This is a genomic window from Pseudarthrobacter sp. NPDC058119 (assembly GCF_042884655.1).
Classification (GTDB): domain Bacteria; phylum Actinomycetota; class Actinomycetes; order Actinomycetales; family Micrococcaceae; genus Arthrobacter.
The window spans coordinates 1-57,671 of the sequence record NZ_JBHVTN010000009.1 but is presented as its reverse complement, the minus strand read 5'-3'; the positions used below and the strand labels follow the sequence as shown (position 1 = coordinate 57,671).

General features: G+C 61.3%; 49 protein-coding genes and 3 pseudogenes (1 of these 52 running past the window's edge). 20 read left to right on the top strand and 32 right to left on the bottom strand.

Annotated elements, in window-relative coordinates:
• The 10 genes in view from ACFVTD_RS18085 to ACFVTD_RS18040 are tightly spaced (at most 40 nt apart) and all read right to left on the bottom strand, a layout consistent with a single transcriptional unit that may run on beyond the window.
• On the bottom strand, positions 1-1,575 hold the 5' portion of the coding sequence (locus ACFVTD_RS18085) for a type IV secretory system conjugative DNA transfer family protein (protein ID WP_387565541.1). It extends 195 nt beyond the left edge of the window; the window shows 1,575 of its 1,770 coding nt (coding positions 1-1,575); it begins with the start codon at positions 1,573-1,575; its stop codon lies off the left edge, out of view.
• On the bottom strand, positions 1,572-3,140 hold the full coding sequence (locus ACFVTD_RS18080; protein ID WP_387565538.1) for a helicase HerA domain-containing protein: 1,569 nt from the start codon (positions 3,138-3,140) through the stop codon (positions 1,572-1,574). Before ACFVTD_RS18080 ends, ACFVTD_RS18085 begins: the two co-directional genes overlap by 4 nt.
• A 26-nt stretch (positions 3,141-3,166) precedes the next feature.
• The gene (locus tag ACFVTD_RS18075; protein WP_387565535.1) at positions 3,167-4,675 is read right to left on the bottom strand and encodes an SCO6880 family protein; all 1,509 of its coding nucleotides are present in this window, start codon (positions 4,673-4,675) and stop codon (positions 3,167-3,169) included.
• Complete coding sequence (locus ACFVTD_RS18070) at positions 4,662-5,936, bottom strand: hypothetical protein (RefSeq protein ID WP_387565532.1); 1,275 nt, start codon at positions 5,934-5,936, stop codon at positions 4,662-4,664. Before ACFVTD_RS18070 ends, ACFVTD_RS18075 begins: the two co-directional genes overlap by 14 nt.
• 1 nt (position 5,937) lies before the next feature.
• Positions 5,938-6,684 (bottom strand): hypothetical protein, encoded by a 747-nt coding sequence (locus tag ACFVTD_RS18065; RefSeq protein WP_387565529.1) that lies wholly within the window; start codon positions 6,682-6,684, stop codon positions 5,938-5,940.
• Positions 6,685-6,710: 26 nt separating this feature from the next.
• Entirely contained in the window at positions 6,711-6,980 is a 270-nt protein-coding gene (locus ACFVTD_RS18060) for a hypothetical protein (RefSeq protein ID WP_012623549.1), read from the bottom strand.
• Positions 6,977-7,597, bottom strand: coding sequence for a DUF6668 family protein (locus ACFVTD_RS18055; RefSeq protein WP_387565525.1), 621 nt, complete (start codon positions 7,595-7,597; stop codon positions 6,977-6,979). The genes ACFVTD_RS18060 and ACFVTD_RS18055 overlap by 4 nt, the downstream gene beginning before the upstream one ends.
• 34 nt (positions 7,598-7,631) lie before the next feature.
• Entirely contained in the window at positions 7,632-9,080 is a 1,449-nt protein-coding gene (locus ACFVTD_RS18050; protein ID WP_387565522.1) for a chromosome partitioning protein ParA, read from the bottom strand.
• Between the two features lie 40 nt (positions 9,081-9,120).
• Positions 9,121-9,636: a hypothetical protein gene (locus ACFVTD_RS18045; RefSeq protein ID WP_387565519.1), complete on the bottom strand. Its 516-nt coding sequence runs from the start codon at positions 9,634-9,636 to the stop codon at positions 9,121-9,123.
• A complete protein-coding gene (locus ACFVTD_RS18040) occupies positions 9,636-10,712 on the bottom strand; it encodes a CHAP domain-containing protein (RefSeq protein ID WP_387565516.1) in 1,077 nt (358 codons plus the stop codon). Before ACFVTD_RS18040 ends, ACFVTD_RS18045 begins: the two co-directional genes overlap by 1 nt.
• 273 nt (positions 10,713-10,985) lie before the next feature.
• Here ACFVTD_RS18040 and ACFVTD_RS18035 point away from each other — a divergent pair, with 273 nt between their 5' ends.
• Complete coding sequence (locus ACFVTD_RS18035; protein ID WP_387565513.1) at positions 10,986-11,240, top strand: winged helix-turn-helix domain-containing protein; 255 nt, start codon at positions 10,986-10,988, stop codon at positions 11,238-11,240.
• Positions 11,241-11,380: 140 nt separating this feature from the next.
• On the opposite strand, the gene ACFVTD_RS18030 is transcribed toward ACFVTD_RS18035, so the two are convergent.
• The 4 genes from ACFVTD_RS18030 to ACFVTD_RS18015 all read right to left on the bottom strand — a co-directional run bounded on the left by ACFVTD_RS18030 (position 11,381) and on the right by ACFVTD_RS18015 (position 14,067).
• A complete protein-coding gene (locus ACFVTD_RS18030; RefSeq protein ID WP_387565510.1) occupies positions 11,381-11,839 on the bottom strand; it encodes a hypothetical protein in 459 nt (152 codons plus the stop codon).
• A gap of 96 nt (positions 11,840-11,935) precedes the next feature.
• On the bottom strand, positions 11,936-12,553 hold the full coding sequence (locus ACFVTD_RS18025; protein WP_387565507.1) for a phosphatase PAP2 family protein: 618 nt from the start codon (positions 12,551-12,553) through the stop codon (positions 11,936-11,938).
• Positions 12,554-13,552, bottom strand: coding sequence for a hypothetical protein (locus ACFVTD_RS18020; protein ID WP_387565504.1), 999 nt, complete (start codon positions 13,550-13,552; stop codon positions 12,554-12,556). It abuts the gene before it with no gap.
• Positions 13,549-14,067: a hypothetical protein gene (locus tag ACFVTD_RS18015; protein WP_387565501.1), complete on the bottom strand. Its 519-nt coding sequence runs from the start codon at positions 14,065-14,067 to the stop codon at positions 13,549-13,551. Before ACFVTD_RS18015 ends, ACFVTD_RS18020 begins: the two co-directional genes overlap by 4 nt.
• A gap of 805 nt (positions 14,068-14,872) precedes the next feature.
• Here ACFVTD_RS18015 and ACFVTD_RS18010 point away from each other — a divergent pair.
• From ACFVTD_RS18010 to ACFVTD_RS17975, 8 genes are all read left to right on the top strand, one after another.
• Complete coding sequence (locus ACFVTD_RS18010) at positions 14,873-16,555, top strand: hypothetical protein (RefSeq protein WP_387565498.1); 1,683 nt, start codon at positions 14,873-14,875, stop codon at positions 16,553-16,555.
• Entirely contained in the window at positions 16,527-16,877 is a 351-nt protein-coding gene (locus ACFVTD_RS18005) for a hypothetical protein (RefSeq protein WP_387565495.1), read from the top strand. Before ACFVTD_RS18010 ends, ACFVTD_RS18005 begins: the two co-directional genes overlap by 29 nt.
• Entirely contained in the window at positions 16,838-17,746 is a 909-nt protein-coding gene (locus ACFVTD_RS18000; RefSeq protein WP_387565493.1) for a ParA family protein, read from the top strand. The genes ACFVTD_RS18005 and ACFVTD_RS18000 overlap by 40 nt, the downstream gene beginning before the upstream one ends.
• Positions 17,743-18,099 (top strand): hypothetical protein, encoded by a 357-nt coding sequence (locus ACFVTD_RS17995; RefSeq protein ID WP_387565490.1) that lies wholly within the window; start codon positions 17,743-17,745, stop codon positions 18,097-18,099. Before ACFVTD_RS18000 ends, ACFVTD_RS17995 begins: the two co-directional genes overlap by 4 nt.
• Positions 18,100-18,309: 210 nt before the next feature.
• Positions 18,310-18,657: a TnpV protein gene (locus ACFVTD_RS17990; RefSeq protein WP_387565487.1), complete on the top strand. Its 348-nt coding sequence runs from the start codon at positions 18,310-18,312 to the stop codon at positions 18,655-18,657.
• 332 nt (positions 18,658-18,989) lie between these two features.
• Positions 18,990-23,714 carry a helicase-related protein gene (locus tag ACFVTD_RS17985; protein ID WP_387565864.1) on the top strand — a complete coding sequence of 1,575 codons (4,725 nt, stop codon included), beginning with the start codon at positions 18,990-18,992 and terminating at the stop codon, positions 23,712-23,714.
• A 256-nt stretch (positions 23,715-23,970) separates the two neighbouring features.
• Positions 23,971-24,351: a hypothetical protein gene (locus tag ACFVTD_RS17980; RefSeq protein WP_387565485.1), complete on the top strand. Its 381-nt coding sequence runs from the start codon at positions 23,971-23,973 to the stop codon at positions 24,349-24,351.
• A gap of 15 nt (positions 24,352-24,366) precedes the next feature.
• Positions 24,367-25,311, top strand: a complete 945-nt coding sequence (locus ACFVTD_RS17975; RefSeq protein WP_387565483.1) for a hypothetical protein — start codon at positions 24,367-24,369, stop codon at positions 25,309-25,311.
• 104 nt (positions 25,312-25,415) lie between these two features.
• On the opposite strand, the gene ACFVTD_RS17970 is transcribed toward ACFVTD_RS17975, so the two are convergent.
• The 3 genes from ACFVTD_RS17970 to ACFVTD_RS17960 all read right to left on the bottom strand — a co-directional run bounded on the left by ACFVTD_RS17970 (position 25,416) and on the right by ACFVTD_RS17960 (position 28,312).
• Entirely contained in the window at positions 25,416-25,973 is a 558-nt protein-coding gene (locus tag ACFVTD_RS17970; RefSeq protein ID WP_387565481.1) for a recombinase family protein, read from the bottom strand.
• A 689-nt stretch (positions 25,974-26,662) separates the two neighbouring features.
• Positions 26,663-27,640, bottom strand: a complete 978-nt coding sequence (locus ACFVTD_RS17965; protein WP_387565479.1) for an IS481 family transposase — start codon at positions 27,638-27,640, stop codon at positions 26,663-26,665.
• A gap of 225 nt (positions 27,641-27,865) precedes the next feature.
• Positions 27,866-28,312, bottom strand: coding sequence for a hypothetical protein (locus ACFVTD_RS17960; protein WP_387565477.1), 447 nt, complete (start codon positions 28,310-28,312; stop codon positions 27,866-27,868).
• A gap of 1,391 nt (positions 28,313-29,703) precedes the next feature.
• Here ACFVTD_RS17960 and ACFVTD_RS17955 point away from each other — a divergent pair.
• The gene (locus tag ACFVTD_RS17955) at positions 29,704-30,405 is read left to right on the top strand and encodes a hypothetical protein (RefSeq protein WP_387565475.1); all 702 of its coding nucleotides are present in this window, start codon (positions 29,704-29,706) and stop codon (positions 30,403-30,405) included.
• 489 nt (positions 30,406-30,894) lie between these two features.
• Here the strand turns inward: ACFVTD_RS17955 and ACFVTD_RS17950 are convergent, their stop codons facing one another.
• Positions 30,895-31,650, bottom strand: coding sequence for a hypothetical protein (locus ACFVTD_RS17950; protein ID WP_387565473.1), 756 nt, complete (start codon positions 31,648-31,650; stop codon positions 30,895-30,897).
• 222 nt (positions 31,651-31,872) lie between these two features.
• Between ACFVTD_RS17950 and ACFVTD_RS17945 the strand changes: the two genes are divergently transcribed.
• From ACFVTD_RS17945 to ACFVTD_RS17915, 7 genes are all read left to right on the top strand, one after another.
• Positions 31,873-32,583 (top strand): restriction endonuclease, encoded by a 711-nt coding sequence (locus ACFVTD_RS17945; protein ID WP_387565471.1) that lies wholly within the window; start codon positions 31,873-31,875, stop codon positions 32,581-32,583.
• 351 nt (positions 32,584-32,934) lie between these two features.
• Positions 32,935-35,367, top strand: a complete 2,433-nt coding sequence (locus tag ACFVTD_RS17940; RefSeq protein ID WP_387565469.1) for a type I restriction-modification system subunit M — start codon at positions 32,935-32,937, stop codon at positions 35,365-35,367.
• Positions 35,367-36,590 (top strand): restriction endonuclease subunit S, encoded by a 1,224-nt coding sequence (locus ACFVTD_RS17935; protein WP_387565467.1) that lies wholly within the window; start codon positions 35,367-35,369, stop codon positions 36,588-36,590. Before ACFVTD_RS17940 ends, ACFVTD_RS17935 begins: the two co-directional genes overlap by 1 nt.
• A 45-nt stretch (positions 36,591-36,635) precedes the next feature.
• Positions 36,636-39,734, top strand: coding sequence for a type I restriction endonuclease subunit R (locus ACFVTD_RS17930; protein ID WP_387565465.1), 3,099 nt, complete (start codon positions 36,636-36,638; stop codon positions 39,732-39,734).
• Complete coding sequence (locus ACFVTD_RS17925) at positions 39,721-40,479, top strand: M48 family metallopeptidase (protein WP_387565463.1); 759 nt, start codon at positions 39,721-39,723, stop codon at positions 40,477-40,479. The genes ACFVTD_RS17930 and ACFVTD_RS17925 overlap by 14 nt, the downstream gene beginning before the upstream one ends.
• A 438-nt stretch (positions 40,480-40,917) precedes the next feature.
• Positions 40,918-41,634 (top strand): SOS response-associated peptidase, encoded by a 717-nt coding sequence (locus ACFVTD_RS17920; RefSeq protein ID WP_387565461.1) that lies wholly within the window; start codon positions 40,918-40,920, stop codon positions 41,632-41,634.
• Positions 41,635-41,643: 9 nt separating this feature from the next.
• Positions 41,644-41,790 (top strand): hypothetical protein, encoded by a 147-nt coding sequence (locus ACFVTD_RS17915; protein ID WP_387565459.1) that lies wholly within the window; start codon positions 41,644-41,646, stop codon positions 41,788-41,790.
• On the opposite strand, the gene ACFVTD_RS17910 is transcribed toward ACFVTD_RS17915, so the two are convergent.
• From ACFVTD_RS17910 to ACFVTD_RS17870, 9 genes and pseudogenes are all read right to left on the bottom strand, one after another.
• Positions 41,787-42,809 (bottom strand): ATP-dependent DNA ligase, encoded by a 1,023-nt coding sequence (locus tag ACFVTD_RS17910; protein WP_387565457.1) that lies wholly within the window; start codon positions 42,807-42,809, stop codon positions 41,787-41,789. The two genes, ACFVTD_RS17915 and ACFVTD_RS17910, sit on opposite strands and share 4 nt — an antisense overlap.
• Positions 42,810-42,834: 25 nt before the next feature.
• On the bottom strand, positions 42,835-43,149 hold the full coding sequence (locus ACFVTD_RS17905; protein ID WP_188812701.1) for a hypothetical protein: 315 nt from the start codon (positions 43,147-43,149) through the stop codon (positions 42,835-42,837).
• 36 nt (positions 43,150-43,185) lie between these two features.
• Positions 43,186-44,361, bottom strand: a pseudogene (locus ACFVTD_RS17900) (Y-family DNA polymerase); the annotation flags it as partial.
• A gap of 88 nt (positions 44,362-44,449) precedes the next feature.
• Entirely contained in the window at positions 44,450-45,460 is a 1,011-nt protein-coding gene (locus ACFVTD_RS17895; protein ID WP_387565454.1) for a tyrosine-type recombinase/integrase, read from the bottom strand.
• Positions 45,457-46,419: a tyrosine-type recombinase/integrase gene (locus tag ACFVTD_RS17890; protein WP_387565452.1), complete on the bottom strand. Its 963-nt coding sequence runs from the start codon at positions 46,417-46,419 to the stop codon at positions 45,457-45,459. Before ACFVTD_RS17890 ends, ACFVTD_RS17895 begins: the two co-directional genes overlap by 4 nt.
• A complete protein-coding gene (locus ACFVTD_RS17885) occupies positions 46,416-47,249 on the bottom strand; it encodes a site-specific integrase (RefSeq protein ID WP_387565450.1) in 834 nt (277 codons plus the stop codon). Before ACFVTD_RS17885 ends, ACFVTD_RS17890 begins: the two co-directional genes overlap by 4 nt.
• On the bottom strand, positions 47,200-47,742 hold the full coding sequence (locus ACFVTD_RS17880) for a hypothetical protein (RefSeq protein WP_387565448.1): 543 nt from the start codon (positions 47,740-47,742) through the stop codon (positions 47,200-47,202). Before ACFVTD_RS17880 ends, ACFVTD_RS17885 begins: the two co-directional genes overlap by 50 nt.
• Before the next feature lie 97 nt (positions 47,743-47,839).
• Positions 47,840-47,968 (bottom strand): annotated as a pseudogene (locus ACFVTD_RS17875) (hypothetical protein); the annotation flags it as partial.
• Between the two features lie 8 nt (positions 47,969-47,976).
• Complete coding sequence (locus ACFVTD_RS17870) at positions 47,977-48,408, bottom strand: LexA family protein (protein ID WP_387565446.1); 432 nt, start codon at positions 48,406-48,408, stop codon at positions 47,977-47,979.
• A gap of 695 nt (positions 48,409-49,103) precedes the next feature.
• Between ACFVTD_RS17870 and ACFVTD_RS17865 the strand changes: the two genes are divergently transcribed.
• Positions 49,104-50,306 (top strand): IS110 family transposase, encoded by a 1,203-nt coding sequence (locus ACFVTD_RS17865; RefSeq protein WP_387565444.1) that lies wholly within the window; start codon positions 49,104-49,106, stop codon positions 50,304-50,306.
• 43 nt (positions 50,307-50,349) lie between these two features.
• Here the strand turns inward: ACFVTD_RS17865 and ACFVTD_RS17860 are convergent.
• Positions 50,350-50,918, bottom strand: a pseudogene (locus tag ACFVTD_RS17860) (recombinase family protein).
• A 395-nt stretch (positions 50,919-51,313) separates the two neighbouring features.
• Between ACFVTD_RS17860 and ACFVTD_RS17855 the strand changes: the two are divergent.
• Positions 51,314-51,598: a DUF1540 domain-containing protein gene (locus ACFVTD_RS17855; protein ID WP_347886883.1), complete on the top strand. Its 285-nt coding sequence runs from the start codon at positions 51,314-51,316 to the stop codon at positions 51,596-51,598.
• Between the two features lie 159 nt (positions 51,599-51,757).
• Here the strand turns inward: ACFVTD_RS17855 and efeB are convergent, their stop codons facing one another.
• The 4 genes from efeB to ACFVTD_RS17835 all read right to left on the bottom strand — a co-directional run bounded on the left by efeB (position 51,758) and on the right by ACFVTD_RS17835 (position 56,232).
• Positions 51,758-53,095, bottom strand: coding sequence for an iron uptake transporter deferrochelatase/peroxidase subunit (gene efeB, locus ACFVTD_RS17850; protein ID WP_387565442.1), 1,338 nt, complete (start codon positions 53,093-53,095; stop codon positions 51,758-51,760).
• 29 nt (positions 53,096-53,124) lie between these two features.
• A complete protein-coding gene (gene efeO, locus ACFVTD_RS17845) occupies positions 53,125-54,288 on the bottom strand; it encodes an iron uptake system protein EfeO (RefSeq protein WP_387565439.1) in 1,164 nt (387 codons plus the stop codon).
• Between the two features lie 66 nt (positions 54,289-54,354).
• Positions 54,355-55,212 (bottom strand): iron uptake transporter permease EfeU, encoded by an 858-nt coding sequence (efeU, locus tag ACFVTD_RS17840; RefSeq protein ID WP_387565861.1) that lies wholly within the window; start codon positions 55,210-55,212, stop codon positions 54,355-54,357.
• A gap of 153 nt (positions 55,213-55,365) precedes the next feature.
• Entirely contained in the window at positions 55,366-56,232 is an 867-nt protein-coding gene (locus ACFVTD_RS17835) for an alkaline phosphatase family protein (protein WP_387565437.1), read from the bottom strand.
• A 747-nt stretch (positions 56,233-56,979) separates the two neighbouring features.
• Here ACFVTD_RS17835 and ACFVTD_RS17830 point away from each other — a divergent pair.
• Entirely contained in the window at positions 56,980-57,552 is a 573-nt protein-coding gene (locus ACFVTD_RS17830) for a hypothetical protein (RefSeq protein WP_387565435.1), read from the top strand.
• The last annotated feature ends 119 nt before the right edge of the window (positions 57,553-57,671 follow it).

Below are 57,671 nucleotides of genomic sequence, written 5' to 3'. Positions count from 1 at the left end.
GAGATTGGAGACGTCGAAGATGCGTTCTTTTGCTTCCTGGCGTGAGCGGCTTGACCCGGACTTCCCGGATGAGACGGAGACGTTGATGTAGCTGTAGTCCCCAATTAGGTCCGAAAGCGCCCGGAGGAAGCCTTCTTCGGCGACGCCGCCGCCGTAGACTTTGACGTTCGCGGCGGACCAGATCTTGCGCATGTTTGCCTCGCCCCAGAGCTCGACGCCCTGGGACCAGGACTGCAGGATGCCCATGACGATTAGACCCTTGGAGCCGTAGTGGCTGAACTGGTCCGGCAGGCCGGCCCAGCGGACAACGTTGGCCAGCTCGTCCAGGGCGAACAGCGCCGGTTTGGGCAGCCGGCCGCCGCTCCGCTCCGCCCTTTCCTCCATCGCCTCCGCGATAGCCACTGTCAGCGCCGTGGTGAGTGGAGCGGCCGAGCCTGCCCCTTCTTTGGAAAGGATGTAGATCGTTTCCTGGGAGGCGGCGAAGGCGTGCGGGTTGAACTGCCGTCGCCCGTCCCCTGCCACGCTTGCACCGCCTTTCGGGGCGACCCAGCGGAGCGTGTTCCTGCTCTTGAGGCATTGGATCATCTTCTCGGCGGTGCCGAAGATACCGTCGCGCTGCTTGTCGGCCAGCTTCAGCGTGGACTCCAGCCCCTTGTACTGCAGCTCGTAGTCATGTTCCTTAAGTATTTCGATGGGTTCCTGGCTGACCTGCTCGGTCACCCACAGGTACACCTGCGTGATCGGCAGGCCACCGAGGGCTGCGGCGAGGAAGTACGAGGAGAGGATGTCCTCGGCTTTGGGATCGAAGTAGGCGTCCGGCTTTGACCCGGGCACCCGGGAACCGACGGCGAAGTGTTGGGTGAGTTTGTAGGCCTTCTCTTCGTCCGTGACGTAGGAGAGGGGGTTCCACCACCAGTCCGGTTCTTCCTGGGCGATCTTCTGCGGATCGAACACCCACACCGGGGCCACTTTCTCGCGGACGCCGCGGGTGCCGTCCACGACGTCACGCTTGTTCGACGTGGAGACAACGGCGCCTGGCGCGTCCAGGATCGCAGGCATCACCCGCGAGGTGGACTTACCCGTTCGGGGTCCCCAGATGTCGAGGCTGAGGTCTTCCCAGGACTGGACGAACTTCTGCCCGGTGGAGACCACCTTGCCGACGACAATCCCGGGATTGTCCTTGATCCCGAGTCGTTCAGCTTTGGCCTGCGCCCCTTTTTCGGAGAACGCGTCCAGGGCCTTGCCGCGGCCCAGGTAGCGGGCGGCCTTGTCGACCCGTGCGCGTTTGGATGCCCCTTTCCGCCACGCCACGAGCACGACAACGGCCAGCGCCAGAATCAGGCCGGCCATGACGCACACGACGATGGTGGACTGGGTTGGCCAGGGAACCCGGCCTTTGATGAGCCCCGCGATCAGGTCGATGGGGTGGGCCGGGGGCGCGGCCATGCCGGCCATCCAGGACCCAAGGTGGACGGCGGAATAGGTGCCGCCGCCGAACACGACGATGGCACCGATAGCCAGCCAGACCAGCAGAGCATCTTCAAGGCCCATGCCTTTGCGGTTCGGTGCACTCACAGTGACCCTCCTTCGGCCGGCAGTGCAGGTGCTGCCGGGTCCATCAGCGTTTTCGCCGGCGCGTGCCAGCGGGTGTCGGTATCGTTCAACCCGTCGTTCTTCTCGATCGAGGTCAGCCCGATCTGTACCGGGATGCCGGGACGGCCGCCGACCTTGATCAGGAACTTCCCGCGGCCCGGGGGTTCAACGTCGAGGCCACGTGAGTCCCAGGCGGGCGGGTCCTGCCAGGAGATGAGCTTTTGCTGCTCCTGCCGGGAGAGCGGAATCGCGGAGGTCAGCAGCGGCATTTCCGAGGCGGGCAGGCCGCCGCAAATCACCATGCCCGAGCGTTCGACGAAACCGCGGGCTTTCAACCGGTCCTCTTCGGCCGGCAGTGCCAGCAGGTCGGACATGGTGTGCGAGATCATGATCTGCCCGACACCGACGGAACGGTTCAACCGGGTGAGGGCGTCCACCCGGTCGACCATGCCCGTGCCCGAGCGGAGCGCCCGCCACAGCTCGTCCAGAACCACGAAGTAGTTCCGCCGCGGTTCCAGCCCGGCGTCGGCGAGGGAGTTGGCGACGTTCACGGTTCCGAAGCCGTAAGACCAGCAGGCCAGCAGCACGGCGGCCTGCAGGTCGGTTTCGGTTTCGTCGATGCTGGAGACGTCGAAAACCACGGCGCGGTCCCGCTTCATGGGGTTGGTGGTCTGCCGGGAGAAGATTTCCCCCAACTTCCCTCCCCCGGTCAGGCCCAGCAGGGTTGCTTCCAGCGCCCGGGTTTCCTGCAGGTAGACGTTCATGTCGCCACGGTCCAGCGCGACCTGGCGGAGTTCATCAGGGGCGGAGACGATCACGTCCAGCAGGTCTTTCAGGACCGGAATCCCGTCAGACCGGTCATCGAGGACCCGCAGCGCCCGGTCCAAGATGGTCTGTTCCTGATCGGTGGGCAGGTTGTTCCGGCTGATCGTGATGAGTGAGACGACCATGTTCAGGCGGCGCCCGTGCGCATCAGCCCGGACCCGGGTGGCCGCCTCGTGGTAGCCGTGCTCCTCGAGGAGCTGGGCAACCTCCACGGCCTGGCCCGGGTCAAGGATGTTCAGGTAGCCGACACCGCGGCCGAGCTTGATGACCTGCCCACCAAGGGCTTCGACGGCTTTGACGTGCTCGCCTTTCAGGTCCCCGAGAACCAGGGGGTTCACGCCTTGAGCGGCAAGGCCCAGGAACATGCGCCGGACCAGGGTGGACTTGCCCAGCCCGGGCTTGCCGAGAATGAAAGCCGACGGGTTGGAGATGAGGCGGGCGCGTTGGAACCAGCTGATCGGGTCGCAGCAGACCGTGCCCTGGGTTTCCTCGTGACGGCCGAGCGGTACACCGATCATGGGCGAGGACGCGCCGGAGGAGAACGGCCACAGGCCGCAGACCTGAACCGTGGTTCCCCGGTACTCTTTCACGGACGGGACGAGCTGCGCCATGCCGCCGCCGCGTCCGGCCCAGCCACGGGCCCCCGGCCCGGCCTCGCTCGGCCGCTTACCCGTCTTGTCCTTTCGAGTGCTTTTTGCCTTCTTTACTGGCTTTACTGTCATTGCTGTCAAAACATCTTTGAGTGACATTAGAGGGCATCCTTGATTTCGGAGGGCACCATGCTGTGCTTGGGCAGCACCAATCCCAGCGGCAGGGACGCCGCGAACGCGGTGTCCTGCGCCCCGTAGGCGCGGCGCAGGAGCACCCTGGCGGTGCCGGAAGTCTGCTCGATGGCGGCAACAGCATCAGGCAACCGGTCCTTGTCGGTCACTGTGGCGGTAACGACCATGCCGAAGTTCACCAGGCCGGCACCGCGGGCCTCTTCCTGGGCGGTCTGCACGGCGGAGCGGGCATCGACCAGGGCGCGTGCGGTGGGCCGGGTTCCGGAGGTGATTCGGACGTTGGCGTTGTTCTGGTCCCGCTCGACCACAGCGGCGGCCTTCGCGGAGTCCATCGGACGGTAGAGCAGGGAGACGCGTTTGCGGTCAATGTCGCCGTGCGGGGCCAGCAGCCGGGACAGGACCGAGGAGTTCACGGACCCGCGGGGGGCTCCGGTCATGGTCCAGGAGACAGAAAACGCGGAATCGTGGCGGTAGGCGTCCCAATTCGCCTGGGTGGCGGTGGGGCCGACCTCACCCCACGTCAGGGCAACAGGGGAACCGGCGGCGTGGGCTTCATCAATGATCAGCGCAGCGGGCGGGTCATAGGCAACGCGGACGACTTCGCAGAGTTCCTGCGCCGACATCGGGCGGGCGATACCGGCACCGGTGGACTGCAGCCGGGCTGACAGTCCGGGGATCCGGGAGGCGAGGTCCCGGGCAACATCTTCGGGCTTGCGCTTCTTCGACCCGGACCGCAGGGAGGCGTTGAAGGTCAGGGAAACCCAGGCGCGGACCGTGGCTGATCCCGCGGGGTAGGTGTCCACGACCTCGCGCAGGATTGCTTGGGCGAATTCCGGTGCGTTGGGGTCGATGTTCATTTCGACTTCGTTCCGGAGCCGGTACCCGGAGTCGGGGGCGGTCTCCACGGTGACGGCCGCGGCGTCCAGTCCTGCTTCGTCGGCAAGGCCGGCGAGCCAGCCGCCCCAGTTGGCGACCCATGCGTCGACCTGCTCAGGGTCAACCAGGGAGGCCCCGTCGGGTTCGGTGGAGAAGATGACGGTGAAGTGGCTGGTGGCCGGGACATGCAGCATGGCGAACGGGCGCTTGTAGGAGTCGGCGAACTCGTACAGGGTGGACTTCGCGGCCAGTCCGGGGAGCTGGTACATGCCCCACTCCGTCACCCCCAGGGGGCCGGAGCGGTAGAGGTTTGTTCCGGAGGACCGGGAGAGCCGGAAGGCCATCCGGGTGCCGAAGCGGTCTACGGCGGACTGGCCGTGCTTGTCCTTGACCGTGAGCAACAGGGCGCTTGCCCCTGCAAGGGCGAGCACAGCGAGGCCTGGGAACAGGCCCCAGATAGCGAAGGTGGTGATGCCCAGCAACAGCCCTGCCATGACAATTCCGGTGCCGATGGCGCCGAGGTTGCCCAGGCCGGCGGAGCGCGGTACGCGCCAGTTGCCGTAGGACGGTTCCTTGTATTCGGTGTTAATTGCTGCCACTGGGGCCCTCCCCCGTTGAATCCTGTGCGGTCTTTTCGATTGCCTGTGACGTCTTGGTAGCTACCTGTGCCCCGGCGGCCAGGGCCATGCCTGCCGAACCAGCTGCTGCTGCCCCACCGCCTGCCGCTGCTCCTGCTGTGCCAGCTTTGCCCGCCGTTGCAGCGCCAGTGGCTCCTCCCGGACCCGTAACACCCTGGGCGGGCTGACCTCCCCCGCCCCGGGGACCAGGTGCTCCGTCACTGCCCTTCGGCGAAGAGCCGGCGTGAGTGCCCTCCGCGTTGGTCGTCCCCGTTGCAGGGATGGGTGCCGCATTTCCTCGTCCGCTGCCGCCACGACCCAGTGACACGGCACCGGTAGCGATGGCACCAATGGCAGCCCCTGTTGCAGCGCTGCTGCCCGAGGCAACGGCACTAACCATCGGCGTCACAAAGCGCATCAACGCCGGCAACGCGAACAAGGCAACAATCATCAACGTGAAGCCCGTGATCGAGCCGACCAAGGCGTCCTGCCCACTGCTGTTACTCATCAGAAGGAACGCGACGGAGTAAACAATCGCTGCCGCTGGCTTGTAGAGGATGAAGGCGATGGTCCAGCCAACTGCTTTCTGGAACCACTGCCGGCCCATTTCAGTGTTCGTGAACGCTGCAGTGGTGGGCAGGATCCCAGCCAAGATCACCAACATGCCGCTACGGATTACCATCAGGACTATCTGGACCAGCGAAGCTATCAGCCCGATCAAGCCGAGGACGATGAGGATGAACACTCCGACCCCGGTCTGGTTGGTCATAACGAGGATGCTCATTGACTCCGCGAATCCCTTGCCGTCCGTGGAACGGTCAACGATGTTGACAGTAAACTCGTCGGCCGCCGCCACCAGAATCGAGATGACGCCCAAGCTAATGCCGGACACAAGGGTAAGCGTGAGCAGCGAACGGAGAAGGTCCTTGAGCGGCGCCCCACGCTGCTCCCAAATCATCCGAATGCCGCCGAGGATCACGGCGAGAACCGCCAGCGCCAGCGTCCACGGCATCAACTCGCTATTGACCGCAGAAACAACTGGGCTTGGAGTCGTCCCGTCCTCACTGGCCAGGTTCACAGTGGGCATCCCAACCCAGAAGGTAGACAGAGCCGTCACCATCTGGCTCATACCCTCCATGATGGCCTTAGCCAGATTGTCGATGGTGTCGTCCGCGATCCCCGCCACCACCTCTCCGGCACCTTCCTTGGCTTTGCAGGCCAAGTCCCAGAATTCACATGCCACGTCAGACCCCAGCCCACGGGATAAATGAACTCAGGTCACTGATCTGTCGGACCGTTCCTCCGCCTGCAGCCGGCATGTCCAGTTTCCAATCTCCGGCCTCCCAGAGCAGTGATGTGGAGAGAGCCCCGTATCCGCCGTCGGCGGTCTTGAACGCCAGCTCCACGACGGCTGCTGATGGCGAGTACGAGTGGATGATGAAACCAGCAATTTGGAGCTTCGGGGAGTCCCCACCCCCGACTGCTTTGCCTTCATTGATGGCCTTTACCGCTTTGTCCCGAGTTGGGCTGTCAGCGGCAAGTTCCAGATAAACCTCCTTTGCGTAGCCATTGAATGAAGCCGCCCAAATGTTTGCCGTTGCGTAGAGAGCGCCTGTAGGCGACTGTGCGAAGCACGAGCGCAGCCCGTCCTTGCCCGCAGTGCCGGGTCCCGCAGTTGAAGGGTCGGTCGGGACGGCCATGGTTCCGACTAGCTCCCACTTGGACTGAGGCGCGGTGCCCAGTGCAGTTTCGCTGCTACTGGGAAGCCCGCAGACGCTCTTGTCAGTCCCAGCTGAAGCACTGGGGCTGACATTGGCTGAGTCGCTGGTTTCCGCCGGGGCAGGGGCCGGCTGCGCGTTGCCCTGTCCTTTGGGAAGAAGGAAGATCACGATGGTTGCTGCGATCAGCGCAACCACCAGCGCGGCCGCAATGACGAACCCGGGTTTGGTGAACGGATTGCTTTCGGTGGTGCTCTCTGTTGACTGGCTCATGGTGAACCTCCCGTGTTGGTGTTGGCTTAGACGAAGGCGCGGACGATGCCGGCGGCACCGGTGATGATGATGCAGCCCAGGAGGACCCAGCCGAGCTTGCCGATGGCTTGTGCGCCTTCGCCGCGCTGGAGCTGGATGACCATGCCGATGCCGACGATGATGACGCCGAGAACGCCGAGGACCAGGCCGATGCCGGAGGCCCAGTTCAGGACCAGGAGCAACCCGTCTGCCTCTGCCGGGATGGTCGGAGTGGGGTTGGGGATGACACCAGTTGCAAGTGCGGAGAAGTAGTTCATGGTGAGACCTTTCGGTTGGTGGTGGTTGATGTGGTGTCGGTGGCCAGAGCGGCCAGATCGGTGATGAAGCGTTGGTATTCGCGGGACGGCGGAGTTGTGGTTTCCCCGTGCCGCCAACCCTCTACCCACGGCAGGGTCCAGAGCCGGGGCGCTCCCCCGCCAACGATGGCGGTGAAGTCCCGGAGTGCTTTGGGGGTCTTCCCCGGCGCGTCAGCAAGAACGGCGAGGCCGAGCAGCTCAGCTTTCGGCGTTGCTCCTGACACCCATTGGGTCAGCGCACTCTGGGCGGCTGTCAGGCCGCGCATGTCTGCGCGGCAGACCAGCAAGACCCGTGGCTTGCTTTCTTCCTGGAGGACTGGCCAGCAGTGCCCTGTGGCTCGTCCATGAAGGAGGTCCGCGATTCTGCTTTCGCCCGCTCCCCCGTGAGCGCCGATGACCCACAACGCGGCGGAACCGGCCATGGTGCGGCTGGCCAGCCGGTCCGCTGCGTCGGGTTCGACCATGCCGTTCAGTGGAGCACTGATGACTGCCGCTGGGGGCAGGTACGTGTCCAGTGCTTCCTCCTCCGGCGTTTCGGTGCCGGGGCTGGTAATCCAGGGGTTCAGGGACTGTTGCATGGTTCCTCCTTTCGGAAGCAAGTTCATAGGTGGTTTAGAAGCCTTTGGCGACGGCGGCCGCGGCCGCCAGCCATGCCCGCTGTGTGGCGGGCTGGAGGGCTTCATAGCGGATGGGACCGTTGACCAGGGCCGGGTCGTAGGGAATCCTCACGACGGCCCGGACGAACGGTTCGAAGCCGTCAGCGATGCGCTGGGCCTCATCCTTGGCCCGCTTCAAGGCATCCCCGGACATGGTGCGCTTGGCGTCGGTGGATTCGGAGACGATCACAACAGCGTTGCGGGCCAGCTCGGCGTCGTGGCCGCCCCGGGATTCGAGGGTCTGCAGCGTCAGCCGGGCCGCTTCTGCGCGGTCCTCAATGGCCGTCACCGGGACAACGAGCTGGTTGGTGTGGTGAATCATCCGTCGCCAGTTCGCTGCCCGGGCGGTGTTGCCCGAGTCCATGACCACCAGCCGGTAGTACCGGGTGAGGACCTGGTGGGCGATGTCCACTTCCTCGGCGGTGACTTCGTGGTCGCCTTCCTCGTTCTCGTCGGAGCGCAGGACATCGAACTTGTCTGCGGTCTGGTGGTGGACAAACTTGGCGATCTCGGCGGCGTTCGTGGACGGGGACAGCAGCTCGGTTGAGGAGTCGATCAGGTCCAGGACGCTCCGGTCATGGGCGCCCTTTTCCGTTCGCCAGCCCAGGGTGCCTTGGGACTCGTTGTTGTCCCAGGCGACGGTCGCGGCACCGCTGTAGCGGGCGAGGATGGCCGAGAGCATGACTACCGTGGGGGTCTTGTTTGCCCCGCCCTTACGGTTGACCACGGCAATGGTCCGGGGACCGGGCCAGTGCTGGCTGACCGTGCGGATATCTTCCCGCTCGGACAGTTCTTCGGCGGACGGGTCCATCCGGAGGCCAAGGCGCGTGAGCGCTCCCCGCCAGCCCTGCGTGGCTGGCTCCAAGACCGGGGCGCTGACCAGGAAGGAGGTTTCCTTCAAGCTGCGCCGGGTCACTGGTGCTTCCTCCACAGCACCTGCCGGCGCTGGCGTCGCCTCTGACGCCACGGGGTTGGGGGGCCACGGCTGGCGGTCCACCGCGGCGACGGCGGCAGCCGTGGGCTCTGCCGGAGCATCCACAGACTCAGGCGCAGGAGCCGGGGTTTCAACGACTTTCGGAGCTGGCGTCTCCGACGTGGGTTCAGGTGCTTCGGCACGGCGGCGGGCGGGGCGTGCCTCGTAGGAGACGGACTCGATCGTGTTGTCCGGGTGCACGATGAGTTCACCGTGTCCTTCGGGATCCTCGATCTGGACCCTGACGGGACGGTTCAACGTCTGGGCCTCGCCCACAACGAGGGCAAGGGCGTTGTTGCGAAAATCCTGCAGGGATTCCCCGGCAGGGACGATACGCGAGTTACCGGCGACAACGACCTCGGCGGTCCCGTTGTCACGGACGATGGCCCTGATGTTGGGAAAGGCCAGGACCTCGGTTGATGTGGTGCTCATGGGCTTCTTCCTTTACGTGTGAGTTGGGCAGTTCCGGCGCTTAGGAGGACGAGGGTGGTGTGAAGCGGTTGACCTTCCACGGGGCTTCGTGGCCCGTGCGGAGCAGCTGCAGCGTGTAGGTTCCGGCGTCGGTGGGCACGGATGCCATGACGCCGTAGCCGTTGGTTTCATCGACGCTCAGCGTGGCCGGGCCGGTGACGCGGCTGGCAGGAATGTTGGCCGGGTCCACGGCCGAGTAGTCGGCGGTGGCCTGCGGGGTCAGCCAGCGGGCAAGATCGTTGGCCCACTGCTTTTCCTCCACGCCAGGGCGGGCAAAGCCGGCCATGGCCTGCTCCGCAACGTTGATGGCGGCGTCCTTGCTGGCCTCATCCCAGGTGATGCCGATCGTGGCCGGCACCGTGCCCCCTGGAGCCTGCGGGCCGCTGCTGACGCTCAACGAAATGGGCGCAGAGGGCGTGACTGCCGTGGTTTCAACCGGTGCAGGCGTCGTGTTCGCTGCCGGTGCGCACGCGGCGCAAAGCAAGGCCACGGCGATCAGGGCAAGGGGCTTTTTCATTACTTCTCCTCTTGGGTGGGCAGGTACAGGAACGCTGACGGGACATCGCTGCTGACAGTGCGGGTGTAGTAGTTGTGGTCATCCGGAGGCGGGTTGCCGTTGTACCCCTCTTCGACGTAGGTCCCGTCGTCCTTGACTTCCTTCACTACGGCGACGTGACCGAAAGTCGGGTCAGCGCCCCCGGCGCCGGGCGCGTACCAGACGACCGCCCCAACACGGGGGACGGAACCGGTGGGCCAGCCCTTGGCGTCCCAGCCGGCCTTCCACGTCAGAGCCGAACCAAGGCCCTGGCCGTCGGGGCGGAAGTTGCTGTTGAGGAACTTGAACGGCTCGCCCGTGGAGCCCATCTGCTGGTTCACCCGCCAGAGAGCGAAGTCCACGCATTCGCGGTAAAACATGCCCAGCGGCGACGCGGCGGCAGCTCCGGCCCCGACCTGCATCCAGGTAGGAGAGTCCTTCCACGGGTAGTCATCCCCGGCACGGGACTTTCCCGGAATGGCGCAGTCGCTGCCCTCCAGAGAGAACTTCCCGTCCGAGAGCGCCTGGACGAGCTTGACGGCCTCGGGCCAGTACTTCTCGTAGTGGTACGGGTCGGCGTTGCGCTGAACCTTGTTGCCGGCCAGCGTCGGCTCCAGCAGCTCCCAGCCCTCGACCTTCTGCAGGGCCTTGATGAAGTTCGTGGAGCTGATGGTCGGGTCCATGCGGTCGGCGTAAGAGCCCCACGCGCCGTTGTCGCGCTGCTGGAACAACCCACGGGAATCAGGACCCGGGCCGTCACCGTGGTCCAGGACCCGCAGCCCCGATTCCCCCAGCGCCACCATGACGCTGATCATCTGGCCCTTCACCGAAAGGTCCAGAGTCTTACCGGCACCCATGATTGCAGCGGCGTTCTTCAGCTGCTCCTCGGTGTAGCCCTCAACCCTTGTGTCGGCGTCGATGACGACAGTGACCGCCCGGCCGCAGGTTGCTGCAGCAGGCTTCGCTGGTGCGAGCAGCAGGAGCATGGAGAAGATCAGCCCGAAGAAGAGTGCGGGGACGGCAATAAGGGCCACAAGGCCAAGCGATTTGCGTTGCATCACGAGAGGCCCTTTCTGCGGCCCCTGGTTGGCCTCCTGGCGGCAAACCGCAGCTTGGTCATCGTGTGCTTTCCCCCAATTGGAAACGGTCTTCGCCCTGCAGGCGAACAACTTCTACCCCGAGCATAGCGGTTAATTTAATTAGCCGCTACGGTGTTGTCATGCGAGCACATAGGCAGGTGCGGCAAGATTGCAGGTATGCCGAGGTACGCCCACCCAAAGACAACAGCTCATTTGGAGCCGGTCATTAACGCGTTCGGGAACCTGACGCGGGTGGCCATCATTGGGTTTCTCGCGAAGAACGGTCCTGCGACCCGTGGCGAGGTGGCGGCAGGCCTCAACATCGGCGTAGCCACGGCGAGGCACAACCTGCAACTGCTCACCGACGAAGGCATCACGCGCCAGGATCCGCCGGCGACGGAGGAACGGAACGGCATGCGGGTTCAGTATCTGCTTGAGCCTGAAGAAGTCCTGCAGCGCTACAGGAGGCTCGGCCAAGCGCTGGGTGTGATCCCCCAAAACGGCTGAAGATCGTGTGCGGGCCACTTCACCGCTGCCACTAACGGGGCGGTGAGAGTCAAGACGGCGCGAAGAGGGGCTTCCGGCGGCCTGCGGGTAGCGGCGCATGCACCTGATTCTACTGAAATTATTTCAGTAGTGAATTTCTTTCAGTTGGGCGTGGTGCCTTGATGGCGGGACCGGCTCGGAAGATTTCGCAACGCTTCGGTTACTGCACGGACGGCGTCGATGTTTACTTCCCCAAGGACACGTGCAGCAAAATGTTCCACCTCGGAGATGCGCAACGCTTCGATCAGCCGTAGTTCCGCTTCCACTCGTTCGGGGACGGGGCCGCTGCGCTGCAGCAGGTAATCGGGGTCCACGTCGAAGAAGTACGCGAGAGCTTTCAGCAGCTCCGGGTCCCACCGATTGTCCGGAGAACCGGCCAGGAGGCGATGCCACCGGGTCTTCGTCAGATTGAAGCCCTGTTCGGCCAGGCCGGCGCGGATCTCTTCGTAAGTGAAGCTGGCAGCACCTTTGGCGTGCACGATGTCGAGAAGGAGTTGCAGCTTGGATGCCAAGACCTCCCGGTCTGTCCTGCTGTCAACGGGGTCGGTGCCCTCAGTCATTTTTCCTGCTCTCGGAGCTGCATGTATTCCGTTCGTTGTACCGGTGTCTGCTGTTCCAAAACTGGGGACGCTGAACGATTTAGAGAAAATACTATGTCAGTTCAGAATCAGCACGCAGGCTGATCCGAATACGATGAGACCGGTCACGAAACCGGTTATGACCTGCGATAACGTGTGATCCTTCAAATACACCCGTGACCAGCACACCAAGGGCGCGGCGATCACAAACGGGATTGACCAGACTCCGAAGAGCATTGCCGAGGAAACCGTAGCGCCACCAAGTGTCATGGCGTGCCCGGACACTTTCCAAAAAGGGCTGACAATGATGAGCGCCAGGATTCCACCGAGAATGCCGGCAATCAGCGCCCACACTGTTACCGGGGTGTCGATCAATGTCAGTATCCCGCAGCCAACAAGAGCCGATGCCAGCGTCCACAGCATCACCGGGCGGCGCTGTTTTTTGTCCCCCACATGGTGATCCGTGAGTTTCCCTCGGCGGGCAAGAATGACCACCACCAGCAAGGGCGCCAAGCAGATCGTCACGGCAGCCACGAGCCCAGGCAATAGCGCGGTCACGCCTCCCCCGTCCCGCATTGCAGCGAGAACGAGCAGCAGCGAAAGAACCAGAGGCGGCTGGGCCACCTCTGTTGAAATGCGAGCGATGCGCTCAACCGACGAAGGGGTAACGACCGCGAATTGGGTGTCTGTAGCCACCTAGATTTCCGCCCTTTTCCTAAGCTCCAGCCCGAGGGGCTCGAATGTGTTGGTCAACCGCCGCTGAGCCAGGACAAGCGCCCTCTCAGCTGGAGGGGAGTATGTTGCTTGCTTGCCTGCGGCGCGAAGGTCACCGATGGCAATAACCAAGGTGTAGAGCCGCTCGGTCGGGCGAGGGCCGAGGACGTCCGCCGCAAATGCCAAGCGCTCCCCCTGCGCCTTTTCAGTCCGCCTTAAAACAGGGAATTTGCAGTGGAGTACGAGAATCCAGAAGCGATCTACGAGAGCCATCCGGCGCCAGAGCCGCACTATTGGCGGTATACCGAGCCCCAGTGACGTGAGCAGTATTCCGCTGTAGAAGAGGGGCGTGAACAGCAGGTATGTCACACCAACCAGGGAACCGTGGAAGCCGGTAAAGCGGAGGCTCATGTAAATGATTTCGTCAATACAGCCCAGAACCATCAGGCCCATTCCTACACCTACGACAGTGGCGCTGGCGCGTACGGTTCGGCTGTCCCGTGGGCCGATGCTCATGCCCAAGACGGACAGGCCCAGGCCTCCCAGGATCGCCATGTAGACGGTCGCGTAGATATAGACCGCGGGCTGCTGAATGGTTTCGGGTATGAAGGCATCCGTGGTCGGGACGAAAGATTGAAGCGTGAATGGGATAGCTATGGCCAGCAGAAGCGCCGCGAGAAACAGTGGCTTGTGCGTCAGCCGGCGACTGGGCTCCGACTCGGTGGACACCGCCCTGAAGACACCTTCCCGAACCAGCCACACTGCAGTGGTAACGAGGAGGTTCCTCACTAGGTGAAGCCAGTTGGTCCCCCCAATGAGAGCGTCAAGGGTGCTCTCGGAGACGATTTGGCCGGTGCAGAAGAGACCCACGACGCCGACGCCGGTGGCGCCCAGGAACGCCGTGGAGGCGTTGTGGCGCGCGACGAGGTACAACCGGGCTGCGAAAACTACGGTCAGCAGCCAGAACGCAGCTTGAATCACAATCCAAAAATCCGTTCCGCATCGGAAACACAGGCGTCCTGACCTGTCACCAGACGCTGGGCCAGCGCATACGCGAGGTTTTCTGCCGCCAGCTCGGCCTCTTCCAAGGGGATGGCGGCTGGCCGGCACATCCAACTGATGCCGCGGCGCTTACCGACTCCGGAAAAGAAGCCGGCGGACTGTAGTCCGTCGGCTGGTTCCCCCTTGTGTCCCAGTAGGATGTGGCCGAACTCATGCAGAATGACGTGGCGGCACCAAAAGGCGTGACCGCGGCGGTATTGAATGAAACCACGGTCCGGCAAGTCGACCCAGCGACCGGTGACACCATCTGCCAGGACGTCATCCGCTACTTCGTCGAACTCCAGCGGCTTGCCGTAGGCCCGCTCTACTGCGCTGATTAGGTGAGGGAGGGTGGGCGAAGACGGCAGCTGCAAGGACTCGACCGTCCGCAGAGACAACTCCGTAGGTTCTAACAATTGGTTCCCCATCAGTTCCCACCCCAGTGAACATACCACTGAAAAAATTTCAGTGATGTGTAGTATTGGTTTAGCGCCTGACTCGACTAGTCAGGCAAGGGCAAACCATACCAAGGTGCCCTTAACTCTGCTTGTCACGCGGCGCGCCTCTGTCATTTCCCCACGTCAGATAGGTGAACGATGCGACACGCCGCACCCGTCGGCCTTTGGACCTCGCCAGGGCCATCGGTCTCGGCACGTCTAGCTGACAATAAGGGCGACACGCCGCAGACCCTCCCACTTAAACGAATCTGATTCATGTTGGGTATGAAAAGTATCTTCGGTCCTGGGGAGGGAAAATGGCACAGCGAAGCAAGGGTGAACGCCACGTGATCACAGCACGGCTGCCTATCTCCGATGCAGAGAAACTGGCGGCCGTTGTGGACGCCACCAAGGAAAGTCGGAGCGATCTAATCGCAAGGCTTGTCCACGCTCATCTCAAGACCGTAGATCTTGACCGCCTTCGGCACCAACAGGAGGCTTTGCCCATAGCTAAGGCCAGTTAACGAAGAAGGCCCGCTTGCGCGGGCCTTCAAAAAGTATTTGTTCAGATCCTCATCTTGGCGGATCGGCGATCTGAACTTTTCCCAACACCTACGAGTAGGTGTCGTTTTTCGTACCCTCCGGAGAGGAGTAACTGCTGTCTATGGTACAGCCCTACCCATGCGCGTCAACAACGGCGCGGCCCGATCACGTTGCCCAGCCGTCGCCGGTTGAGGCATGGGCGCTAGCGCCCCTGATCGCGGGGCAGCCCACTTACAGGGCTGGCCGGTGGATCGGTCCCCGGTTCCAGTACCCTCGGCCGGTGGCTCCTGCCGCCATCACGAAGTCGCTGCCCGAGCGTCCTGCAGCGGTCATGATTCACGGCGCGGACGGCTCTGTAGCCACGCTTTGCATCGACCTCGATACCTCGAAGGCACTGAAGAGCGTCGTGGACTCAGACGCCGCACGCCTCAGGAAGCTTCTGGCCGAAGCCAAGGTCGGGTTCGTTGAAGACTTCTCCCCCAGCGGCGGCAGGCACATCTACATTCCGCTGCAACAACGCCTGACCGCCGCCCAAGCCCGCGAGCTCATCGAAGCCCTCGGTCTTCTCGCCCCAAGCCTGGACCCGAGCCCCCACCAGAACATCACCGACGGATGCATCCGCGTCCCGGGCTCAAGGCACAAGACTGGCGGCCACCAAACCCTCATCACTCCCCTGGCCAACGCCTACGCCATCCTCCGCGTCCGCAACTCGCCCCGCGCCTTAGCAGCACTTCGCGCCGCCCTCGCCCCGGAACTGGCCCGCAACAAGGCCATCCGGGAACGCCAGGCCAAAGCAGCAATGACCGCACGGACTACTGCTGCACAGTTGCCTCTCGTGGGCCGCAGCGAGTCCCCCCTGCGCCGGATTGCACGCACAGGGCTCTACGACACTGCCAAATACGCCAGCCCCTCTGAGGCACGCCTGGGCGTACTGAACCACTTCGCTGCCTGCGGCTGGTCACTGCAAGACGTAAAAAACGAACTCAACGGCCAGTTCCCCGGCCTGGCAGCCCTCTACGGCACGCAAGCCAACCGAGCGCGGCTTCTCTCCTTCGAGTGGGCCAAAGCCCAGGCCTACACCAACGCCGGCAACACCCAAAAACACAAGTCCCGAGAACCCGGGAAAAACAATGCCCTTATTAACAACACAAGCCTCACTAAACCCACAGGGGGGGCAACCAACCGCAGCTCCGCCTCAATCCACCAGCTCATAAACGACCTGGAAAACATTTTGTTCGCGGTACTGGACCACCGCCTCGCGGCCAGAGGCCGCGAGGGACTTAGTCTCCGGCTTCTGATCCGCGGTCTGCTGGGGTACATGCGGGCGAAAGAAACAGATCTCCTCGATGTTGGTTGCCGGAGCCTCGCCGTAGCCCTAGGGAAACACCACGTCACCATCGCCAGGCTGCTGCCCGTCCTTGCCCAAGCGTCAGACGGGATCATCACGAAAGTCGTGGACGCCCGCCACAAGGCAGCAGACGCCTATCTCATTCAGTTGCCAGAGCACTACCAACAACTAGCGAGGGAGCTGACCTGGCGTAAAGGGCGCATTCACGCTGTGCGCCCCGTCTTCCGTCACTTGGGAGATGTGGCAGCTCTCGTATACGAAGCCATTGAACGAGCACGGTACTCCCCCACTACCGCCGATATCGTCCGCGCCACGAGCATCAGCCGCAACGCCGTATCAACCGCGCTGGCCGACATGGAGGCCCTCGGTATGATCCGCCGCGACGGCGGCCAGTGGAAGAGCACGGCAGTGGACCTCACCAATCTGGCGGCGCGACTGGGCGTTTTGGAGGACTACCAGAGCCACATCAGCCGCAACCGGTTCGACCGCGCGCTATGGCACGCATATCTCGACCGGTTCCGGGCTGCTGCCCTCGACGAAGGTGCACTGTACGACCAGGAACGCGACGAATACTGGCTGCCCCCTGATGACGCAGCGATCTGGCGGGTTGCTTAAGACGCTATTGACGTTATTGACAGTAAAGCCATCAAAACATGCTTTACTGTCACAGACAGTAAAGCATGCAAAGCAGGCAATGATTGCAAAAACAGTAAAGACACGATTGCCCGTAAAGACAGACAGCAATGACAGTAAAGCCATCAAAACGTGCTTTACTGTCTGTGACAGTAAAGCACGCAAAGCAGGCAATGATTGCAAAAACAGTAAAGACACGATTGCCCGTAAAGACAGCAATGACAGTAAAGACATTAAGGTAGGGGTATGGCGAAAAATCAGACAATGGAGCGAGTTGGCCTGGACAGGGTCTGCGCTTTCGTAAACGGCAAGGGCGGGGTGCTGAAGACCACCCTGACCGCCAATTTGGGCGGCCTCCTTGCCGTCTCCGGCTGGCGGGTCCTGCTCGTCGACTTCGACCCCCAAGGCAACCTTGGTCTCGACCTCGGCTACCGCCACGTCGAAGGACGAGACGACGAGGGCATAGGCATGGCGCAGAGCCTCATGTTCGGCGCTCCACTCAAGCCCCTAAAAGATGTCAGGAAGAACCTCGACGTAGTGCCTGGGGGAGCGCACCTGGATCAGGCGGCCGCAGGACTTGTCTCCCTAGCCGGCAAGGACGCACGCAAGGCGAAGCTGGCCTTGGCCGCTGCACTGTCTCCCATTGCCGAAGAATACGACATCATCTTCATTGACTGCCCGCCCGGCAATGAACCACTGCAGCTGGCAGCGTTGGGCGCCGCCTCAAGGATCATCGTCCCCACCAAGACAGACGCCGGAGGACGAGAGGGCCTGCTGGGCGTTGCCAAGCGACTTGACTCCGTCATTGACGTCAACCCCGGCCTCGATCTACTGGGCGTCATCATCGCCGCCACGTCATCATCCGCCAAGTCGGTCCAGCGCATTGTCAGAGAGGCCATCATCGACGCTTTCGGCACGGACGAAGTGCTCTTCAAAAACATGGTCCGCCATGCTGAATCACCCGCCCAGGCAGTCCGGGAACGCGGACTCCTGGTGCATGAACTGGAAGAACAGGTGAACTCGGGACCGAGATGGTTCGAAGTCCTGCGGGGAACCGCGAAAGCTGGCCCGAGCCAGCCAAGGTCGGCGGGGAACGTGGCAGAAGACCTTCACCGAGTCGCTCAGGAACTTGTTGTCCGCCTCGAAGCTGCCGAACAAAGGAACGCCTCATGAGCCAAAACCGTGAACCCATCAGCGGCCCACCAGTACGCCGGCCAGCTGCCGGCGTCCAAAGTCTACTCAGGGCAAATCGAGAACCGGTCGCGGAAACGCCGGCTGCTGAAGCGGCGTCGGCCCCAGTCACCCAAACAAAACAAGTCACGTTTTATATGAGGGCTGCGGACCTGCAACGCGCCAAAGCGGCCTACCAAGCGACAAGTAGCCAGGAAATGGACGCCTCCTGGTCTGCGTTTATCACCCACGCCGTCATGAACGAAGTTCTCCGCAGAGAACGCGTTCACAACAACGGGGAGCCCTTTCCTGGTGGCACCCGGAACCTGACTCCAGGCAGGAAGCTCACTCCGTAGTTTGATTTGCTGTCATTACTGGCAATGACAGCGATGACAGCAATGACAGTAGTGCGCAGGCTTCAGACGCCGCATCACGCTTAACAACCGACTAGCGTGGCTTACTGAAATAATTTCAGTACTAGGCGGGGGCTATGGCACGGCACAAAAAACAAATTGACGGCCAGATGAGTTTTGAAGCTCTCTGGGCCGCACCGGAGGAGGACCGAAATGAACAAGTACGGCAGGCAGGCTCAGGAGGCCTGGAAGGCAGCCAGTCCGACGCGCTACAGCCAAATTCAGAACCCGGAAGAGTTCTTCACCAGTCTGGGGGAGCAGGCCCAGGAGCAAGTGGACGAACTGCTGCCCAAGCTCGCGGGACCCGACCCGAAGGACGAGACGTACTTCGAGAAGGTGGGCCGGCTGAACGCCGCGAAGAGCCAAGCCGAGGAGATCGTTCGCTACGACCTGCTCTCTCCACCGGAGACGGAGGACGAGGAGGACGAGAAGGTGAACCCGAGCATCCGGGAGTACCTGGACTCCATGGCGGAAATCGACAAGTTGCGCCAGCAGCTCTAACAGACAACGAGGCGGGCAGGTTCCGTCCATCTTCCCAGGAAGATCTGGCTCCGTCCGGGGCGCGCAGCCGCATCAGGGCGAACCTTGAGGCCCTCCAGGTGCTGCAGACGCTGCAGACCGAGGGCCGGCAGGCCACAGACGCCGAGAAAGCGGCGCTGGCCCGGTGGGGGAGCTGGGGAGCGCAGGGCGTCTTTCAGATTTTCGATGAGAACCGCGAGGAGTACATCGGGGACCGGGAGCATTTGCGCAGCCTCCTGTCCGAAGCCCAGTACGATGCTGCGCGGCGGACCACGATCAATGCCCACTACACCGACGCCGCCTACGTCCAGGCCATGTGGTCCGCCGTTCAGCAACTCGGGTTCAATGGCGGGACCGTCTTGGAGCCGGGGTCCGGCGTGGGAACCTTCATCGGCTTCGCCCCGGACACGGCCCAGATGACCGGTGTGGAGCTGGATCCGACCACAGCGGCCATCTCACAAGCCCTCTATCCCGAAGCCACTGTCCGCGCCGAGTCTTTCGCCGACACCAAACTGCCTGCCGGGCACTTCGACCTCACCATCGGCAACGTGCCCTTCGACAAAGCCGTGCTGCACGATCCCCGTCACAACGCCGGCGGGCACTCGATGCACAACCACTTCATCCTCAAGAGCCTCGAACTGACCCGCCCGGGCGGAATGGTGGCCGTCCTTACATCCAGCTTCACACTGGACGCGACGAACCCATCAGCACGCCGCGAGATGAACCAACTGGCTGACCTCGTGGGAGCCGTTCGGCTGCCCACCGGCTCACACCGCAAAGCAGCGGGCACCGACGCCATGACGGATCTGCTTATCTTCCGCCGCAGGGAACCCGGCCAGGAACCGGCCTCTACCCTCTGGGAAACCGTCACCGCCCGCCAAATCGACGGGACGATCACCCGCCTCAACTCTTACTTCGATGAGTACCCCGAACGGCTCCTTGGTCAGCTGCACGTCGGCAATGGCATGTACGGCGCCGAGACCCTGCAGCTGACTACCGACGACCTTTCGGCAGTGCCGGCCCGGCTGGAAGCGGCGCTTGCCGACCTCGTGGCTGAAGCCAAAACCTCGGGCATGGTCATGACCGAACGAACGGCCGAACAGGAAAGCCAGCGGGCCGCATACGTCCCGGCAGCAAGCCACGAGTGGGAGGGCCATCTCAGCGCTACCGACAACGGCTTCACGATCGTTGAAAACGGCTCCCACGCCGATCTCGCCGTGCCCAAGACCCAGGCCACCGAACTTCGCGCCCTCCTGGGGCTGCGTGACGCAGCGCGGCAGCTGCTTAGCGCAGAAGCCGCCAACCAGGACGACACTGCGGAAATCGATGCTTTGCGCGAGGACCTGAAGACGGCCTACGGCCGATACGTGGACACCTACGGGCCAATCAACCGCTATACCCTTCGGGACACCGGCCGTGTGGACGAAGAGACGCAGGAGCCCATCCAGGCCCGCATCACGCCTAGGGCAGTGTCTATTGTCTCTCGGGACCCGTTCGGGCCCTTGGTGATGGCACTGGAGAACTTTGATGAAGCCACCCAGACAGCCTCTCCGGCTGCCCTGCTCTCCAGCCGTCAGGTTCAGCTGCGCCGACCGGTCCTTGGCGTGGATACTGCTGTAGAAGCCCTTACCGTAACGCTCGACACTGTGGGCGAGGTTGACCTGGATTACGCGTCGTCCCTGCTGGGTCTCAGCCGTGAAGAGACACGGGCAGCGATGGGGGAGAGTATCTACCAGGTCCCCGGCGCCGGTGAGGTTTATCAGACCCGGGCGGAATACCTGTCAGGGAACGTCCGCGAAAAACTCGAAGTTGCCCAAGCGGCTGCACTCTCGGATAACAGGTTCGCCGTTAACGTCCGGGCCCTCTGCGAGGTCATGCCCCAGCCGCTGGGCATGGACGAGGTGGAGGCCCGTCTGGGCGCGGTCTGGATCGACGCCGGGACTCACCAGGAGTTTGTCCGTGAAATTCTCGGCGACCCTTACGCCACCGTCTCCAACGCCGCAGGCTCCATGTGGGACGTCAAAGCCAACCGCCACACACTCGCCGCGACCAGCACCTGGGGCACCCAGCGGATGCCCGCATCCGACATCCTCAAACAGGTCTTGGAACAGCGGCCGGTCCGGGTCACAGACGAAGGGGAGAATAACCGCCGTGTCCTTAACCCGACCGAAACGGCAGCCGCCCAGGAGAAGGCCCAGCTGCTGCAGGAGCGTTTCAGCGAATGGGTATGGGAGGAACCGGAACGTGCTACCCGCCTTATCGACGAATACAACAGCCGTTTCAACTCCATCGTGCTGCGCGACTACAGCACTGAGGGAGAACGGCTAACCCTGCCAGGCAAGGCCAAGGACTGGAACCCGCGGCCGCATCAATACGCAGCCGTGGCCCGCATGCTCTCCGAACCTGCTGTCGGCCTGTTCCACCAAGTCGGCGCCGGCAAGACCGGAGAAATGGTCATAGGCGTGATGGAGCTGCGCCGCCTGGGCATGGTCAACAAACCCGCCGTCGTGGTCCCAAACCACATGCTGGAACAGTTCGCCCGCGAATGGCTCCAGATATACCCCCAGGCCCGTATCCTTGCCGCATCATCAGCCGACCTCGCCGGAGACAAGCGCCGCCAATTCGTGGCCCGCGCAGCCGCCAACGAATGGGACGCCGTAGTGATGACCCGCACCGCCTTCCAGCGCGTAAGCCTCAGCCCTGAAGCCGAAGCCGCCTACATCAGCTCTGAAGTCGCTCAGATACGGGCCGAGCTTGAAGCTGTGAGGAACAGCGAACAGGACAACGGACGCGGCAATTCCAGCATCGTCAAACGGCTGGAAAAAGCGGTCCTTGCCCAGGAAGAAATCCTAAAAGCAAAACTCGATGCCCCCGCCGATCCAGGGATCAGCTTCGAAGAGACCGGCATCGACTACCTCGTCGTGGACGAGCTGCACGACTACAAGAACCTCCGGACCCCAAGCAACATCCCCGGTGCCGCCATCCAAGGCTCAACACGCGCATCCGACCTTCACATGAAGGTCGAGTTCCTGCGTCAGCGTGAAGGCCGACGGGTCATCACCGGGGCGACGGCAACGCCGATTGCCAACTCCGTCACGGAAATGTACGTAATGCAGCGCTACCTGCGTCCGGACCTGCTGAAGGCAGCCGGAATCCAGGACTTCAACACCTGGGCGGCCACCTTCGGCCAGGTTGTTGAGGAAATGGAACTCTCCGTGGCCGGAGGTGACCGGTTCAAACTCAAGAGCCGATTCGCCAAGTTCCAGAACGTGCCCGAGCTGCTGAAAATGTTCCACACCTTCGCAGACGTTAAGACCGCCGAAGACCTGAAGCTCCCCGTCCCGAAGATCGCCCCAAGGGAAGACGGGCTGCGCCAACCCAACATGCTGGCCGTGGAACCCAGCCCTGAGCTGCGCGACTACATCCAGGACATCGGCAAACGTGTGGACGCCATCCAGCAACGCCTCGTGGACTCCGAGGAAGACAACATGCTCAAAGTTTCCTCAGACGGCCGCAAAGCCGCCCTGGACATGAGGCTCGTGGACCCCACGCTGTTCCAGCATGGGCCAACTAAGATCAGCGCCACCGCTGACCTGCTGGCCAGCGTCTACGAAGAGCACAAGGACCGTATTTACATCGACTCGAAAACCCGTGAACCCGACCCAGTTCCCGGGGCCCTGCAACTGGTCTTTTGTGACTTCGGCACACCATCTGACCGGTGGAACGTCTACGGGGAACTCAAAGACCAGCTCCGCCGCCGGGGCGTACCCGAACACATGGTGCGGTTCGTCCACGAAGCCAAGAACGACACCGAAAAGGGGAGGCTCTTCGCGGCCGCGCGATCCGGCCAGATCGCGGTCCTGATTGGTTCGACCTCGAAAATGGGCGTCGGAACCAACATCCAAAAACGTGCCGTGCACCTGGTGGACATGGATGCCCCCTGGCGTCCCTCCGACGTCGAACAACGCCACGGGCGCATCGTGCGTCAGGGCAACCTTAATCCCGAGGTCCGCATCTCCCAGGTCGTGACCAAGGAATCTTTCGACTCCTTTATGTGGCAAGGGCTGGAACGGAAGTCCCGGTTCATTAACCAGATCATGCGCGGGCGACTCGACGTCCGGGAAATCGAAGATATCGGGGACAACACCTTGAACTTCGCCCAGGCCAAGGCCATCACAAGCGGCAACCCCCTGGTACTGGAAAAAGCCGTAGCGGACCAGGAATTGGCCCGCCTCAGCCGCCTCGATCGGGCGTACAACCGCAACATGGTCGCTGTAGCCCACACCAAGCGCGGCGAACAATCCGCGGCTGACGCAGCGACCGCCGACTTGCCCCTGATCCAAGCAGCGGCAGCGCGAGCCATTGACACCACCGCCGATGCTTTCAAGGCCACCATCGACGGGAAGGCCATCGACAATCGCGGAGACGCGGCCGAAGCGATCCGGGCCTGGGCAGGCAAACACGGCCACCGCCTCATGAACCTCTACGGATACGACGAACTCGGGACCATCGCCACCCTTGGTGGCCACGAACTCCGCGCCAAGCTCGTGCCGGCCCGAGACCTCGACCACGCCACCGTGGAAGTGCGCATCGAAGGAGTACCCAGGGCAACAACCCAAATCGCCCGCAGAAGCCTGCTGTCCGCTGACATCGGCACCATCCGGCAACTCGAAAACCGAGTCGCCTCTCTGCCACGGCTCGCCGATGACGTCGAAACACGGCGCCAGGAAGCACTCTCGCGGGTCGAACAGGCAGACAAAGCACTGGCGGAGCCGTTCAAGCACGCAGAAGCGCTCAAAGCCGCACAGGCCAACTCAGCCAGCATCGACCAACTCATGGCCGACGCAGCAAAACCTGAGCAACCAGCCCAGGAGGAACCAGCAACGGAGGTAGACCCACGACTGGAGAAGATGCAGCGACTGATGAACGCATCATTTCCCCAGCAGTCCACCCCTACGGCCGCTGCAGGCACCGCCACAGCCACCCAGCAGTGCTCAGCAGAACATCGCCGCCAGCAAGACTCCGACTACGGGCGCTAACACATCATCCCGAACCTAAATGCAGTCTGCGTGGCAATCTTGGGTTGTTCTTGAGGGGTCTTTTTGGTTGCATTCCGGTCGAAGCTCTGTATCATGAGGTCATGTATAGGAACCGAAGGGCGCCTCAGCAACACCGGAAATGACCACCCACAAGGTGGTGATGCCTCTCTTCACACCCTAAAACGACAAAACGAAAACGACTAATACTTTGTGCACCCCTTTTACCGGTAGGTGCGCACGCAAAGGACTGGTATCCATGGCATCCTCAACTATTAGCGTCGACCTGCACGCTGAGACCACGCGGATGGATATTCATGAAACCGTTCGGCAGCTGACAAGCCACCTCGGACCCACCTTGGTCGCCCTGCTAGCTAATGTGAGCGATCGGAAGCTTCCGCATAAGTGGTCAACTGCCGATGGCCCCGAACCCCGAGACGAGTCCAAACAGAGATTGATGCTGGCACACCGCATCTGGAGAGAGCTCAGCCAAAGGGAAAACGACTACACCGCCAGAAACTGGTTCATTGGGGCTAACCCGCGCTTGGGTGAAATATCTCCGGCGGAAGCTCTTCGGGAAGGTCGACTAGCCGAAGTTAAAGCAGCAGCTGATGCCTTCCTAGAGGGTACCGACGACTAGCTCTCGCCGCCAGGGATGGGCAACGCTAAGGATGAGGCGCTGCCCATCCCTGTCGTTGCCAGCGAGAAGTACCCAGACTTTCATGCTGGCCCCTACAATTACTGTCACGAGTGGGGACGGTTGAAAGTGGGGCAAGCAGTGACATTGCAGGTTAGCGCTGATGCTGCTGATACAAGAATTTGCGGTGTCACCGGGTTGTCGCTTGTTCGCGCCGCCGGGCGTTCCGGTAGACGTATCCAGAAGGTTTCCTACGGAGCCATGTCTCCGCTCCAGCGACCAGTAGGCGAGGACCCCAGTCACTGGGGTCGATATGACGTTGCTGGACACAGCACCATATATATTGCCTCGACGGCAGAGGGCGCTTACGCCGAATCGCTGGCCAACCAGAGGATATCGAATCGCCTAAAAACGATTCGGTTGAGCGACGTTTTTGATGATTCCGAATCCAGGGACTCCCCTGACACCGTATTGGCCGCCGTGAAAAAGGAATGGGACCAACTCTTTGGTGGGATGACGCCCGGGAAAGTCGTTCTGGGTTGGCGGGATGCGCGTCTTGAGTACCCCATGACTCTTCCAAAAGAGGGCTGGCTCGTCGATATTGAAGCATCTTCAAGCATTGCGGTTATCAACGCCAGCATGCGCTCCGAGCTAGGTGATCTTGGCATCGACTACCTGACCGTTGGGGACCTGCGAGGTGACCAAAGGGCAGTGACAACAGCGGTTGCTGGGTGGATTCATTCCCAGGTTCTAGAAGACGGAAGCCTGCCCCACGGCATTGTCTATGGATCGAAACACGGGACAGACTACGTGTGTTGGGCTATCTGGCTCCGGAAGGTAGACGACGGAAAAGACCCGCAGGCCGAGCCAACCAAGGCGGGGGCAGGTATTGAGATAAGACTTCCTCATCACAATCGCCCCCTCGCCAAGGTGGCGCAACATTTCGGTCTCAAGATCTACTGATTGGACACCGATGCGGTCGAGTATCGGGGGCGTGGCCAGGCGGAGAAGTGGACTTCGCCTTTGTGAACGTCTCAATCCACCCTTTGTGGCATTAGGAGCTCCTGTTAGCTCATACGCAGATAGCGGTAAACGGTGGCCCGACTGGCGCCAATGATCTTCCCTATGTCCGCAGGCGTTAGCCCTTGTGCTTTCAGGTCGCGTGCACGCTTTACCTTCGCATGCGCGGCGGTGACTTCCCGTCGCCCCGCCTTTCGCCCGTGTTCGGCGGCGGCAGCCATGCCAGCCCTTGTCCGCTCGACCAGCTGATCGCGTTCGAGCTGGGCAAACGCGGACATGACGGTGAGCATGGCGCGGCCCATCGATCCGGTTGTACTGATGCCTTCCGTGACGCTACGGAAGTGCACGCCCCGGCGCTCCAGATTGTCGATGAGGGCCAGCAGGTTGCGAGTATTGCGTCCGAGGCGGTCCAGCTTCCAGACCACCACCTCGTCACCGGCCCGCAGGTGTTCGAGCATCTTGTCAAGCTCTGGCCGGCTGGCCGTTGATCCGCTGACTCCATGGTCGGTGAAGATCGGGTCGCAGCCGGCGGCCCTCAAGGCCGAATGTTGCAGGTCCGCGTTCTGGTCGGCGGTGCTGACTCTGGCGTATCCAATACTCCCCAAGCCGACTCCTTGCTAGCTCATCAAACGCCTCATTTTCTTTTGTTGAGAATAGTCCGGGTGAGACACATTGTTGAGACGACTTACCGCTCTCTGATCCGCTAGAAGACAGGGCTTGGAAAAATTTTGACGAGGGACTCCTCCGAATCTTGATAAAGGATCGTTTGTTGAGATTGGCCCATCGCGTTTCGCGCTAAATGTCTCCCTGGTGCCGCAAATTGATTGGCTGCAGTCTGGCCAGTACCTAGGCGTGCTACTGACAGAATCTGCCGAGATATGGCAGGATCAAAGCCTTAGGGCACACCAACCTAGGGCCCGTAAAAAAATACTTATCGGTGGCCTTCCTAGGGGGCTGAGCAGCGTGGTAGGCCCGCGACCTGAATTGCTCAAGGTGACTACTGAAGGGGCCCTTCCGAAGTGAGATCGGAGCCCGAGGCCACCCTTCAGCAAACTTCTTGCTCCACGGCGGCACTAGGCAAACACCTACTCCCTGCTGCAATAGGAGCTCCTATGACCCCCGATCTTCTGTCCCTTTCCCTTAGCCTTTCCATCATTGGATGTTCGAGGCTATTACCGCCCTTCGTTCTCTGCCTGGCCGTGCTAGCCAGAACGGGGAAAACAAAGGGGTTTCGGGACGTGGCAGCGGTCTTCGGACCAGTCTCGGCCCGCCGCCATGGGACGGGAATCCAGCGCTAGCTGTAATTCCCACGGAGGTTGTGAACGCGGCTGATGGGGGTTTTGCCTCCGATGCCGGTATGGGTTCTGTGGTGATTGTAAGCGTGCAGCCAGTCGGGGTAGCAAGCGGCGCGTTCGGCCTCTGATATGTAGGGTCTGGCGTAGGCCCATTCGGTGGCAAGGGTCCGGTTGAAGCGTTCTACCTTGCCGTTGGTCTGTGGCCGGTAAGGGCGGGTCCGCCGGTGCTTGACCTGTGGGCCCAGGGCGGCTGCGAAGGCTTTGGAGCGGTAGCAGGCTCCGTTGTCGGTGAGGACGGCTTTGATGGTGATGCCGTGGGCCGCGAAGAACGCTGCGGAGCGGAGCCAGAAGGCGGCAGCGGTTTCCTTTTTCTCGTTGTCGAGGATCTCTGAATAGGCAAGTCGTGAGTGATCATCAACCGCATGGTGCAGGTAGGCGTACCCGACGCCGGCGTGGCGGTTGCGCTTACCTCTGGCCCGTCCAAGGGTGCGGTGCCCGCCGCCGGTCGGTATGCGGCCGAGCTTCTTGATGTCGACGTGGACCAGGTCCCCGGGTTTGTCGTGTTCATAGCGCTGCGGTGCGAGCTTTCGGACGGGCAGGCCGGTTCCCTGGTCCAGGCAGGCCAGCCGCGGCATCCGGTACCTGACCAGGACCTTGCCGACGGTTGAGCGGGCCAGGTGAAGGTGGGCCGCGATCCGATGGGGACCCCATCGCCGATTGAAACGCAGCGCCAGAATCCGCCGCTCCGTGCGTGCGGGAGTCCGGCGGGGACTGCGCCGTGGTCGGGACGATACGTCAACCATTCCGTCCTCACCCAGGGCCCGGTACCGGTCCACCCATTTCTTGGCCGTCGCTGGCGAGCACTGGAACCGGTCGGCTGCCCGGCGGAGCGTCCATCCCTGCTCGATGACCAAACAGGCCAGCCTTCCCCTGGCTTTGGGTGTGAGGTCGGCGTTGGCATGGGTAACGTAGGACACGAGGGCCTCCTGGGCATCGAGATGAGTGTGGTAACCCAAATCGATACCGGAGGCCCTCGCCCTTTACATCACGCCACGCTGTTCACAACGTCCGTGGGAATTACAGCTAGCGATCCATTCTCTGACGTGTCTCGGAACTAATCCATCGTGCTCCAATTAGCGCGGAGTATGCGCCTCTGGCGTCATTTGACCGGACCCTGCAGAAACCATCCACACGCGTACTCGCTACGGCCGCCAGACGACGAAGTCGCGGCCGTCGCAGTCGTTGCAGTCGCATCTGGGCCAGCCTAACTTCTCGTCCCAGAAAAGCGCCGACGACGCAGTGGGACCGGCATAGATCTCCCAGTTGCGGTGGTCGTCTACGAGCTCCTCAACGACCATCCGGCCGACGTGAGCTCCGCTGCGCTGCAGGTCTGCACGGACCTCGATCGTGTCGAGCAAGAGGGCTCGGGGTGCCCGTCTATGAGTGTGACTCGAGTACGTGGGGGTGAGCAGCATGCGCGCCACCTCGTCGTCTCCGTCGAGCAAGTACGACCGCCACTGGTGATCGGTACGTCCCCCCGAACGCTCTAACCACATGGAGGGAGTGAAGCCGATACCATCGTCGTAGTTGGGCTGCCACCGTCCGTTGACGAGTGTCGTTTCCACCGGCACCCACCTAAGCTTGCTCATGCGTCGAGTCTCGCACACCGATTGTTTCCACTGGTCCGAGACCTACAAATGGACTCGGTCGCAACATGGCCGGGTTCAGAAATGGTCCTGATTAACATCCCACCTCAGCCCGAGGAACTGGCTGTCCTCCACCTGAGTTCCTCTCAGCGCCCGCCAGAGTGATTGTGTGCTGACTAGACCCCGCGGCCCAGGTCGGCTCGGCGGCCGGCCCCGCTCGATGACGCCAGGGAAAACTGGAGACGGCCCGGCAGTTGCGCAGCGAAGGAAAGACTTTGAAGGAAACGGCTGAGAAACTTAGTGTCAGCGTTTCATCCTTGACGCGCGCTCTGGCCCGTCGGGATAGCTAGGCACTGGTGCCTCCGCCAAGAGGTCTACGCTTACTGCGTGCGAAAAGACATGGGGAAGAGATTACGGGATGGAATCACTGCGCGGCTTGAGTACGACTTCGCCTGCGAACGCGGACATTCGTTCGGGGAGTATCACCTCCATGGGGTAATCAACGAGATCATCTCCGCGATTATCGACCCTGGACTCTTCAAGTTGCACGGAGGACACCCTCACCCTGCGATCAATTACTCGAATACTCCCGACAGACCAAAGCGAATGGGACGGCCTCGCGAGGTCGATTTCTATGTGGAACATCGCGACACTGACAAGGCCAGAACTTGCATCGAAGCAAAATGGGCAGGATCGAGCCATTGCACATGGGACAGAGTTCTTCTAGACCTCTATCGACTCACGTTGGTGAAGGAGCATTCTCCTGAAGCAGAATGCCTGTTCGTGTTGGCTGGTTTCACTAGAGATGTGGACGCCTTGTTGGAAAGCATGCCCGTCGTATGGCAGGGCGGCAGCTCCTCACACAGGATGCGGGCCCTTCAGCGACCAAGAAACAAGGGAGTGGCGACCTCGCGATACTACAGACCCAGGGATTGGACTGTTCCAGACCTCATCCGAACAGCATTACCGCGAGTTCCTCTTGCAATCCGTAGCAAGTTGGCCCATCACACGGATGTAAAAGACTCAAGGTGGAAGACAGTTGTTTGGCGCATTGACGGATCCGCAGCAAGCTAGCGACTAAATCAATCACAAGCTTGCATCCGGGCATGGTTGTCAGTTTCGCCCTCCCTACCAGGTTCAGGGCGCTTGCACTGTCGGGGAACCCCTCTGAAAGACGCTGGGAAGGCTGAGCGAATACCTCTGTGATCGCACTATTAGCTCATCCCCTATCAGGCTGGCTCACGCAAGCTGGCCCAAGAGGAAGCCCTGTGCAGCGTCAAGCACTAACTTCAGCTTCGTCCATTTGATCCCGCGCTATTTTTCACGGAGAGTCGATCCTCATCCTCACCGGCGCTCTCCCTTGATGGTTTGTGGCCTGCACGTCATCCTTGTTTATGACTAAGTTCATAATTCGCCGCTTCATGGACGGCTTGGGATCACTGCATAAATTAGTTGCCAAGTGCTGGACTTGGTTTACAAACCTTTCCTTTTGGCCCAAGCTCGCCGCCGTCCTGGCTTCCCTAGTAGCTATAACGGTCGCGATCACGGGTGTGATCGTGGCAAGCTCCACTATCAAAGCAAATGAATCAACCATTCAAAAAAACGAGGCGGACACCAAGAAAGCCGCAGCTGAGGCCGCGCAGGCTGCTTCTGCATCGGCCAGTGCTTCTCTTGCTGCACTGCCGTCCGAAAAGGCGAAGAACATCGACGGGTCCAGCCCAGATGCCCTCTGCAAGAATGACTTTTTGGAGTGGGCGACGTTCAATTTCGTTCAACCGAACTCTGAAAAACCTGCAACTACTATGAGAGTTCTAGGCTCAGAACTTTGCACCAGCGCTTGGGTACACGTGTTCAACACTCTGGAAGGAACGCGCGTGGAAAAGACTATTGAGCGTATCGACGCCCCCGACCTTAAAGGGCACCAAGAGTCGACACCCAACGATATATCCACAAACCTTACGAATGAGTTGAACAAAAACTCATTCTCGATGCAGGTCTTTGCTCCAGGCTGCGTGTGGGTAAGTTTTGTACTTACCCGCGTCGATTCTGGCGAAGTACTCTGGGAGGTCCCACGCCAACAGGTGTGCAAACCCTAGAGCCACCAAGCCGTCCACAGCCGCTTGGGCTGTGCACGGCTTCCTTACATCTTGGGTTGATTAGCGCCAGTAGTGGTCGGCCTGCTGTCATCTCTGTCTTTGGCCGCTGCTGAATTTCCGTGGCGGTGGCCGTAGCGGTTGGGGTGTTGCGGGAATGAGGCGTTCATCAGGCGTTGCATCCTTTTCATTCGAGGAGGGTCGATGTCGGCGGGCAGTCCAGGCTGTGCTCGTTCCTCGGGTTCTGCTGCATCCACCACGAGTTGGTCGTGTGGGCTGAGTTGGCCTGCCCGGATAAGCCACTTAAGAGGCCTTAAGCCTCCACGGAAGACGTATTCTGCCTCATCTGCAGTAAACAGTTCCCTGCTAAGTGGAGAAAACACGACTGCCGCCTCTGCATCGTCCAGTGAGAGACCGGCTTATTAGCAAGGCGAATAAGTAGGGTTGCGGGCATGCGTGGCCGCCGGGTGGCCGCTGAGTTCGGTATTGGACTCAGTTCGCTTCGAAGTAGGCCACCAGGGGTGCGGCCGCCAGCGCGCTGGTGGCCCCTTCGTCTGTGAGAATGTCGCTGACTGCAGCTGCTAGGACAATCGCGGCGTATCTGTGCGCTTCCAAATTCGGGTCAGTGTGTGAAGGCTCGCCCAGGCCCATCGTGCCTTCAACGTTGATCGGTGCGTAGCGGCCAGCTAGGAACCCCGTGGCGTGAGTCCAAGTCGAGTCTTCCCGCCACAGGTGGTACACCGTCCAGAGATTCATACCTGTGCTTTTGACGGCTCCTGTCAGGGATTGTGCCCCTGTATTGATCAGCTTGTCCTCGGAGACGTTCAGGATGAAGGCCTCCATGTCGGCGACGTCAATATTTGATGGGAGGCCGTTTTCCCGCAAGTATTTGTCGGTCTTGGTTTCGTTCATGCGCTCGAGGTCGAGCATCGTGTCAGTGGCCATCGCGCGATCTGACGATGGCATGTCTCTGAGCCAGAGCATCCGGATGGTCAATTCCCAGAATGCTCGCCGGTTTGGAGCAGCCGCTTGCCCCAATCCGGAGGCTGTGAGCATGGCAATTATCCGGCTCTGTTCAAAAGCTGCACGCAGCCAGCCGACAGCGAACTGACTGACTCGGGTTGCAGGTACCCCAGTTAGATTGACCGCGAGAATCGCGTTTGCGGCGCGAAGGGTGTGATCGGCGCTGGCTAGGTACTCAGGACGCTCACGCTCGGATTGTTCCTTCTTCTCCCCGCTGCCGTTCATGGCATCACTATATCCACGGTCTATGCCCGGTGAGGGATCCCCTTGCGGGCTGCACCGGTCGCCATAGCGCCGTGAGCGAGGCGCCATTTACCGCTGCAAGTCACAAGATTTGAAGGACTTGGCGTGCGGGGATCCAAAATAGTCGTTATTGACCCAGACGACTTTTGAAACTGACACTTACCGTAAGCGTCCGCTAAGAGATCCCGGATAACCTTCATAGTCATGAGGACCAGCAGAGCTTGGCGAGACTACCAAGAAGAGGCCGCCAACTTCTTCAGAGAGCTAGGCCTGGAGGCTGAAACCGATGCGAGGGTTGAAGGAGTCCGCACTGCTCACGATGTTGATGTACTCGTAACTTTTAATCATGCGGGCCTGCGTCTGAAGTGGCTTGTTGAGTGCAAACATTGGAAGAGGCGTGTAAACAAACTCCACGTACTAGGCCTTAGGGAAATAGTGTCCGATGTTGGAGCGGATCGCGGGATCCTCCTGGCTGAGAAAGGGTTCCAGCGAGGAGCTTCCGAAGCCGCGGCGAAGAGTAATGTCTCACTCACGAGCCTGGCCGGTCTTCGCCAGACGGCATCAGATGCTCTGAACCAACAAAGGTTGAATGCCTTCCCGCTCCGGCTTGCCGAGGCACACATCTCTTATTGGTCCATTTCCAAGACCGATCGAATCGATCTAGGCATCCGTCACGACGCGGGGGACGTCGGTTTCCACGGGGGAATCCTTCTCACAGTCGCCCAAGACGTTCTCCTCAGCGCCCTTGCAGGTAAGTTCCCGCCGTACGGCAATTTTGCCTACGCTCTCGGAGCTGACCAAATAAGCAATCTGGAAGAGGCACTGAACTGGATGGAGAGCCGACTATCCGAGCTAGAGAAGAAGCTAGGGACGCCTGAGGCTGGGGCTGCTGCCGCCCGAAGACGAGGGGACTGAGTGTGCCGCATGGACCACGTCCGGCACCGACCCCAGCGTGACCTGCTGCATTGTCGCCTGATGTCTTGATACCAGGCGATGTCCTGGTTCAAAGGAAGTGGGACGGGAGGGCAGAGCGTTTAGAGCACCGTCACCGTGTAGTTCTGCCGGCGGGTCTTACGGGGATCTCGAGTTTACGAACTGCGAGCACTTCAAAGGTATGAGATCCGGGGGCGCTGAGGCCCGGCGGAGGACCGGCTAACGGGCGCTGGCCGGGCGGCGACAGCGTCGTTGTCGCGGTATCCGCCACCTCAAGACCTTCGAGCATGACAAACTCAACTGAAAGAGGAATCAACGCAAGGGGTACGGAGCGTGGCGCTCAAGAAGTCGGATCTTTACAGCTCGCTTTGGAAGAGCTGTGATGAACTGCGCGGTGGCATGGATGCCAGCCAGTACAAGGATTACATCCTCACAATGTTGTTCGTGAAGTACGTGTCGGATAAGTCTAAAACCGACCCGAACTCCCTGATCGAGGTACCAGTCGGCGGCTCTTTCGACGACATGATCGCAGCCAAGGGTGACAAGGAGATCGGCGACCGGATCAACAAGACTATCGCCAAGCTCGCCGAGGCCAACAGCCTCCAGAAAGTCATTGACGTGGCGGACTTCAATGACGAGGAAAAGCTTGGCAAGGGTAAGGAGATGCAGGACCGGCTCTCGAAGTTGGTAACCATCTTCCAGGATCTGGACTTCCGCGGCTCCCGCGCTGAGGGCGACGACCTGCTGGGAGATGCTTATGAATACCTCATGCGGCACTTTGCGACGGAATCAGGAAAGTCTAAGGGGCAGTTCTACACGCCCGCCGAGGTATCGCGAATTCTCGCCAAGATCCTCGGCATCAATGCGGATACGCAGTACTCGGAGACAGCGTATGACCCAACCTGCGGCTCCGGATCCCTTTTGCTTAAAGTAGCCGACGAGGCGCCCCACGGCCTGACCCTTTACGGTCAGGAAAAGGACAACGCCACTTGGGCGCTGTCCAAGATGAACATGATCCTGCATGGCAACGAAATCGCTGATATCCGAAAGGGCGACACGATTACCAACCCTCAGTTCACCGAGGGCGACCAGCTCAAACCGTTCGACTTTGTAGTCGCCAATCCACCCTTTTCAGTCAAATCCTGGAGCAACGGCCTCGAAAACGAGTTTGGACGTTTCGAATATGGTATGCCACCAGAAAAGAACGGCGACTACGCCTTCCTGCTGCACGTCCTAAAGTCCATGAAAAGCACCGGCAAGGCCGCTGTCATCCTGCCTCATGGCGTCCTTTTCCGCGGTAACGCCGAAGCTGTTATCCGCAAGCGGATGCTTCAACAAGGATTCATTAAAGGCATCATAGGGCTTCCAGCGAACCTCTTCTATGGGACGAGCATTCCCGCCTGCATCATCATCTTGGACAAGCACAACGCAGAAGCCCGCCCAGGCGTGTTCATGATCGATGCCTCAAAGGGCTTCATCAAGGAAGGCAACAAGAATCGCTTACGTTCGCAAGACCTGCACAAGATCGTTGACGTTTTTACCAAACAGACCGAACTCGAAAGCTACTCCCGAATGGTGCCGCTGTTCGAGATCGCGGATGAAAAAAACGACTACAACCTCAACATCCCACGCTACATAGATTCCTCCGAGCCCGAAGATATCCAGGATCTCCATGCCCACATGCACGGCGGCATCCCCGAGCGCGACGTTGACGCCCTAGCCCCTTATTGGGATGCCTTTCCTACCCTCCGCATGACACTGTTCCAGCCAAACCGTCCCGGCTACAGTGACCTAGCAGTTGACGTGGCCGAAGTGCAACAGACCATCCTCGACTCAGAGGAATTCAAGCAGTTCGCCAAGGACGTCGGCGCCGAAGTTGACAACTGGTTCACCGCCCACCGCGCGGACTTGGAAAACATCACCAAAGACACCCAGCCAAGTGCACTCATTGCCGACATGGGTGACGACTTGTTGGCCCGGTTCAAGCACGTACCGCTGTTGGACGAGTACAGCATTTACGAACAGCTCATGTCCTATTGGCACGCCGAGATGCATGACGATGTCTTCCTTATCATGAACGATGGCTGGAAGGGCGCTGCAAAACCACGCAAGACCATCGATGACAAAGAGCGAAAGCTGACGGAGACGCCTGATCTGACCATCGGTCACGGCCGCAACGCATTGAAATACAAGATGGATTTGATCCCGCCTGCACTAATTGCTGCACGTTCGTTCCCAGATGTTCAGTTTAAACTCGACGAACTAACGGTAGCCGCCGAAGAAGCCAGCCGCAGGGTAGAGGAGTATGTTGACGAACATGCCGTCGAAGATGGACTGCTTGCAGACGCCATGGACGACGACAAAATTTCCAAGGGCCTCACCGTCGCACGACTAAAGGCCGCCAAACGTGAAGGGACAGATCCTGAAGAAATAAAGGCCCTTGAGCACGTACTCAAACTCTATAATTTGGAAGCAGCTGCCAAGAAGGCAGTCAAGGATGTGCAGGCCGAGCTCGACTTGGCCACTCTCCGAAAGTGCAGCGATCTCGGCGAGGAAGAAGTCAAGCACCTTGTTTGCAGTGACAAATGGAGTGAAACGCTTAGCCGTCGTGCCGCCTGGGAGGTCAATTCTCTCACGCTTGAACTAGTTGGACGTATTCAACAGCTTGGTGAGCGGTATGAGGAGACACAGGGGCAGCTGGAAGATGCGTTCCTGAGCGCGGGGGCCAAGATTTCTAGTCATCTTGCGGCTATGGGCATCCACTAATGAGTCAGGCGATTCCGAAGCGGACAATTGGCTCCATTACTACCTGGTACTCAGGTGGAACCCCTAACCGTTCCCGAGGAGAGTACTGGAACGGTAACATCCCTTGGATTTCAGCATTTACCCTCAAAGACTCTGAAATCAGCACGTCGAACCAGTTCCTGACGGCCCAAGGAGTGGAAGCCGGCAGCAGGATGGCGCCAATCGGATCGACGCTCCTACTCGTCCGAGGAAGCGCGCTCCACAAGGAAATTCGCGCGGGAATGGTAGTTGAGCCCGTGGCCTTCAACCAGGATGTAAAGGCACTTGTTCCCAAACGCGGGTTAGTACCAAAGTATTTGACTCACGTGATTCGAGCTAATGAGTCCGAGTTACTTAAGCTCGTGACTTCAGCTGGAAACACAGCAGGTGTGTTGGACACCAAAGTCCTTCAATCCTTTGAAATCTACTTTCCAAGCGAGTCAGAGCAACAGGTCCTTGCCAAGGCATTCGACGACGTTGACAACCTGATCGCCTCGTTAGAACGGCTCACTGCCAAAAAGCAGGCAATCAAGCAGGGTATTATGTACCAGCTCCTCACCGGGCGGACACGCTTTCCTGGGCATGTTGGTCGCTGGTCCCGAGTTACAGTCGGGGACGTCGCGGACGTCAAGACTGGACCCTTTGGGTCTGCCCTACATGAAAGCGACTATGTAGCTGCCGGCACGCCCATAATTACGGTGGAACACCTTGGCGAGAGACGCGTGAATGCCACCAACGCGCCAATGGTCTCCGAGTCCGACAGTCGACGACTGGGCGCCTACCGTTTGAAACTGGGGGATGTTGTTTTTAGCCGAGTCGGATCAATTGACCGAAATTCTCTTATTTCGGATTCAGAAGAAGGATGGCTTTTCTCGGGGCGTTTACTGCGGGTTCGCTTCGATCAGTCGCAGGCTGACCCTGCCTTCATGAGCGCGCAGTTCCATGCCAAGCAATTCCGAGAGGCCGTTCGTACAGTCGCTGTGGGGCAAACAATGCCCTCGTTGAATACCGCTATCTTGCGGAACATTTCCATCGATCTCCCTCCGCTTGCCGAACAGATCGCAATTGGCAAAGTACATGCGGACCTAAACAGGGAACTCGACGTGCTCGAATGCAGATTGGCAAAAGCACGTAACATCAGGCAAGGGATGATGCAGGAACTCCTGACGGGTCGAACGCTTTTGTCGATCGGTGTCATGGCATGAACGTAGATGGGCAACAGGGGCGCTCGACAGCAAGGGGGATTCAGCATGAGTGTAGTTGGCCAGCTTGAACGCAAGACACAAGACCAGGTCGTGCAGTTGTTCCAGGGACGGCTCGGCTATGAGTACGGTGGCAACTGGGAGTACCGCGAGGGCAATTCCCATGTCGAGATTTTCCTTCTTGAGAAAAATCTTCGGGCACGTGGTTACAACGACAACTTAATTAATAGGGCGATAGACCGACTCAAGAAAGATGCGTCCCTCGGTGGCGGACGCAATCTCTACGAGGCGAACCGTGACGTCTACAACCTCCTGCGCTATGGCGTGAAGGTCAAACCCGGTATGGGCGAGAACACCGAAACTGTATGGCTAATCGACTGGAAAAACCCCGAAGCCAATGATTTCCTCGTGGCGGAGGAAGTCTCCATCAAGGGAGAGCACAACAAACGCCCGGACATCGTGCTCTACGTCAATGGACTGGCACTCGGCGTTATAGAGCTAAAGCGCTCAAAGGTCGGCGTGGCCGAGGGTATCCGCCAGAACATCGGCAACCAGCGCCGGGACTTCATCCGGCCATTCTTCACAACGGTTCAGTTGCTTTTCGCCGGCAACAACATCGAGGGCCTGCGCTACGGAGTCATCGAGACGCCCGAGAAATACTGGCTGTCATGGAAGGAGCCGTCTGAGACAGAGGACCCGCTGGATCGTGGCCTACTTCAGATGTGCCGCAAGGAACGCTTCCTTGAGTTGATCCATGACTTCATCGTTTTTGACTCCGGCAGCAAGAAAACCTGCCGTCACAACCAGTACTTTGGGGTCAAGGCAGCGCAGGATCGCATTGCCAAGCGCGAGGGCGGCATCATCTGGCACACCCAAGGATCGGGTAAGTCCCTGACCATGGTGTGGCTGGCCAAGTGGATCCGTGAGCACCAAACTCAAGGTTCGGAGCAGGCCCGAGTTCTCATCATCACGGACCGCACCGAGCTGGACGAACAAATCAAGAAGGTCTTCAACGGGGTCAATGAGGACATTTATCGCACCGACTCCGGACCCGATCTGATAGCAGCGCTGAACAAGCATGAGCCGTGGCTCATCGGGTCTTTGGTGCACAAATTTCGGTCTGGCGACGATGATCAGGCCCGGGACGAGGCCAGTGGCGCCTACATCGCCGAGTTGAATGCCAAGATTCCCGCCGGCTTTTCTGCCAAGGGGAACCTTTTCATTTTTGTAGACGAAGCACACCGCACCCAGTCCGGGAAGATGCATCAGGCCATGAAGAGGCTGCTGCCGAGCGCCATGTTTATTGGTTTCACCGGCACGCCGCTGCTAAAGAGGGACAAGGCGACCAGCATGGAAACCTTCGGTACCTTCATCCACACCTATAAGTTCGATCAAGCAGTCGACGATGGCGTGGTGCTGGACCTGCGCTATGAAGCCCGCAATATCGATCAGGAACTGGTCTCCCACACCAAGATCGATCAATGGTTTGATTCTGCAACGAAGAACATGACCGACCTATCCAAGGCCGAGCTTAAGAAGCGCTGGGGCACGATGCAAAAGGTCATCAGCTCGGAGCCACGATCGAAGCAGATCGCTATGGACATCATGTTCGACATGGCCACCAAACCACGCTTGATGGATGGCGCGGGCAACGCCATGCTCGTCGGCGCCAGCATCTACCAGGCCTGCCAGTTCTATGAGATGTTCAGCCATACCCACCTCAAGGGCAAGGTCGCCATCGTTACCAGCTACAAGCCGCAGCCGGGGGACATCTCCAAGGAAGATACTGGCCACGGCGCAACCGAGAAAATACGCCAATACAACATCTACCGGCAGATGCTGTCTGAGTACTTCAATGCGCCTGCCGACCAGGCAGTGACGAAAGTCGAACAGTTTGAAAAGGAAGTCAAGGAACGGTTTATCAACGAACCGGGTCAGATGCGGTTGCTGATCGTCGTGGATAAGCTCCTCACCGGTTTCGACGCACCTTCCGCCACCTATCTCTACATTGACAAGAAGATGCGCGACCACGGACTCTTCCAAGCCATCTGCCGTGTTAACCGACTCGATGGTGACGATAAGGACTACGGCTACATCGTGGACTATCAGGACCTCTTCAACTCGCTTGAGGATGCGATCACTGATTACACCCAGGGTGCATTCGAGGATTACGACGAGGATGACGTCAAAGGCATCATGAAAGACCGTCACGTCCAAGGACGGAAGGATCTTGACGATGCCCTGGAGCGCGTCCGTGCCCTCTGCGAGGCGGTGCTGCCACCTAAGCAACCGCAGCAGTATCAGCATTACTTTGTGGCCACCGAAGTCGGCAACGCCTCACAGATCAAGGCCAACGAAGCCAAACGCGTAGAACTCTACAAGTCTGTCGCTGCCCTTACTCGTGCTTATGCGGCCATCGCCACCGACATGGATAAGGCCGGCTATAACGACGCTCAGGCGGCATCTATCGCAGCTGAGGTCAAGCACTACGTTGACGTCGTTGCTGAGGTCAAGGTTGGTGCTGGCGAGAACGAGGACTTCAAGCAGTACGAAGCCGATATGCGCTTCCTCCTCGACACCTACATTCGAGCCGATGCCTCGCAGATCGTCGCAGACTTCCAGGACGTCGGGCTAGTGCAACTCATCGTCAAGGAGGGTGTCGCCGCCCTAGACAAACTCCCCGAAGGCCTCAAGAACGACCCAGAGGCCATGGCTGAGGTGATCGTCAACAATATTCGGCAGGTGATCGTCGACGAGCAGGCGATGAATCCCAAGTACTACGAGACCATGTCTTCCCTGCTGGATGCCATTATTGAGAAGCGTCGTCAGGGGGCACTCGAATACCAGGAATACCTCCACGAATTGATTGCACATGCCAAAGCTGTTGGAGCCGAAGGAACCGGCAACAACTATCCTGCGTGGGCAGTAGACGGCGCGCAACGAGCGCTCGTGGATTTCGACTTTGAAGATCCAAACTTGGCGGTGCAGGTTGACGCCGCTATCCGCGGCGGTAAGCCCCACGACTGGGTAGGCAACGTCATGAAAGAGAAGGTCGTCAAGCGAGCGATTCAGCGCGTTTTGCCCGATAGTTTTGATCGCTTCGACGAACTGTTTGATCTCGTGAAGGCCCGGCATGAGTACCGCTAACGCCTATATTCGGGTTGCCGGCATTGATGTGGACGTCGTCTACAAACACATCAAGAACATGCATATCGCCGTTTACCCGCCACTGGGACGAGTGCGAGTCGCAGCCCCGGAACGCCTGGATGATGACGCCATTCGCGTGGCAATCGTTCAGCGGTTGCCCTGGATCAAGCGACAACGGGAGCAACTGCGCAACGCCGTGCGCCAGTCCGAACGCGAGATGATAGCCGGAGAATCTCACTACGTCTGGGGGCAGCGTTACCGGCTCCACGTCATCCACACCCCAGGACGGATTCGCTTCGACACCTCCGGCAATAAGCTGATCATGCAGTCGCCGGAAGATAGCACGCCAGAAGCCAGGCGAGATGCACTGGATAAGTGGTATCGGCATGCACTGAGGTCTGAACTCCCAGCTCTTATGGCGAAGTGGGAGCCAATCATCGGGCGTAAGGCCGCCAAGTGGTCAGTTCGCCGCATGAAAACCAAGTGGGGATCATGCAACCGGGAGTCGGCCCATCTCTGGTTCAATGCCGAGCTGGCCAAGAAACATCCCAACTGTCTGGAGTACATCGTTGTGCACGAGATGACCCACCTTCTCGAACGCCACCACAATGAACGCTTTACAGAGCTTATGGATGGCTTTCTACCTGACTGGAGGGCTCGAAGGGATGAACTTAATGCAGCACCACTAGCCGAAGAAAACTGGCCCAGCGAACTTCCGCAGCAAACACTCGCGGCAAGCCTGTAAAGCCGGAGCTCGCAGCCAGCTGGGAGCGAAGTACGTCATCTGGCCGGGATCGGTCGCCACCTAAGTAGTCTGTTGGGCATGGGGAGAAGCGACGTTCAGGACTTGGTGGAGCAAACAGGGCTGAGGAAACAGGAAGTGGCCGCCGCTCTCGGTGCCAGCGTAGCCAGTCTTCGCCGCTGGGAGCGCGAGGGCGCTATGCCCGAGGACAAGCGCCTGGAGCTGCAGAGACTGGCTCGCGGGGGAAAACCCCATCGGCCCATGAGTGAGGCCCTTCCGGCAGTCCGGCTCGCCGAGTTTTCAAGTGCCGTACTTATCGAGGAGTTGGCTAGGCGGGCCCGCGGTGGGTGGCTTCGCGACTCGCAGGGCCAGTAACTGCGGCTGAAAGCTTCAGCAGCGATTCCCCACCGCTCGCCAAGCCCCGTCGGGCAGAATGGCCTCATGTGCGGCAGATACGTGATGTCCAAAGCCACCGGGGACCTTCTAAACCACTTTGAGGCAAAGGAGGTCGAGGGAAGCCCGCCACCGCCGAGCTGGAACGTGGCGCCAACCCAGGCTGTGCCGATCGTTGCTGAGCGTCTGAATGAGGGCACGATTGACCGGCACCTACTCGTCGCACGGTGGGGTCTGGTGCCGTCCTGGGCAAAGGACATCAAGATCGGCTCCAAGCTCATCAACGCCCGCAGCGAGTCCATCCTGGAGAAGCCCTCTTTCCGCAAGGCTGCGGTGAAGCGGCGTGCCATCGTCCCGGCCGAGGGTTATTACGAGTGGCAGAAGACCGAGGACGGGAAGAAGATCCCGAATTATCTGTACTCGGAGAAGGAGCCGTTGTTGGGCTTCGCCGGTCTGTATGAGTGGTGGGCTGACCCGTCGCTGCCCGAGGATGACCCGGAGCGCTGGCTGCTGAGCTGCACTGTGCTTACTACGACGACGCAGGACGCGCTGGGGCACGTCCATGACCGCTCCCCGGTCATCATCCCGCAGGACCGCTTCGCGGAATGGCTCAACCCGGACCTGACCGACAAGGGCGACATCCAGCACCTGCTGGACTCCCTGCCGGAGCCAACCCTGATACCTCGGATTGTCAGCCCCGGAGTCAACAGTGTGCGCAACAACGGGCCAGAGCTGATCGAGCCCGCCGAGCCCGCATCCAAATAGACTCATGCGGTGATACTCACCGGCACCATTACCAACGCGGACGGCAGCTACCACCACATCGAGGCCGAAGGCGACACTTATGAAGAAGCGCGTGAAAACCTCTACGCGCTTCTCGAAGAAGGGCAAAACCCCTTAGTGATCCGTACGGACCGCTAACCCGCGTGAAGCCGGTCCGGCAGCGCGACGTCGGCAGGGGACAGCTCCGGCCTCACGCGGAGTAGCCGCAAGGGGTGCCGAAAGGAACTTCCAGACCATGCGGTGTCGGCGGAGACCTCTACAACCAAGGGCTCCACGAGCGTCAGCGCCATGGGTTCCTTGTCCCGGTTGAACCTGTCCAGAGCCGTACCCTTCACCATGACTGGCCAGGGGTGCTCAGCCGCAGGCGGGTGCAGCCATCGTGCCAGCTCGCGGCTTTCCCTCGTCTTCAGTGGCGTGGAGCGTCCGACGATTCGCAGCTCGCCGTCCATGATCAGGCCGGCGACAACCTCGGAAGGTTGGGTAATCGGCCCGATCACTGCGCCGCAGATAATTTCCAGGGTTTCCCGGTGCTTGAGCTTCAACCACGAACGGACGCCCGGGGTGTACGACTGTTTCAAATCTTTGATGACCAACCCTTCAACCCCGGTGGCTGGCAGGTCTTCGAACCACTGCTCCGCTACCGCGCGGTCGGTGGTGGTGGGGGAGAGGGACAATGGCGGTTCCCAGGCCGCGGCGAGTTCTTCCAGGAGCGCCCTCCGCTGGCTCAGAGGCAGGGCCCGGGCGTCATGCCCGGCAACGGCCAGCACATCGAACGCCACGTAATTGGCTGGCGCTGCTGAGACCAGCCCGGGAAGTGTTTTTGGTCCGGCACCCAGGCGCTGCTGCAGGGCGTCGAAGTTCAGCCGGCCCTGGCTCCAGATCACGGCTTCGCCGTCGATCACGCATCCTGGGGGAACGGACGAAACGACCGCCGAGCAGAGTTCAGGGAAGTACCCAGACAGTTGCTTCCCTTGCCGGGACCACAGCGTGGCCCCATGGTCATCCCTGACTGCAACACACCTGTACCCGTCCCACTTGGGTTCAAACAGCAGGTCCCCGTGCAATGCGCCACCACGAGGCATCTTGTCCACGGCGCGAGCCAGCGCGACTTTTACCGGCGGTGCAAGCCCCGCCGGCAACCCGGCCGTGATTCCCATGGCCCTACGCTACGCAGGAGCTGGCTCAGATGTCAGTGATGGCCTCCAGCACCCACTGCTCCGCGAGGGGTTCGCGGCGCAGCTCAAAGGTTCGTAGCTGCGTGTCCGAGCCGCCGAGGCGAACCTGAACACGCCAGTGTTCGATGTCGACGACGTTTCCGACGCCTACGGGGACGCTGCGGCGGGTCTCCCACCATGAGTCCCTGGTGAACCAGTGGACAGGTTCTTCGGTGACGGCCCAGATGCGGCCGTCGTAGCGGACGGCCAGGGGAGTGCCGGCTTTAGTGAAGCGAACGTCCACCGGGGCATTGAGGGTGGGAGCTTCTGGGGTGATGGTCATGTGCTTGGTGTCTTCCTGGGTGGTGCAGAGGGCTGGTCAGGCGGCTTTGACGAGGGGGAGTTCGTCCCAGTGGGTGGTGTATCGGGGGGAGAGCATGTCCCGTTTCATGGTCCAGTCCGGCCCGCCGCGGATCCCGCCGTGGCCCAGGCCAATGGACCCGCGGCCGTACCGGCGGGTGACGTCCTCCAGCAGGGTTCCGATGTGCCGTTCCTCGTGGGGGTTCTCGAACAGTGACAGGGGTGCCTGGTTTCCGCTGGGGCGCAGGTCGGTGACCATGATCCCGGCCCTGGCGTACCGGATTCCTTCGACGATCCGGGGCAGGAGGGCGTGGCCGGCTTTGGTCAGGATCACCGGGTCAGCTGTGGGCATCGGCAACGGCACGCACACCGACGGGTACGAGGTGTCTTTGGGGTTGAAGTGCGAGGTTCCGGCGAACGCGGTCAGGACCTTGGCCTGCAGCCCGTGTTTGGCCAGCCGTGCCGAGGCCTGCTGCCCGTACACGGACATGACCTGGCGAATCCCGGCGGCGGTGGTGATGGGTTTGGCGAATGAGCGGGAGAAGATCAGCTGGTCCCGCCCGATCCGTTCCTCTTCCATCGGGATACAGGGGGTTCCCTGCAGTTCCAGGACGGTACGCATCATCACGACATTGAACTTGTCCCGGATGGCCACCGGATCGGCCCGGACCAGATCAGCGATGGTAAAGATGCCCATCACGTTCAGCCGCCTGGTCAGCCTGCCGGCGATGCCCCACACCTCCTCCACGGACAGCCGGCCCAGCAGTCCCTCCCGCTCTGCTGCGGGGACGGAGTCCCAGTGGCACACCCCGCCGAAGGCCTTGTTGTTCTTCGCCCACTTATTGGCCAGCTTTGCCAGCGTCTTCGTCGGGGCGATCCCGACGCAGACCGGCACTCCGACGTTCCGCCGGACGTCCGCTTTCATGGACCTGCCCATCTCCAGAAGCTCGGCAGGGGAGCCTTTGACGCCGAGAAAGGCCTCGTCGATGCTGTAGACCTCCAGCCAGGCCGAGTACCGGCCCAGCAGCTCCATCACCCGGGCACTGATATCCCCGTACAGCTCGTAGTTGCTGGACAGCGCGACCAGGCCCCATTCCTTGGCCCGTGGGGCGAGCTTGAACCAGGGATCGCCCATCGCGATGCCGAGGGCCTTGGCCTCGGGGGAGCGCGTGACCGCGCAGCCGTCATTGTTGGAGTTCTGTTCCCGGCTTGGTTATGTGGCCCTGTCCGGTATGGTGCGGTTTGATTTATGGGTTTTGGTCGGTTGCATGGTCACATAATTCTCATAGGTTTGAGAGCCAGTTCAGTAGGGTTTCGTCGGATCGCCAGACGGGGGTGGGGCGGGTTGCCGCTGAAGCGTCGGACGGTTCGGTTACCCTGAGGGCTTCCAGCTTTGTTCTGGTGTTGATTTCCGCGTAGCGGTTGGTGGTTGTCAGGTCGGCGTGCCCGAGCCAGTCGCTGATGACGTTGATTTCCACCCCGGATTCGAGCAGGTGCATCGCTGCGGTATGACGGAAGATGTGAGGGCTTACGGTCCGGTGCGTTCCGGGCTTATCGAGGTGTCCAGCGAGCCGCCGCACGACCTTGTAGATACCGAAGCGGGTGAGCGCTTCGCCGGTGGCTGAACAGAAGACCGGGGCGTCTGCCGCGGGTGGTTGTCCTGATGCGGCCAGCAACGCGGTGAGCAGTTTCCCGGTCTGGTCCCATAGAGGGCAGGTCCGCCATTTGTCTCCCTTGCCGTGGAGCCTGACGAGGGCACGGTCGCCGAGTTCGAGGTTCCCCGCGCGAAGCTCGGCGACTTCCTGTGCCCGGGCTCCGGTGTTGTAGAGGAACAGGATCAGGGCGTGGTCTCGCTGGGCGAAGCGGCCGTTGGCTGGCAGGTGCCGCAGCAGCGACTCCATCTCTTCCCGTTCCAGGAAATGTGTCTGTGCCGGTGCGACGCGTTTACTTGGGATGGCGGCAACCCGTTGACAGGTTTGGAGCATCGCGGGTTCCCGGGTGGCGATGTATTCGAAGAATGTGTGCAGGGCTGCCAGTCGTTGGTTCCGTGTTCGGGTGTGGTTGTGGCGGTCGTTTTCCAGATATCGAAGGAAACTGAGGACGTCGTCGAAGCTCATGTCTTCGAGAGTGAGTTTGGTGATTTTGGTGCCCTTTTGCTGGGCCACGAAGCACAGCAGCAGCCGGATGGTGTCGCTGTAGCTGCGCAGTGACGAGGGTCGGAAGCCCTTGACGGTGGTGAGCTGGTCGATGAAGAAGGAGTGGACCAGTTGTCCTAATTGGTGGTTTCCGGTCATGGTTTTTCCTCCGACCAGACGGGTTTGGCGAATGCTTCGAATCTCCGGCTGGCTTCTGAGAGAAGTTCCGGGGTGATGGTCAGGTAGACAGCGGTGGAGGCGGGACTGACGTGGCCCATAAACGTTGAGAGCTGGATGAGCTTGGTCGACGGGTCCAGGCCTTCGCGATACCAGCGCAGTAGGCATCCAACCGCGAAGGAGTGACGCAGGCAGTGCAGGCGCGGTGCGCTGGTCCCCGCAGGAACAGGGAACGCAAGTTCCTCGGTGAGGTGCCTGAACGTTTCGCTCACACCGCATGGGGCGACGCAGTGTCGGCCGTCGAAAGTGAATAACGGATCCGGTCCTGTGCCACCTCTCTCGTGTCGACGCTGAAGCTGACCGGCGAGCAGCTCTCCGATGCGGGGACCGAAGGGGACAAAGCGGCTCTTGCCGAATTTGCCGCCATGGACGATGAGTAACTGCCTGTCGGCATCAATGTCCTCCAGACGCAGGCTGCAGGCCTCTCCGACTCTGAGCCCGAGCCCGTAGCACAAGGCGAAGATCCCGTGGTAGGTCGGGCTGCGGCCCCTGCCCCGGGAGTAGTCAGGAAGGGCAGCGGCTGCGTTGAGCAGTTGCCGGGCCTGGGCCGGATCAAACAGGAACGGCAGCCGCCGGTCCGTCTCGTGACGGCGTCTACCCTGCCAATGAACTGCATCCACCCGCTGCTGGGTGATGGCCCAATCAAGGAAACTGCCGGTAACTCCGATGAGATGGTTGAAACTACGCGACCGCTCTCTCGGCCTGGAGGCCACAAACTCATCGAGCAGCCGCGGAGTGAGTTCGGCCAGATCTGTCACTGCGTGCTCTTCGGCGAAGCCGATCAGCAGGTTCAAGGTGGCCTCCTCAGACAAGTACTTCCTGCCCAATGCCCGCTTATAAGCCAGGAAGTCGGCGACGGTGGCGGTAAGGTTCGCGCTCATCCCAGCACCGCCTCACCATCACCGAGCGCGACCTCGCGCAGCGATTCGACAGCGACCTTGGCGTAGACCTCTGTCGAACGCGCCGAGCGATGCCCGACAAAGTCCCCGATGGTCTTCAGCGCGAAGTTCGCATCGACCAGGCGCTGCACCGCTGAATGTCGCAAGGTGTGAGACCCGGGCCTGCGGACCTCGATGCCGGCATTGAGCAGGCGAAAGCGGGCGCAGGACGAAACCGCCGCAGCGCTCAGCGGCCGACGAGGGGCAATGGCCCGCATGAAGACATGCCGGTCATTCGTTGCTGGGCGCCCATGCTGAAGGTAGTCAACAAGAGCCTCTCCGACCACGGCAGAGAGCGGAAACGCTGTTGAGTGACCGGCCTTGCGTTCGGGCACGGCCAGGCGCTCGTGCTTCCAATCGATGTCATCAAGGGTCAGAGCAGCGACTTCCCGGCCACGCAGCCCGTAGGTGACCAGCAACAGCAAAATGGCATAATCGCGCCGGCCCGTTTCGGTCCGGCGGTCAACACCGGCCAGGACCCGGTTTACCTCAGCCCAGGAGATAGACCGCGGAATGTCCGATAACCGGTAAACCTGAGGCCACCCGACGGTCGGGCTCAGGTCTGCGGAAAGGAGTCCCTGACGGTGTGCATACCGCAGGAAAACCTTCAACGAACTCGCCTCATCCCGCATCGAGGTTTTTGCCAGTCCGGCCCCGGCGCGCTCTACCAGATACGCGCTGAGGACCATCGGGGAGAGTCCTCGCAACGACTCCATGCCGATCTCACGAAGATAGGTTTCGAAATGATCCAAGTGGATGCGATAGCCGCGCACCGTGAGAGGGCGAATGCCCCGCTCCTGGACAAGATACTCGAAGAAGCGGAACGGTCTCGGCAAATGGATGCAGATTCCGCCTCCGGCCGGTCTGCTCAAAACCGGCCAGGACAACCGAGAGCATATGCTCCACCGGGCCGCGGACTTCATTGGCCATCGAACGGTTCGAACCCGTGTGCTCCTGGTGAAGCGCCACCCGATATTCAACGAATGCGTCTACCTGCGCCGGTAAATCCTCAACCCGGGTGACGCCACGAGTGGCCGCGAACTCACCGAACGCGAAGATGATGGGAACCCGGGACCAGACATACCTTTCCTTGTAGTCGTGCGCCGCCAGCCAAACGACATAGTCCTCGATGGCCGCACCCATCCACGAGCTCCGCAGCCGATCAACCGTGGACGGCTTCGCGAAATACTTTTCCAACATGGCAACTTCCCTTCTCACAGAAGAAATGAAGTAACCACCATCCGCCTGCCAGCCGTTATGTGCCATGAAACAACGACGCACAACGAGCAGAACACACCAATCGCCGCCCGACGCCACATAACCAAGCCGGCAACAGAAGACCGATTATGTTCCGCGGAACATAATCAGTCAGCACGATCACGGGCTTGCCTTCCAAGGAAGGGTTGAACGCCCGCTCCGCGGAGGCGTAGAAGCAGTTCACGTCCACATGCGCGATCTGCGGCATGTGCCGCATCAAAGCCGGCCTGGACATCGCCGGCCCTAAATGTGGTGGAGGCATCGGGTGGCGACGCCCCAGATGGTCAGGTCGGACAGGGCAGGTACCTGGATGTCCGGGTAGGCCGGGTTCTCCGCCTGCAACACCACTCCTGTCGGGGTGATCCGCAGCCGCTTGATGGTCAGCTCTCCGTCCAGGACTGCGACGACCACGGCCCCGTCGTGCGGCTCCAGGGCCCGGTTCACGATCAGCTCATCGCCATCGCTGATCCCGGCGCCGACCATAGATTCGCCGCACACCCGCACGACGTAGGTGCTGGTGACGTCCTTGATCAGGTGCGCGTTCAGGTCGATCCGGCCATCAAAGTAGTCCTGCGCCGGCGACGGAAACCCAGCCGCCACCGGCACGGGAGAAACCAGCACCGACAACAACGAAACGCCCGCATCTATCACACGGGGACCGACAATCACGCTCACGACTCGCCTTTATTCGAATATTTGTTCGATAGCTTTTAGTGTAGACCGTGGCTACGACAGAGCAAGAAAGACCACCCAATTGCATCCGATGCAGGATGCAGCCCGTCGTTGCCTGGGCTGGGTGAGGGCCGCTGCCCACAGCCGGGGACAATTCCGTCCGGGTTATCCACCGCTACGACTGCCGAAGGGAGCTTCCCCATGGCTCCCGAAAATCCAGCCGTGGATAACCCGAATTGCCCCCAACCGTGGACAGGACCGGCGCCGAGTGCCGTTCACCAAAGCCGGACAGACGGCGGGCACTCCCCGGCTGGGCGGCGGGCTCGCACTGGTTTTCGCTGCGCTTCAACCAGATGATGGGCGTCCGCTGGCGCGGCCGGCTGTTGGGTCCAGGGGGCGCCGTCGCAGAGCTCCGGACCCCCTGAACCTGGTGTGTCTACGACGTTTTTTGGCTGCTGTCCTTATGTTGTTACCGGGCTCAGTTCCGCGGCCGTTGTAGGGTCGTGGCTACCCAGGGGAGGCGGGTATGGCTTTGGTTGCTGTGCCGGACGGTCTCGTGACGGCTTCGAAGGATTGGCCGCCTGCCACCCCGCGATGACCCGACCGCTAATTGAGAGACGCGACATGATCGCCGGATAAGGACACGACGGCGCGGTTATCTGCTGGGCTCTACTCATCCAACAGACTGGAGGCTGTTCTTGGTGCAACTTTGGGCCGGCATTGACGCTGGCAAAGCCCACCACCACTGCTTTGTGATCGATGCCGACGGAAACCGTCTGCTCTCCCAAAGAATCCCCAATGACGAACCAGCGCTGCTACAGCTCCTGGACGACGTTCTGGAACTAGCCGACGGTGATCCGGTGGTCTGGGCGATGGACCTGAACCATGGGGGACCGGCGCTGCTGATCGCCCTACTCGCTAGTCATGGCCAGGACGTCCTCTACATTCCAGGCCGCACAGTGCATCACGCCTCCAAAATTTACCGCGGCGAAGGTAAGACAGATGCCAAAGACGCCGCCGTCATCGCTGACCAGGCCCGCATGCGAAACGACTTGCAACCATTACGGGCCGGGGATGAGGTCAGCACGGGGCTGCGGCTCCTGACAGCCCGGCGGGCCGACAAGGCAGCGGACAGGGTCCGGGCGCTCAACCGCCTGCAAGCCCAGCTGCTCGAATATTTCCCTGCCTTGGAGCGGGCCTTCGATTACAGCCGGTCCAAGGCCGCCCTGATGCTGCTGAGCAAATACCGGACTCCCGACGGAATCCGCCGCGCCGGCCAGACCAGAATCCACGCCTGGCTGAAGAAACACGGTGCCCGCTCCTCGGCAGCTGTCGCCACAGCGGCAGTTGAGGCGGCAAAATCACAGCACACCATCGTTCCGGCTCAGCATATGGGGGAGGGGATCGTCGCCGCACTCGCCAAGGAGATCCTCACCCTGAACGATGAACTAGCGGACATCGATGCCATGATCAATGAGAAAGTCACCGAACACCAGCACACGCAGGTGCTTCTGAGCATGCCCGGCTTCGGCCCGGTCCTTGCAGCAGAATTCCTCGGCGCCACCGGCGGCGACCTCACCGTATTCCAGACCGCCGATCGGTTCGCGGGCGTCGTCGGGCTGGCACCCGCACCCCGGGACTCCGGAAGGATCAGCGGAAACCACCATCGGCCCAGACGTTATGACCGCCGGCTGCTGCGCGTCTTCTACCTCTCGGGGCTATCGGCTCTGAAGTCCTGTCCTGCTTCACGTGGCTACTACGACCGGAAACGCATGGAAGGGAAATCTCATATTCAGGCAATGCTCTCGCTTGCCCGGCGACGGCTCAATGTTCTGTGGGCGATGCTGCGGGACGGGTCCCTCTACACACCGATGCCGGTGGCCCTACCCTTGGCTGCCTGAGTCGACGCCCACATGCTCACTTCGGTGGGTTTTGGCGGCTAGTTTATGCCTGCTGATGGCGGTAGAGCGTAGCTCTGCTCCAGCCGATCAGGCGTGCAGCCTCTTTCGCGGTGTGTCCTTTTTCCCGGGCATCCGTGGCGACGGCCAGCTTTTCTGCGATGAGGCCGGGATCGGATGCAGGGCGGCCGAAGCGGGTGCCGTTCTGCTTCGCTGCAGCGATCTCGGCATTTATCCGTTCCAGGATGAGCTCGCGTTCGTATTCGGCAAGGGTGGCCAGCATGTTCAGCATGAGCCGCCCGGTCGATGTCCTCGGGTCGATGCCGTCTGAGACGGAGCGGAGGTGATACCCCGGTCCCTGAGCAGCGTCACCGTGTTCAGGACGTCGATGAGAGACCGGCCAAGTCGGTCGACGCGCCAGACCACCACCGTGTCGCCGGGCTCGGCGTACTCGAGAAGCCTTTTCATGCCTGGCCGCTCGATCGCGGCGCGGCTGCCGGAGGTGACATCGGCGAAGACATCGCGTTTCTGTACCCCTGCCGCGACGAGCGCGTCGAGCTGCAGTTGTGCGTCCTGGCTGGATGTACTGACCCGTGTGTAGCCAAGGTGTCTCACCCTGCCATTGTGGCTCGGAAAGGCCCCTTGAAGGCAGGGCTGAGACGCTTCTCGATAAGACGACTTAGCGAGACCTCGGCGGGCTTGGAATGATGCGGATCAATATTCCCGTGGCTGGCCTTGAAGGGGTGTCTTGGAAAGCTTTTGCTTTATGAGACGGTGCTGCCGGTTGGGTGCCTCCCCCGTTTCTTCAGGTAAAGGCGCACATTGAGACTGGAGACTCCTCAGAGTCTGCCTACTCGCAGTACGGTCAGCTGGCACTCTGCTGAGAGGAGGCCGCTCATCTAGTCCGAGCCCAATTAGGTCAAAGAATTGGGTCTTTTTCAATGGCGCGGTGGGGCCTACGTTGGAACAACCGAGCGCCACCCGGGTGCCGAAGCAGGAAGGATCCCGAAATGACAACGCATGTTGCCGACTGCAGCGTGACCAACTGTTCCTTCAATGACCACACCAACTGCAATGCCGCTGCTATCACTGTCAGCGGAGGGGAAGACCACGCACACTGCGCCACCTTCATTGAGACCGGAAGCCACGGGGGACTTCCCAAGGTACTGGCCGACGTCGGGGCCTGCCAGCGCGTCGAGTGCGTCCACAACGACCATCTGATGTGCCAGGCTTCCGAAGTCCACGTAGGCCCCGGGAAAGACAACGCGGACTGTCTCACCTACGCCCACCGATAGCAACGGACTGCTGGCCATGCCAGGAAACCAGCCGCACGAACCTAACGAACCTAACGGACGCTATTCTCGCCGCGGGCCGGGTGTAGCGGGGATCACGAGTGACACGTTCTGCCAGGAACTTGACTCGTTGGTCTACACGCCCTCCGATGGGAAATTGCCTTAGGTGAAGAGTGCCTCGGCGAGGTACTTATCTGGCTGCAGGCCGCCGGGGACGGCGAAAAGGCCGGATCCGGTGTGCTTGAGGTACTCCACGGCCAGTTTGTCGCCTTTGGCCATGGCCAGCTGCATGGGGACGTAGTGGGTCCGGGGGTCGGTGACGAAGGCAATGAAGAACAGGCCGGCATCGAGGTGACCTACGCCGTCGGACCCGTCGGTGTAGTTGTAACCGCGGCGCAGCATCCGCACCCCGCTGTTCTGGCTTGGGTGCGCCATCCGCACGTGCGAACCGACGGGAATCAGGGGCCTGGCGCCCTTGCCGTGCCGGGCGAAATCCGGCTCGGTGAACTCTTCGCCGCCGGACAGGGGCGCGCCCGTGCCCTTGGTCCTGCCGATCAGGTCTTCCTGTTCACCCAGTGACGTCCGGTCCCAGGTTTCGATGTGCATCCGGATCCGACGCGCCACCAGATAGCTGCCGCCCGCCATCCAGTCGTCCTCCGGCCGGGAGGCCTGGGCCCACACGTGTTGGTCGAGCAGCTGTTCATCCTCGACCTTGAGGTTGTTGGTGCCGTCCTTGAACCCGAACAGGTTCCGTGGAGTGTGCTGGGCGCGGGAGGTGGAGGACGTTCGGCCGAATCCCAGCTGGGACCAGCGGACCCGCACCTTTCCGAATCCGATCCTTGCCAGGTTTCGGATGGCGTGGACTGCCACCTGGGGGTCGTCGGCGCAGGCCTGGACCACCACGTCGCCGCCGCTGCGGGCAGGGTCAAGGTCGTCGCCGGGAAAGTGCGGGAGGTCGATCAGGGCCTCGGGTTTCCTGCCTTCCAGGCCGAAGCGGGCAGCTCCGTCCTTTTCGAAGAGGCTGGCGCCGAATCCGAAGGTGAGGGTGAGCTTTCCGGCGCTGAGGTCCAGGGCCTCGCCGGTGTCTTCCGGCGGTGCGCCGTAGGGCCCGTTCACGGCGCCGGTTGCCCCGGCCGGCTGGCCCTCAGTCAGCGCCGCCGCAGCCTCGGTCCAGTCCTTGAGCAGCTGGATGAGTTCCTCACGCTGGTCGGTGGTGACATCGAACGCTGCCATGTGTAGACGGTCCTGCGCCGGGGTGGTGATGCCCGCTTGATGGTTTCCGTGAAAGGGGACAATGGAGTTGTCGGTGACAGGCGGCGCGGGTGCCGCGGACGCCTTGACGGTGTCGTGTCCCAGGAAGCCGGCGGCGAGCCCGGCGGCCGCGCCGCCGACCCCGGCGAGGCTGAGGAGGCCGCGCCTGCTCAGCCGGGATCCCGTTGGCTGTTCACTGCCCTTGGAATCCGATGGTGGTGGGGCGGATTCACTCGGTCCTGAAGGCACCTGCTGGTGACTCCCGAACGGGCAGCCGGTCACAGGACCACCGCCGCGGTCAGCCTCGACAGCGGCTCCCCGAGGGCGTCCACCAGGGAGGCGAGCCGCTGGACCTGCTCGGGGGAGAGTTTGTCGTAATAGGTGAAGCCGCCGCCCTGGCTGTGGGTGGCCAGTTCGGCCTGCAGCGCCGCGAACTTCTCATCGAGCGAGGCGGCCAGGGCCGGGTCCTTTTGCAGCAAGGCTGGCTTCAGGCTTTCGAAAGCGATGCGTGCGCCGTCGATGTTCGCCTGGAAGTCCCAAAGATCGGTGTGGGACCGGATTTCCTCTTCGCCGGTCACCTTTCGGGTGGCCACTTCGTCCAGGAGTCCCTTGGCGCCGTTGCCCAGGGTGTCGGCTGAAAACTCCAGAGTGCGGCTGCGCTCGACCAGGTCCTTGGTGTCGGCAACCATGCGGTCGGCGATGGCCGAGCGTTCGGCCGGCGTCATGGCGGTGTAGTCGGCTGGCGGGAAGAGATCTTTCTCTGCCCGGTGCCAGCCGGTCCATTCCTGGCCTGGCTCGAGGTCGGCCTCGCGGGCATCGAGCTGCGGGTCCAGGTCTCCGAAGGACTCGGCGACGGGCTCGATCCGTTCCCAGTGCTGCCGGGTGGCAGCGTACAACTGCCGTGCCTGCTCGGCGTTGCCGGCTGCGAAGGCTGCGGCGAACTGCTGGGTACCGGTGAGCAGCTGTTCGCCCTGGTCCTTGACGTAGGAGGCGTACTGTCCGGTGGCGGTGTCGAGGAGGTGCTGGAAGTTCGCGTCCGCCGTCGGCTCGTTCCCTGACTGGGTCACCTCCAGCGCTCCCTTGATGCCATCGCCTTCCATGCCCGGCTTGCAGGCGGTGGTGTAGGTGCCGGCGGGGGCGGTGACCACAAGGTTGCGGGTCAGACCGGGGCCGATGTTCTCCACCTCGCCCAGGATCCGCAGTCCGTCCGCTGCCAGCAGGTAGAACTCGGTGACTTCGGTGCCTTCATTCTTGACCGTAAAGGTGAGGTTCCCGCTGGGCACGCTGGCGGCGGAGACCTTGCAGCCGGTGTTCGAGCTGACGACCTCGATTGGGCCGGAGGAGTCCGCGGCGGCTTTCGTGTTGTCGGTGCAGCCGGTGAGCAGCAGGGGGACGGACACGACGGCGGCAGCCAATGAAGCGAGTTTGGTTCTGCGGGTCATCGGAGGGTTTTTATGCAGGGTGAAGACAGGCATGGGGATTCCTTTGGGTGCGGGTGATGGGGGGAATTAGGCGGCCGCGACGGCCGTGGCGGCCTTCCTGCCGGACGCGTCGGGGCTGTGTGGTGCGTTGTGGTTGGTGCGCAGGTACAGGAACAGCACCGGCAGGACGTACAGCAGCCAGGCAGAAGCTTCGAGCCAGGTGGTGGCGGGGGAGAAGTTTAGGGTTCCCTTGAGCAGGGTGCCGTACCAGGACGACGGCGGTACGGCACCGCTGATGTCGAAGGCCAGGGAGTGAAGCCCCGGAAGCAGGCCGGCCTCCTGGAGGTCGTGGATTCCGTAGGACAGCACCCCGCCGGCGATGATGACCAGGGCGGCCCCGGTCCAGGTGAAGAAGCGGGAGAGGTTGACCTTGAGGACGCCGCGGTGGAGCAGATAGCCGAAGCCGGCGGCGGCGATCAGGCCGAGGAGGGCGCCGACAAGCGGCTGGGTGGATTCGCCCGTGGCTTTGGCCGCGGCCCAGAGGAAGAGCGCCGTTTCCAGACCTTCGCGTCCCACCGCGATGGCAGCAACGACGGCCAGGCCCCATCCGGTGCCACCGGCAGACTTGTCGACGCGGGACTTCAGGTCACTTCCGAGCGTCCGTGCGGTGCGGGCCATCCAGAAGACCATCCAGGTGACCAGGCCGACGGCGAGGATGGAGAGGGTGCCGCCGATTGCTTCCTGTGCCTCGAAGGTAAGTCCCTTGGGGCCGAAGGTGAGGAGCGCTCCGAAGCCGGTTGACACGGCTACCGCAGCGACGACACCTGCCCAGATCCGGGGGATGAGGTGGCGTCGGTCCGTCTTGGCCAAGTAGGCCATGAGCAGGACTACCACCAGGGTGGCTTCGAGTCCTTCGCGCAGGCCGATAAGGAAGTTGACGGTCATGGAAAGTTCTTTCACTCAGGTAAGCCTTACTTAGGCAGGCCTAAGGAAGAGGGTACTCGGCGTCATTACGCAAACCAAACGTGACGTATTACGAAAGCACTCCTGCGCGGTTTCTCCTCGGCCGTCCCCTTTCGTGCGACGCTGTCGGCTGGCTTAGGAGTTGCGCTGATAGACGTCGGCGCCAAAAGGTGTCACGCCGGGCTCGCTGGCGGTCCCCAGGCGGGGGAGGCTCAGGAAGTCTTCGATACTGGCCAGGAGGCTGTAGTGGTTGTAGGGCTGCAATGAGGTACCCCCTGCGGCGCTGAAAGGGGAGATGACGAGCGCGCCGGTTCTCCCCCCTGCAGTTCCTCCTGGCGGGCTTCCGGTGGTGCCCTCCGATGGCCCGACGGTGCCGCCGTCTGTCTCGTCGAAGGTGATTATCAGCATGCCGTCCTGTTTGAACGCCGGCGAGTCCAGGATCGGCGGGACCTGCTGGGCCAGCCACTGGTCGGAGCTGGCGAGCCCCCCTTCGCTGCCGTCGACGCAGGGGTGGTCATGTCCGTCGTGGCACAGGTTCGGTGTGATGTAGGACAGGTTGGGCGTGGTGCTTACCGATGCGAGGTCTTGCGGGAGCGCGGCTAGGCTGACCACGTTTTTCGCGCAGTCCGGGGATGAGGTGATGGACTGGAAGTAGACGAACGGGTTGTGCCTTGTGGCGTATTGGTCCGTGGCGGATGTCGCTTTCGTATGGCTGTCCACTGCACCTAATTGTGGGTGCTGGCAGGGGCTTGTCATGTCCTCCATGTAGCCTTTCCAGGTCTTTCCAGCAGCGCTGAGCTGGCCCGCTATCGTGGGGATCTCCGCGGGGTAGACGCAGCCCTCGCCCTGCATCCTGCCCCTCTCATCGGTGCCGGAACCATTGAAGGGGGTGTAGGTGTGGCAATCGCGCTTGGTCACTGCGTTCGGCGGTTGCCCGGAGATCTGCGCCAGGTAGTTCGGCAGGGAGTTATGGGCGATGCCGTAGTAGTTTTCCAAAAGCACGCCCTGTCCGCGGAGTGCTCCGGAGAGATAGGGTGCCGGTGACGTCGCCCCCCAGGTAGTGTCAAAGCCTTTATTCTCAAGGTTGACGACAAAAATGTGATCGGGCGTCCCCGGGCGTTTTGGTGCTGCCGCGGGCTGAGGGGCTTCCGTGGTGGCAGGTTGGTCTGTGGCGGACGGAGACGGCACCGCTTCGCCCGCTTCCTGTCCGGGGTCCAAAGACTGCGGTGCCGTGGCCGTCGTGGCTGAATCGGTGGATGCTGCCGGGGTGGGGGACATTGGTTCGCATCCGGCAAGTAGCGGCACCAGGGCTGCGACCAGCAACAAGCCGGACCACCGCCAAGCCTGGCTCACGGAATGGTACTCCCGCCTACGTTTCACGTGCAGTCCTTGATCTGGTTCCTCCGCCGCCGCCCCGACCGTAAACGGTCGGGCCGGCAAATCGTCCACGTCCCAGCGTTGGAGTCACTGTCGCATACCGGGGCTGGCATTTGGTGGGGCAGAAGCTGGGAGTTAGCCCGAAGGGAAAAGTCTCTTCGACGATCGTGCAGGACAGTGCGAGGCGTGGTTGCCGGCTTGCAGGTTCCGTCTGGTCGAGCGCGACGAAAGGATTCCCTTCGAGGGTTGAGGCGAAACAAAGTGCGACGTCTTGGGTAAGGGTTACCTAACTCGATAGGCTGTCCGTGGAATTAGGTAACACTTTGATGACCTAATCCAAAAAATCACTTGCACCCATTATTAAGGAAACTTATGCCCGTCAACGTCATTGACCAGAGCGTCCCGACCCGCCCTGCCACACCTTCCGCCGCCGCAATCCATGACTTGCCCGGGGGTGCGGCCGCTGGCCGCTCGCTGGCAGTGCTGCGCATCCTGCTCGGCGGAATCCTCTTGTGGGCCTTTGCCGATAAGGTGTTCGGTCTCGGCTTTGCCACTCCAACGGCCAAAGGCTGGCTCGCTGGTGGTTCCCCTACCGCGGGCTATCTCGGTAGCCTGAAGGGGTCGCTCGCCGGGGCGTTCCAGCCTCTTGCGGGGAACCCGGCCGTGGACGCGGCTTTCATGCTCGGGCTCCTGCTCGTTGGTGCAGCACTGGTCTTGGGGGTTGCTCTTCGGGCCGCGGCCGTGGGCGGCACGGCACTGATGTTCCTTATGTGGCTCACTGCCCTGCCCATCAAAACCAACCCGGTCATGGATGAGCACATCATCTACGCTGCCGCGATGATTGCGCTGGCAGCAACGGGCGCGGGAAGGGTCTGGGGCTTCGGGCGTCGCTGGACCGAAAGACTGGCTGCCGCCCCCACAGCGATGCGGGCCGCTCTCACATGATCTGATGCCAAAGAGAGGCGGGGGGGGCCCGGGCAGCCCCCCCCCGCCGTTGGGTGTGGATTGCGCGGGCCCCCCCGGCGCCGGGCCGAGGACGGGCCCCTTTGATTGTTGGGTGCGGC

What these genes read in the sequence shown, in the direction of transcription:
- ACFVTD_RS17925 (WP_387565463.1), top strand. Translation starts at nt 39,721, where the DNA reads ATGAGTACCGCTAACGCCTATATTCGGGTTGCCGGCATTGATGTGGAC.
- ACFVTD_RS18030 (WP_387565510.1), bottom strand. Translation starts at nt 11,839, where the DNA reads ATGACTGAGGGCACCGACCCCGTTGACAGCAGGACAGACCGGGAGGTC.
- ACFVTD_RS17910 (WP_387565457.1), bottom strand. Translation starts at nt 42,809, where the DNA reads ATGGGAATCACGGCCGGGTTGCCGGCGGGGCTTGCACCGCCGGTAAAA.
- ACFVTD_RS18080 (WP_387565538.1), bottom strand. Translation starts at nt 3,140, where the DNA reads ATGACAGTAAAGCCAGTAAAGAAGGCAAAAAGCACTCGAAAGGACAAG.
- ACFVTD_RS17895 (WP_387565454.1), bottom strand. Translation starts at nt 45,460, where the DNA reads ATGACCGGAAACCACCAATTAGGACAACTGGTCCACTCCTTCTTCATC.
- ACFVTD_RS17980 (WP_387565485.1), top strand. Translation starts at nt 23,971, where the DNA reads ATGGCATCCTCAACTATTAGCGTCGACCTGCACGCTGAGACCACGCGG.
- ACFVTD_RS18065 (WP_387565529.1), bottom strand. Translation starts at nt 6,684, where the DNA reads ATGAGCCAGTCAACAGAGAGCACCACCGAAAGCAATCCGTTCACCAAA.
- ACFVTD_RS17905 (WP_188812701.1), bottom strand. Translation starts at nt 43,149, where the DNA reads ATGACCATCACCCCAGAAGCTCCCACCCTCAATGCCCCGGTGGACGTT.
- ACFVTD_RS18055 (WP_387565525.1), bottom strand. Translation starts at nt 7,597, where the DNA reads ATGCAACAGTCCCTGAACCCCTGGATTACCAGCCCCGGCACCGAAACG.
- ACFVTD_RS17990 (WP_387565487.1), top strand. Translation starts at nt 18,310, where the DNA reads ATGAACAAGTACGGCAGGCAGGCTCAGGAGGCCTGGAAGGCAGCCAGT.
- ACFVTD_RS17830 (WP_387565435.1), top strand. Translation starts at nt 56,980, where the DNA reads ATGCCCGTCAACGTCATTGACCAGAGCGTCCCGACCCGCCCTGCCACA.
- ACFVTD_RS17985 (WP_387565864.1), top strand. Translation starts at nt 18,990, where the DNA reads ATGTGGTCCGCCGTTCAGCAACTCGGGTTCAATGGCGGGACCGTCTTG.
- efeO (WP_387565439.1), bottom strand. Translation starts at nt 54,288, where the DNA reads ATGACCCGCAGAACCAAACTCGCTTCATTGGCTGCCGCCGTCGTGTCC.
- ACFVTD_RS17995 (WP_387565490.1), top strand. Translation starts at nt 17,743, where the DNA reads ATGAGCCAAAACCGTGAACCCATCAGCGGCCCACCAGTACGCCGGCCA.
- ACFVTD_RS18040 (WP_387565516.1), bottom strand. Translation starts at nt 10,712, where the DNA reads ATGCAACGCAAATCGCTTGGCCTTGTGGCCCTTATTGCCGTCCCCGCA.
- ACFVTD_RS18060 (WP_012623549.1), bottom strand. Translation starts at nt 6,980, where the DNA reads ATGAACTACTTCTCCGCACTTGCAACTGGTGTCATCCCCAACCCCACT.
- ACFVTD_RS17955 (WP_387565475.1), top strand. Translation starts at nt 29,704, where the DNA reads ATGACTAAGTTCATAATTCGCCGCTTCATGGACGGCTTGGGATCACTG.
- ACFVTD_RS17920 (WP_387565461.1), top strand. Translation starts at nt 40,918, where the DNA reads ATGTGCGGCAGATACGTGATGTCCAAAGCCACCGGGGACCTTCTAAAC.
- ACFVTD_RS18005 (WP_387565495.1), top strand. Translation starts at nt 16,527, where the DNA reads ATGACGCAGCGATCTGGCGGGTTGCTTAAGACGCTATTGACGTTATTG.
- ACFVTD_RS17880 (WP_387565448.1), bottom strand. Translation starts at nt 47,742, where the DNA reads ATGGCACATAACGGCTGGCAGGCGGATGGTGGTTACTTCATTTCTTCT.
- ACFVTD_RS18050 (WP_387565522.1), bottom strand. Translation starts at nt 9,080, where the DNA reads ATGAGCACCACATCAACCGAGGTCCTGGCCTTTCCCAACATCAGGGCC.
- ACFVTD_RS17935 (WP_387565467.1), top strand. Translation starts at nt 35,367, where the DNA reads ATGAGTCAGGCGATTCCGAAGCGGACAATTGGCTCCATTACTACCTGG.
- ACFVTD_RS17960 (WP_387565477.1), bottom strand. Translation starts at nt 28,312, where the DNA reads ATGAGCAAGCTTAGGTGGGTGCCGGTGGAAACGACACTCGTCAACGGA.
- ACFVTD_RS17890 (WP_387565452.1), bottom strand. Translation starts at nt 46,419, where the DNA reads ATGAGCGCGAACCTTACCGCCACCGTCGCCGACTTCCTGGCTTATAAG.
- ACFVTD_RS17975 (WP_387565483.1), top strand. Translation starts at nt 24,367, where the DNA reads ATGGGCAACGCTAAGGATGAGGCGCTGCCCATCCCTGTCGTTGCCAGC.
- ACFVTD_RS18045 (WP_387565519.1), bottom strand. Translation starts at nt 9,636, where the DNA reads ATGAAAAAGCCCCTTGCCCTGATCGCCGTGGCCTTGCTTTGCGCCGCG.
- ACFVTD_RS17855 (WP_347886883.1), top strand. Translation starts at nt 51,314, where the DNA reads ATGACAACGCATGTTGCCGACTGCAGCGTGACCAACTGTTCCTTCAAT.
- ACFVTD_RS17945 (WP_387565471.1), top strand. Translation starts at nt 31,873, where the DNA reads ATGAGGACCAGCAGAGCTTGGCGAGACTACCAAGAAGAGGCCGCCAAC.
- ACFVTD_RS17930 (WP_387565465.1), top strand. Translation starts at nt 36,636, where the DNA reads ATGAGTGTAGTTGGCCAGCTTGAACGCAAGACACAAGACCAGGTCGTG.
- ACFVTD_RS18000 (WP_387565493.1), top strand. Translation starts at nt 16,838, where the DNA reads ATGGAGCGAGTTGGCCTGGACAGGGTCTGCGCTTTCGTAAACGGCAAG.
- efeU (WP_387565861.1), bottom strand. Translation starts at nt 55,212, where the DNA reads ATGACCGTCAACTTCCTTATCGGCCTGCGCGAAGGACTCGAAGCCACC.
- ACFVTD_RS17950 (WP_387565473.1), bottom strand. Translation starts at nt 31,650, where the DNA reads ATGAACGGCAGCGGGGAGAAGAAGGAACAATCCGAGCGTGAGCGTCCT.